Genomic DNA, 57671 nt, shown 5'->3' with positions numbered 1-57671 from the left:
CCGATTAATAATCCCATCAACTTTTTCAATATTAATATTTCTTACAAATTTGAGCTGACTTTTTTGTAATCCTGCTTCAACCTCATTCTCAAAATGATTATTTTTTATCAATATTGTCTCATTTTCATTTTTGGCCAATGATAAAAGACATTGAATGGGAGCCAATTGAGATGCAACTGAGCTACAATAAATACTGATTGTTATTCAATTTATAAAATGGGTGATCGAATATGTCACTTCTAGCCTTTTCAGTATCTGAATTTAATACCCATGCAGAAAATATAGTTGTTGCATCTTCGTTATTTATTTGACCTCCAGAAATTATTTCAACCCAAGTATCTTTAGAATTAACAGACAGCCAATCTTTAAGAAAAATGTTAGATTTTTTATTAGATGGATTTTTAATAAAAGCTTTTGCATAATTAATTAGATTTTCATACGCAATTAACCAAACATTAATGGTGACATTGCTAATGCTAATATCAGCAGGAAATCCAAAGAAATATTCGAGACACATAATATGATTAATATTTTTTGCGTCTATTTTATCAGTAACACTTCTAATCGAATTATTTTTAATTTGATGAGAAAGTTTGTACATTCTCCACTCAAAAGTCTGCCTGCTTCTGTAATTAGAAATCATCCATGACCTATATGTTTTTTGATTTACAGGCTCGATATTAATCCTATTATTTTTCATAAAGATTGGCATATTAAGATATGCCCATAGCTCATAAATATGATTGAAATACCAAAAATCATTAATACAGGGGATATACCTTTTAAATTCATTAATTTCAGAATCAGAAAACTCAATATCATCTATAGTAGAAGTCGTTAATGTACTGAAATACAATAAAATATCTCGTACTTCCCGAGTTTGTTCTTCACAATAGTTTCCATACCCCATTAGTTCATAAAAATACGTCGGTTCATCTTCATTCTTTATATCAGGTTGAACTAAGTAGTTTTGTAAACGGTCATTCATTGATATTTCTTGATGACGATTTACTATAAGGTAATTCTCTAAAAAAATAAGAAATCCTGCTTGTTCTTTTGCAAACAGCTTCTTATTCTCAATTTTAGGTGTTTGCATAAAAATATGCTTATATATTTTTCTGAACAGCATTGACTCATATTTGAACTGTTTTATGTATTTATATTTGGAGGAAAATTGTTTGGTTAATAACTTCAATGCATCATCAAACAGTTTTTCATATTTCTTTTCTTTACTCCTGGAAACAACAATATCCGATCTTTTAATTTGTTTGATCGCCAACTCTAAACCATGCTTAATCGCCAGATCAGCAAGTTCCTTGAGATATTTTGCAGGATCTTCTCTCAATTTTTTGAACTTAGGTGTGTTTAACGTATCTGCCGAATCACTCATAAATCCTCCCATGATGCAGAAAATGACAAAAATAACTTGTTTGTTTCATCGTACGCAGATATTTTCTATATCCGCACAAGAATGTTCAATTAGTGAATTCAATTCCATCTGAATAAGTCTCTAGTGAAAAACTATTCTCATTCACAACTAAAAGTCCGTGTCCATCAGCCACATCTGGAAGATTAATATTCCACAATTTTTTATACCAAGAGTCATCTCTATCGATAGGCTTTTTAATTAGCTCATAAGCTAATAAAGCCTCATCTGAAAGACGACCTTGCTGGTACTGTTCTTCGATTAAATCAATATTGCTCTCTAGCCAATCTAAGGATTCATTCATCTCCCGGATAGTAAATTGATTCCAGGCACAGGTAAACGGTGCCCCCATATGACCACTGATCCAAAAGTTAGGCATAAAATGCATGATTAATCGAGATAACAGTGGTTCTTTTCCGGGGCTGACATGTGAAACAAATATCGAAGGCTTGCTTTTATCTTTAATCTGCTGATACAAAACACCAAACTGATGTAATGCTGTCCATACCTTTCCCCCATTTCCCGCAATGGGTGTATCGAATAGCTTTTTACTTACCAAAAAATTTCCGCCCAAGCCATAAAGAGAAAATTCAAGCTCATTTTCACTGTTATGGAATTGATAAAAGTGGCGTTCGTCAAGCATGTGTAGATTTTCGATATTAAGACTGGTATTTAATTGTCTTAAAACTTGGACATCCTCATGATTTCCCCAAACAGCATAAACAGGAACGGAGAACTTCTTTTTACCTGAGATATAATCTGGAAAGTCACCTAGTAATCGATTTTCTTTGACGATTTCTATTAATCTTTCACGACTCGTTTGTTTATCAACTTCATATTGTCGCCAAACTGGTGAGTGGGATACTAGCAAGCGTAACTCCCTTTGGCTGAGTCGATAAATGCTCTGCTCATCATAAAATCCAAAGTCACCCGCATGAATGACCATATCGGCTTGTGTCTGGTTCACTTTTTCGTTGATGATATCCAAATTACCATGAGTATCGCTGATTAATAGAATTTTACGCATAAGAAGCTCATTATCTTAATTTTATTCAAGTTATTAATAGTCATGAGTTTCATCATACATAGAAATCATGTGACTGATAATGTCAACTAATCCCATTAATTCATGAGACTCATCATCCTTGACTATATTCAACAGTTGAGCAAGGACATTAGCCAACTGATTATAATCCTCCGTACTATGAGGCGCACGTATTATTGATGAGATATATTTCCAGTGTTCTATTAGTTCATTGATATTCATAATTCAACGGTCTCCATCATATGCTCAAGTATAAAATTCGCTACTTGTTGCATGGGTTTTCGTAACCGCTCTGACGTGGTTTAATAGATTTGACCACCCCAGTTAAGAGATAATGCACTTAACTGGAGAAAGTAATGACGATAAGAAAGAAATACCCCAAAGAATTTAAACTGGATGCAATTAGTCTTGTTTTAGAGCAAGGTTACGGGGTAACAGAAGCAGCAAATAATTTATGCATTGGTCAAGCGCTACTAAGTCGCTGGATAAAAGAACACAAAGAACAAGATGGGCAAGCATTTCGAGGAAATGGGAAGTTAACAGCAGAACAATTAGAGATACGTCGCCTGCAGGAAGAAAATAAACGCCTGAAAATGGAAAAGGAAATCTTAAAAAAGGCGGGCGGCAGATTCAACCGATCATTGCAACACCTAATTTGTTATAGTTAACTTTTTAGGAGAGACGATGGTGCGTGCTTTATCAAAACGGAGTTTTACAGAACATCAGCAAGATGTAATTTGGTCTTTATGGTCGCAAGGCAAATCACTTAGTGAAATTGGAAGACAGCTTAACAAGCATGCGGGTTCAATTTTTTGTTTCCTACAAAAATCCGGTGGTATAAAGCCTGTTAAATCTATTCGCTCAAAACAAGCATTAACTTTGTATGAACGGGAGGAAATATCACGTGGTTTATCAGCAAATTTATCTATCAGGACTATTGCAAAGACATTAAATCGCTCACCGTCGACTATATCTCGGGAAATAAATCGTAATGGAGGAATTTCAAAATATCGAGCCATATTAGCGGATAAACAAACATGGATAAGAGCAAAACGCCCTAAACAATCCAAGCTCCAAATTAATATACTGTTGAATGATATAATTGCAGATAAGCTTTCAAACAAGTGGTCACCAGAACAAATATCTGGTTATCTTAAGCGTACTTATCCGAATAATACTGCTATGAATATTTCTCATGAATCTATTTATAAAACACTTTATGTCCAATCTCGAGGTCATCTAAAGAAAGAACTATTGACGCATCTGCGGACACAGAGAGTCATGCGGCAGTCCAAGAAATTTAACACAAAAGGTAACGCACGAGGCGGGATTATAGATGCTGTATCTATTCATGATAGGCCAAAAGAAATTGATAGTCGCACTGTACCAGGTCACTGGGAAGGGGATTTAATCTGCGGCTCAAATAAATCTTACGTTGCTACATTAGTTGAACGAACATCTAGATTCACTTTGTTAGTTAAGCTTACAGGTAACGATACAGCCAGTGTTGTACACGCTATTACCAATAAAATTATAGAGCTTCCAAACCAATTAAAAAAATCGCTTACTTGGGATCGTGGAATGGAATTAGCAAAGCATAAAAAATTTACAATCGACACTGAAATAAAGGTATATTTTTGTGATCCTAAATCGCCTTGGCAACGAGGAACCAACGAAAATACTAATCGTCTATTGAGACAATATATGCCTAAAAAAACAGACCTAGGTATTCATTCTCAATTTGATTTGGATCGAATTGCTAAAGAATTAAATGAAAGACCTAGGAAAACATTGAACTTTCTGTCTCCAGCAGATAAATTGAACGAGGTGTTGCAATGATCGGTTGAATCTGCCGCCGCCTTTTTTAAGATTTCCTTTTCCATTTTCAGGCGTTTATTTTCTTCCTGCAGGCGACGTATCTCTAATTGTTCTGCTGTTAACTTCCCATTTCCTCGAAATGCTTGCCCATCTTGTTCTTTGTGTTCTTTTATCCAGCGACTTAGTAGCGCTTGACCAATGCATAAATTATTTGCTGCTTCTGTTACCCCGTAACCTTGCTCTAAAACAAGACTAATTGCATCCAGTTTAAATTCTTTGGGGTATTTCTTTCTTATCGTCATTACTTTCTCCAGTTAAGTGCATTATCTCTTAACTGGGGTGGTCAAATCTATTAAACCACGTCAATATTACAGGGAACTCTTCTTGATAAAACATACATACTCCGAGTATATAGAATGCAAAATTATATGATATTGATCATTATTTTATCAATTAAGAGGACTGCATGAAATGCTTAATTGCAACTTCCCTGGTCCTTGGAAATGAAGGTCGAGACCGTCAGCACGATAACAAAAGTTCTTCTTAGGTCGTGCAGTATGGGGTGATATAATGTTCTGCCAAATTAAAAGCCTGCTGAGTTAAAAATGATTTTACTTGACCAACCTGGCGCTCAAAATGAAACTGTATTTATTTCTACCATGAAAAATAGCCGGGATTTTCATTTCCCTTTTGTTACTGCGCCCTGTAGCCCTGAAGAATTTCAAACTTATTTAAATAAGAGCAAACAAGAAACTGAACAATACTACATTGCCTGGAATGATGACCAAAAAATTATAGGCGTTTTTAATGTTAGTGGCATTATACATGGTTTATTTAAAAGTGCTTATTTAGGGTATTACGCCAGCGCAGAGTATGCTGGGAGAGGATTGATGAGTCAGGCATTAAAATTAGTACTTAGAGAAATATTCACAACATTAAATCTTCATCGAATTGAAGCAAATATCCAGCCTACAAATACGGCATCGATACAACTGGCAATAAAAAACGGTTTTATCAAAGAAGGGTTTTCCCCACGTTACTTAAAAATTAATGGCATCTGGCAAGATCATTTTCGTTTTGCATTAACCTATGAAGATTGGTTAGCAAATCAGTAGACGGCAGCATGGTAATAATCACACCAATATACTTTCCTTTCTGCTCGATCTTGGTCTTTAAAGTGTTTTACCACTCATCAAGGAAACAGAGGTCATAGCGCCCTTCCCATCGATCACATTGAAAAATGTCTGGGCAGCGCTCATTTTTCTTTACTTATAAGCGGTATCACATTCTATACACACGGTTATCCACAGATTTTGTGGATAACTAATAGGAGTTATTTCTCCACAGAAAATCTGTCAGGCCTTTATGGTCAAGGGGTTATGAATTGGGTGTGACACTCGAAGAAGGCGTTAAAGACGGAGTCCTGAAAACTTATCCACAAAGCGAATTACACAGATAAAATTTTCGGAAATGCATTCTATCTTCTTTTTTTAAAAAGAACCAGTCTTGACATTTTGGCACTGTTTTTCTTAGGCTCATTTCCTATGCTATGCCATTGAAAGATAGCAATAAATTTTTTTAAACACATGCCGCGACTTTCCTTGAGTTCTGCACATAGACTAACAATCGCTAAAATAGATTCAAAAAAATTTTCATCTTTATGTGGTGCACAATAAATAGCGAAATTTCTTTATCAAAATCTTCTATATCGGTATAAGATATATTTTTCAATTAGACTATTGTTGCAATATGACACCTACCAGCAAAGCGCCAGCGCATCCAGGGGAAGTTTTATTGAAGGATTTTTTGGAACCACTTAATTTGTCTCAAAAGCAATTTGCTGAGCATTTAGGCTGGACCTATGCCCGCCTTAATGAAATCGTTAATATGCGTAGAGGAGTCACTGCTGATTCCGCTTTATCATTTGCAGAATCCTTAGGCACAGAACCAGAGTTTTGGCTCAATATTCAACAAAAATGGGATCTCTGGCGAGCTAGACAAAACCATACGACGGTTAGTCCTTTGCCGCAGATTAAACCTTAACCCTATCGGGTTTTCAGAAAGGCCCCTGCCAGTTTCCATTAAGACTTAAATCGAATATCGGTATATGATATAATGCTATTAAGATACATCTTTAGCCATAAATCAGTATCCCAAGAATCGATTCGTCAATTGTTTTTATTTTAAAGCACTTTTGATGTACCCAGCTTTCTAAGGAATATCATGTTTTCCGCATTCACACGCTCTAATCGAAAAGAGAACGATTTTTTTGGTGATGCTATTATTTATCGCACCAGAGATCGCTGGGGTGAAATACTCGTCGTTGACAAAAAAACAAACAGAGTCCTCGCCTTTGATCCCATTTATGAACAAAGCTGCCTGAATTTAAAAGAACCTCACATCCCGGCCCATGAATACTGCCGAATCATGCTATTAGTCCTTGCTTTTATTAATCCCAGGCACGTGACTATTTTAGGCCTTGGTGGTGGAAGTCTTCTTCACGCCCTGCACTACCTTATCCCTCAATGCACTATCCAAGCCATTGAACTTCGTAAGAAGGTGCATGAGGTTGCTCTCAATTTCTTTTTGATCCCAATCCACCCCAATATTAATGTAGTGATTTCTGACGCACAAAAAGCAATGCATCAATGCAAAGAACAAAGCACCCAGATTATTTTTGCAGACATGTATCAAAAGCAGGGCATGGATCCTTTCCAAATACAAAAAAAATTTATTCTGCAATGTCATAGAATTTTGGATAATAGTGGATGGCTTGTAGTAAACTATCATCAACTTCCAGAACATAATTCAAGTTTCATTCAGTGCTTGCAGCGTTATTTTTCTGAAATATTTGCAGGCCTCTCTCACAGTGGAAATTATATTTTATTTGCTCGAAAAAACCGTGGAAGCCCACTAAGTAAATACCAAAATAATGTACTCGATTTAGAAAACAAGCTAAACATTAAGTTACTCACACTATTCAAGCGGATTACCCGTGTATATTCAAACAAATACTGATTCAGGCAGAATAATATTCTGCCTTTGTTTCAATCTGATGTAAAAACGCCTAGACTTTTTTCACAAACTCTGATTTGAGTTTCATTGGCCCAATTCCTTCAATTTTACAGTCTATATTATGATCTTCATCAGGTGCCAAGCGGATGTTTCTTACTTTTGTTCCGACCTTAACCACTTGGGATGATCCTTTGATTTTTAAATCTTTAATCACACTAATGGTATCGCCATCGTTTAACACCGTTCCATGCGCGTCTTTAACCACTTTGATTTGATCCTCTTGCTTTTGTTCCGTTTCTTGAGGCCATTCATAGGAACATTGCGAACAAACAAATAGCGTACCACTGGCATAGGTATATTCTGAATTGCATTCTGGGCATAGTTGGGTCATTGGGTTTATCCTGTTTTAAAAATGTGAATCATATAAGCAACTTCGTATTTCACCGGGGCTAATATGAGAGATTTTTCTCATACGCCAAATGTATAGGGTATATTTTAAAGTGAAAAATTATCTTAAGCATATCATATATCCTGTATCGATTCATGATATAATTATAATGATTTCCGCAATTCAAAATACTGCTATAGCAGTAAATTTATTTTATTTTTTAATAGACAGCTTCAAAAAAACTTTTAATCGGCCATTATTACTGCTATGACAGTAATATATTTATAATTTATGATTGACATGTCGACTAGTGAGATTGCAAATATAGTTCGTTATTGCCGTAAACAAAGTGGATTATCCCAACAAGCACAGGCCCTTTTAGCCGGGGCAGGTAAAACGGTTATCTTTGATATCGAAAAAGGCAAAGAAACTGTGCAGCTTAACATTGTTAAACAGTGTTCAACATTCTGAATATTAAAATAAAATTTGAGTTGCCTTTGGCTCAAATAAAGGATGATCACCCATGAGAAAAGCTCGTGTTTTCGTGCCTTTCCAAAAATTGAATTTGTTAAATTATTTAAACTGACACCTTGCTCTTGAATGAAAAGAAAAATAATTTAAGAAAAAGTGATTTTTTTGATTATTTTGCAATTGAGCGATTAGGAATAAATCAAAAAACTCTTGAGAAAATAAGACAAGAAATACAACAAGCCATACCAAAATGGAAAGAACTCATAGAAGTCGGTTCTTATCTTTGCTAATGAAAGAACAATATCTCCTTTATTAGAGGAGAAATGTAAGCGGCTGGATTTTATAACTATCTCTTAAGCCCCCATACCAGACTCTCCAAATCTTCCAGACTTTGAACCTGCTCTTCCCAGTTTGCAATTCTAATCTGAACTTTCAGATTACTGTATTGGTGAAGCAGCATTAATGCGGTCAACTGCTGGCTTAATTTGCTCGTTAATTCAGAAGAAGAATATCCATAAGCCGTTAAAAATGTCTCTAGCAATTGTTTATCACCTTGAATTAGAAAAGCGCCAGGCCCCAGTAAATCATATTCTGGCAAACCTAACATTGCATCGCCAAAATCAATTAATCCACTGATATGCCACATCCCATCTGTATAATTAACCAGGAAATTCATTGGTGTGTACTCACCCGTTAAAATAACTGGCTTTTTAATGGATGTGACTAATTCATTAGCCGAATCAAGATAAACAGGAAGCTGCTTCAGCAGCGCTGTTGGAAACCCATTGTTCTGGTGGTTTGTTACGCATTGTGCAATTTGTTTTTCAATAAATTGCGGCCAATGGCAGTCAATTGCCTCAAGCCCTTCTGTGGATAAAGTATGCACTTCCCGAATGAGTTCTCCCAGCTCATGAAGAATCACGATTTTATTATTTTGGGGCATCGTTTCCCAGAGAGCCTCTAAAAGTGTTCCCTCAAGCCGGCTGATAATCAGATAAGGCCAACCCAATAGCTCCCCTTCTTCTTCAAGTGTGGGTGTTCTTACTGATAACTTTCCATTCAAATGTTTTAATATCAGGCGTTCACTTTCAAATTGATTTTGATGAACAGGCGGAAAAATTTTAATGACCTTAGCCCCGAACGAAAAAACAATATTGGTTCCATCAGGAAATAACGTTAATGCAGCCTCAGGTAATTGGTGTTTATTAATAATTGCTTTCACCAGATCATTTTCAATCAAGGATTTGAGCTTTTCATAATCTTCAAAGCTATTAATTGTCGAAAGCATTTTTTTTAAATTTAAATCATTCATAACGAATCTTTGGCTTAAGCTTTGCCCATAATAGCATTATTTAGAAATCAACCCCATACCCAGCACGTTCCTTAAGAAAAGCGCTCCCCTAGCATTTCCCCCTATATATAAATGTATTACAATGCTTGCGATAAAATGATTTAAATTCAATGGCGTGTGCCGAAAAGATTTAGTCGACAGCCTCTAAAATCGGAGTTTTAATGAAACAAGATGTCTCTCATCTGCCAAGAGAACTTGGCCGTATGGTTTCATGGTCGCTTTCTCGTTTAGGGAAGGCCATTGAAGACGTGTACGGAATAGAGGCCTATGAACGATTTGAGCATATCCGTATTGCAATGCAGGACACCATTGGCAGGGATGCGTTAACGCTAAAAAACGCGCTGCTTGAGCTCCAAGCCAATCTTTCTACGCTGAACCGACAACAGCTCTATCAAATAGCCCATACGTTTTCGCTGATGATGGAGCTGATTAATGCCTGCGAAAGCGCCTATCGTATTTTTCGTATTAATCAGAGAGAAGAAAGGGTTTATCCTGATAAGCCGCAAGGGATTCATTATGTATTAACTGCACATCCGACCGAAGCGCGGACCAATGAATTTTTAAAGCTTTTCAAGGCAATTCGTGATTGTCTTGTAGAATCACTCAAATCCCCCTATCTGGTTAATGAATCCTGTTTTGATCAGATGCTTAAAATTTCACTGCAGATTAGCATTTCCTATCACGAGAAACCCAGCGTGGAAGATGAAGCGCGTTACATTTATCAATACGCGCTCAATCCACATAACATTAACCTGTATCATTCCTTTCTGGCTGAAGGCATTCCCGTTCAATTGCGGACCTGGGTAGGTGGGGATAAAGATGGTCATTCGGGCGTCGACGAGAAAGTTATGGTGAAAAGTCTCGAGCTGTCTCGAGCCTTTTTTATTCGCCACATTCAGGATTCATTGAAAGAAATCATTGAAATTGCCAGGATCTCGACCGCATTAATAGAAAACAAAGCCTTAATTAATCAACTGCTTAAGCTTGTCAAAAGTGCGCAGAAACTTGGAAAGATTCGCGAAAAAGATAATGAAAAAGTATCCGCATTTAAAAATGATTTAAGGGATCTTCAAGCCAATAGCATGGCGTTTTTTCATTTCATTCCAGATCAGTTTTCAATTATTTCAAGTATTTTTCAGCTCTATCCTGCTCTGGTCATTCCATTAGAGCTTAGGGAAGATTCAGCTATCGTAAAAGAGAGTTTAGCCAGCCCAAAGAAAACCACCATCACCCGAATGCTTGAACAGGTTTATTCAATAACTCATGGAACTGATCCCAAAAATTATATTCGCGGTTTTATTCTCAGTATGGTCGAGTCCGCTGAAGATATAAAAAATGGAATCACGCTGGTCAGACAAATCTTCCAAACTTATGCCCTTCCGGTTGTTCCTCTTTTTGAAAATCAACTCGCCTTAACCAGCGCTGATGCTATTCTAAATGAGTCGATCACCGAAGATATCCGGCAAAAGCATATTGAACAGTGGAATGGAAACTACGAAGTTATGCTGGGTTACTCCGATTCCTCCAAAGAGAATGGCGTTTTGCCTTCACGGCTTATGATTGCTCAAAGTTTGGGACGCATTCAATCCACCCTCGAAAGCAAGGGACTCTGTCCCATCTTTTTTCATGGTTCCGGCGGCAGCATCGAACGAGGCGGCGGAGATATAAAAGAACAAACGGCCTCCTGGTCCAAGGAATTGATGTCCAATTATAAAGCAACGATTCAGGGTGAAATGGTCGCGAGGCTTTTTGGTTCGAATTCAATTCTTAAGAGCCAGATTGATAAATTTCTTGATATTTACGCGCAAAAAGAAACAAACACTGTCAATGAATATCCCGAAGCCTTGCAATCATTTTCAGCTAAAGTAAGTCAGAAATATAAAGGGCTGATTCAAAGCGAATGGTTCTGGCCTACTATTGAGAAAGCATCCCCCTACCATTTTTTAAACGAGTTAAAAATTGGCTCGCGGCCGACAAAGCGAAAATCAGGACCTGACCAAAGAAAGCTTCGCGCAATTCCCTGGATTTTGTGTTGGACACAAACAAGACTTCTTTTCCCAACCTGGTGGGGTATTGGTTCTACCTGGCTTGAACTCAGCGATGAGGAACAGAACGAGCTAAAAGCCCTTTATAAAGAAAACGCCCTATTTGCTGCCTTTGTTAAACAATTAGGGGTCACCCTTTCCAAAGTATATCTGCCTGTCTGGGAGCAATATCTGTATCAATTAACCGGCTCTGATGAATATCTCAAGCCTTTTCAAACCGAACTGGAATCAAGCATTCTGTTCTTTTATGAAATAACCGGAGAGAAAGATTTTTGCTTCCATCAGCCTTGGCTCGGGGAAAGCATACAATTGAGATCTACAATGGTTCATCCTTTAAATCTTATTCAAATTGAGGCCATGAAAAGAAAAGATTTACCTCTGTTAAGAATCACGGTGACCGGAATTTCCTGCGGTATGTTAACCACGGGATAAACGAATGACGGTTTGGTCTCGCGGCTTATTAAATTGACAGCTGAAATTAAAATAGCATCTTCTAGCCACTTTGATTCCATTTTGCACGCAAATAAGGCATAGTTACTCAGGCGCCGGATTAGTTTTCCTTCTATAGGATGCTTAACATTAAGGCTCAATCAAACCAGTTAATAACCTATTGTTTATCAAGGAGTAATTTTCCATGTACACTTTTGACTCCCCTACGGGCATGCAAAATGACGACAGCGATTCTGGAGCAAGCACCTATACGATGCTGGTTCTCTTTGCAAGCTTTAGTGTAGGTATGCTTGCACTGGCCGCTAAATACGCCGAATCCAATAATCGATTAAATTATGAAAGCCGTCTGGCCCGTATTATTGCCGGCGCTTTAGTATTTATTATTAACATCTGGCATACCAAAGCCGGCGACATAACGATAAACAACAACGGGAAAGACTTAATCGCAATAGGCCCTCATTGCACAAGCGTCGAAGCCCTGGTTGTTGCATCCAAGATGGAAGGCAACCCTCCTCAATATCTCGCCACAACTAATTTTAATAGCATCCCGGGTATTGCTTCCACCTTGAAGATGTTTAAAACCATCCCGGTTGAAGGGGATAAAGCAAAAGCCAGTGATGGACGTTCTGCCAATTTTGCGGCACTTGAACGCGCAAGCCAGGCATTAAATGAAAATGGCTGCGTTGTACTTTTCCCCCAAGGCAACTTTCGCCTGCTCGGGAAGGAGCCGCCAATGATTTACTCGGGAGCTGCCAAACTTGCCATCGAGCACAAAATACCCGTAAAAGTGCTAGGACTCAGTGGAATCTGGTGTGTAAATAACTCTCTTCTTCCTGTGTGGCTGCGAGATAATAAAGTCTACCGTGCTTTGTTCTCTTTAATCCACATGAATAATATTAAAGTGACAGAATGTGGTACTATTGATTTTCATCTTAGAAAGGAAAATGAAGACTTAAGTGAAGAGGAAAAAATCAGAGGGATTTGTGCTGAGCTTTATTCTCATTTTCGACACTTTGAAATAACTGATAAAGAGTTAAAAGTGATTAACAAAGAAATTGCTGATAAAACGCATCTCACAATCTGGGATACAAAAGTCAAGGTGAATAGTTTGGAACGACAACTTTTAAACTCAAAAAAGGAATTAGCGAAACTCGAGGAACCTACTGCCGCAGGAATGAGTTTAAGCTCCTAATTGCAAAACGGATTTGGCTGTATGCCTGACGTATAGCCAATTCTCGCCAAAAACTATACCACTTCAAAGAGGGAATAACCCCTGGCCCGAGCGAACTTTGTTCGCTCGAATCCTTATTCTGTCAAGGATCCGCATAGTTTTCGACAATACTTCGGAATGTTAAATTCACTCGCGGCAGATGCCTGGCTTTCGTCGGTGGCAGACGGTGAAGCCAATAGGTCTGGGTAGCTCCTTTCATCACCAGCAAACTGCCATGCTCTAAAATTTTAGAAACAATTTCTTTGCTTTTCTTGTGTTTAAAACAAAATTTCCGTTCAGCACCCAAACTCAGTGAACCAATAGCACCGTGTTTTAGTAAATCTTTTTCGCCATCGCTATGCCAGGCCATCCCTTCACTGCCGTCATGGTATAAATTGAGCAGACAGGAGTTATAGGTTTCCTGGCTTTCTTTTTCAACGATGGCCTTCAACTCCTCCAAAACAGGAAGCCAGGGAAGAGCTGTTTTTGTAACTCCTGAATAGGTATATGAGAAAGGTTTATCGGCATACCAGGCAACTTTACGCCGGGTAATCATTTTTTTTCCGAAAATCATTGCTTCATCATTTTGCCAGAGGATCTGCTCCAATAATGCCCGGTAATAGGCATCCGCCATCTCGCGGCTCATGACTGAACCATAGTAATGCACTATACCTTCATAAGGCAGCAAATTGTGCAGCTGATTGTCGATTTTTTCAATTAGATCCACGCCAATACCTCTTCTGTCTAAATCTCTATACATCTGTTTGGGCGGCTTCCCATCCTATCATCGCTCTTTTTCGGGTTTCCCCCCACATATACCCACCCAATTTACCGCTGCTTTGAATCACCCGGTGGCAGGGAATAAGAAATGCTATCGGATTACTCCCAATTGCGCCCCCCGCCGCTCGTGAGGATTTAGGCTTACCCAAATCGCGGGCAATATCACCATAGGTTGCCAGAGAACCCATCGGTATTTTCAGCAGGCTTTCCCATACTTTCAGCTGAAATGGAGTTCCAGCCAGATGCAGTTTTATTTCATCAAGCTGCTTCCAGTCTCTTTGAAATAGTAATAAGGCGTCCTGCTGGAATTGGTCGGTCATTTGCCGATAAGCGGCCTTGGGAAAGCGCGCTTTTAAAGCAGATAGAGCGACTTGCTCATTCGCTTCAAACGCAAGGCTGCAAACTCCTTTGGGCGTCGAAGCGACAATTACTTGTCCAAACGGGCTTTCGGCAAAGGAATAATTAATACTGAGTTCAGCCCCGCCATTTCTGAATTCCCCGGGGGTCATTCCTTCAATCTTCACAAACAAATCGTGCAGGCGGCCCCCACTTGAAAGTCCGGTTTCAAAAGCAATTTCCAGGAGAGGCCTCTTTTTTTTCAATAAGGTTTTAGCATAGTTAAGGCTTATATATTGCATAAATTTTTTTGGACTGATACCCACCCATTCACTGAACATTTTTTGGAAATGCCAGGGACTCAGATGGATCACTTGGGCGATTTCTTCCAGTGAAGGTTGGGTCTTAAAATGCTCATCAATATAATGAATTGCCTTCTCAATACGTTCGTAATCGATCTGCTGTTGCCTTAACATGCGGCACTCCTCACTCAATAGCTCTTCTTCTTATCATAGAGGGCTTAAGTATCTAAATGGACCCATTTCTTGCGCTGTTTACCCTGATTCTGGATATAAACCAAGCTAGCACGAAAATACATGAACAAATTAAATTGCCTCTGTTATAATTATGAGCGAATAACAGGCTTGATGAAAGCGAGGGTTTATGTTTCCGGATACAGCTCATTTTATTTTCTTTCTCACGGCAACAATCATTTTGAATATTACCCCGGGAAATGATGTTCTCTACGTTGCAAGCCAAAGCTTGAACAGCTTCAGGCATGGAGTCGTGGCAACCATCGGCATTGGAACGGGTATTGCGATTTATGCGATTGCCTCAGCCTTAGGCCTGTCCACTATTTTACAGGAATCTCCCTTAGTTTTTAATCTGATAAAAATTGCAGGAGCTTTTTATCTGTTCTATCTTGCCTGGCAGGCATTACAGTCGAAAAACAGGAAATTCACCAGTGACAAACAAGCTGTTTCGGTATGGAAGTCCTATCAGAATGGCGTGCTTACCAATCTCTTGAATCCCAAAGTAGGTATTTTCTTTTTAACCTTCCTGCCTCAGTTTGTCGATGTTGCACGGGGAAGCGTATGGTTGCAGTTATTGTCCTTAGGCTGCTGCTTTGTAGTGTCCGGAACCCTGGTTAATTTTTTCTATGTTTTCGTATTTGTTTATTTGAAAGAACGCATTTTTTCTAACGATGCCATGCAAAGACTGTTTAACCGACTAACTGCCTTTATTTTTGTAGCATTGGCTTTGAAAGTGCTGAGTGCCAAGCAAGGTTAAAAATCAGGCCTATTAATTATTAATTATGAAATACTGGTACTTCGTTTGACGCAGACTATCTTGCTAATCGCTGACCATGGAAATTTTATCTTCATACTGTCAAAATAGCTCCTTTTAATTCACTGCGAACTGCTTTGTCCCGTACCCAACGTCTTTTAGAGCTTCTCCAGATTTTACGCCAGCATCGCTATCCTGTTAGCGGAAAAGTGCTGGCGGAAAATTTGGGAATTAGTTTGCGAACTCTTTATCGCGACATTGCCACACTGCAATCCCAGGGTGCCGATATTGAGGGTGAACCCGGTTTAGGTTATGTCCTGCGGCCAGGATTTATGCTGCCTCCTTTAATGTTTTCGGAAGAGGAAATAGAGGCTCTGGTGCTCGGCTCACGCTGGGTGGCAAAACGAGCGGACCACAAACTGAAGCTGGCTGCCACAAAAGCACTGACCAAAATATCCTCGGTACTTCCTCCTGAGCTACGCCAGCAACTGGAGTCCTCTGGCCTGCTGGTTGGTCCTGCAAAGACTCAAGGCAATGATGATTATGAAACCTTGATACGGTATGCGATTCGTAAAGAATTTAAGCTGAAAATGACTTATTCAGATGTTAGAGAGGAAAGCAGTACCCGCATCATTTGTCCGCTGGCCCTTGGCTTTTTTGATGACAGCCGTATGCTTATCGCCTGGTGTGAATTAAGAAATGATTTTCGTCATTTCCGAAGCGATCGAATTTCTTCGCTGAGCTTAATGGAAACGCGCTACCAGCAAAAACGCCAGGCGCTTTTAAAACAATGGCGCACAAGATTCAATATCCCGGAGCAATAGCTTCACGCTGCTGACAGAAACTGTCACTACACTGCCTTAAATTTCTCCCTGTTACTTTTAAGGAGAAGAATATGTTAGAACCCAGTGCTGTAATCATCTATGTAAGCAATGTCGCCACGAGCAGTTCCTTTTATCAGGATTTGTTAGGAATAAACCCAGAGGAACTTTCCCCAGCCTTCAGTGCATTTCAGCTGCAAAATGGTATGACCATCGGTTTGAAAGACAGGCAAACAGTTGAACCGGTTGCAGAGGGAAATGGAGGATTTGAATTGGCCGTCACGGTTACAACTAAGGAGCAGGTTGACGTGCTGTTTAAGCAATGGAAGCATAGAGGAATATCTGTTGCCCAAGCGCCCGCGACGCTGGCTTATGGATATACTTTTGTCGCTCTGGATCCTGATAATAACCGGATTCGGGTGGTGGCTTTGGAGAATAAGGAGAGTTAATGATGATTGAACCAGTGAAAAAAGAAATTGCCAGTTTTATTGTTAAAGGATTTAGCGTTAGAACAAAAAATCAGGATGAAATGAATCCGAAAACCGCAAAACTGCCCGCGCTTTGGCAGCAATTTTTTGCCAGTGAATTGGCGAACACAACCAGTATATTTGGCGTTTATTCCGATTATGAGTCCAATGAAGACGGTTTTTATACAGTCACCGCCGGAGTTTCCAGGGAAACAAATAATGACAATCTTAATGCGGTTACGGTTTTATCCGGGCCATATCTGGTGTTTGAAGCAAAGGGGCCAATGCCTGAAACCGTGATTAATGTGTGGAAATCAATCTGGGAATTTTTTGCAGCCAATCGCCAATTTCAGCGAAAGTTCGCAAGCGATTTTGAACTCTATTCAGGATCAGAGCACATTGCGGTTCACATAGGGGTTTTCTCTTAAAAGAAATCTTCCCTAAAGTCCTCTCTCCCCCAGGGAGAGAGTTAGAGAGAGGGATTTTAAAATCTCCCCTCTCCCAGCTTGTGAGAGGGAATTCACTTGTTATCATTTCGTAAATTCCCCTCATTTCTTGATTAATTTTTAGCCATAACCTATCCTAAAAAAGCAAACATAGCTAGTTACAGGAGCATATCTATGTCATATAAAACCAAACATGAAAAATTGAACAAAGTTTCTGATAGTGAATTGGAAAATCTTTCAGGGGGATACGCCCCCATTGGCCCTGGTCAAATTGAAAAAGCGATGGCTCAAAACGCGCCTCACATTGGTTCATCACCGGGTGTCAGCGTTAAAGATAATAATGGGAAAAAAGACAAAAAGAAGAAGCATAAATAGTCTTGAAATGCCCATCGTTATGCTTCCGGAGTAAGACATTCCGGAAGCTTGAGAGACGTTTTAAAGCAACCTAGCGTGACTTAATGCTTCCGCTGCATACATCGCCTTCCTCAACCCCCTCATCCCAGAGCTTAAGCTGCTCCACCCTGGCTTTGGTTAGCTGGTATAAAGCCATACAACGGCACATGGGGCTTACACTGCCATTATCCCCCTCATTTGGGTATAAGGAATCCAGATGCGCGTCCCTGAAGGATAACCATTTTTTCTGGGCCGTTACAAAGTTGGAAATAAAGAGTTTATCATCCTGATAGCTTTGTAAAATCCGCTTATAAATGGCATTTAAGGAGCCATCCATTGCCTTGAATTGCTGGCAAGCATCCTCGGTCATCTCAGATTGTGTCTCAGAAAAACTGGCTATAGTAAAAAATATCGCAATTATACACATTATTTTTTTCACTTTTTCCTCCGGTGAATATTCATATTAACTTCCTGATTTATCCCAGAATACGCTAATCCGTACGCTAATTCGACATGAATTAAAACCTTTGATTTCTTGATAAATTTATGAACAGATTCTATGCTAAAAATGCAACCTTTTAAGCCATGGGAGAAAATGTATGTCTAAAAAGCAAGAATTGGATCAAACCAATAAAGTTTCAGATAGCGAATTAGAAAAATTATCAGGTGGCTCAGGCTTACCTTTACATATTGAAATAGGAAAACAGCAATTTCTTGCCAATAATCCTGATTACCTGACATCACAACCGGACTATAACTCTGGCGGTAAAAGTAATAAAAGCGGCAAAGGTGATAAAAAGAAAGGGAAAAAAGACAAACATAAGAAATAGACTCACTTTATCATTTAATACCAAGTGCTCCCGGAATGTATTCATTCCGGGATTTTATAGGGCAGTTTATCCAGGGTCTGATAGCAGGATTCAGGCAAAAGCCCGAATACAGCGAACACGATTGTTAATTAAGTCTTTGTTATACCCAAATCCGTCATTGCCAGAGGGAAAACTTACGCCCCAGGCAACGAAGGAAAATGGAACTTGTTGCGTGGAGCTCCAATAAACACCTGAAAATCCGCCAAAATTACATGGGAATGCCGCATTAGAGCATAGCGCACTATGGATATCGCTTAACTCACTTCTTGCCGGAAGATACCAGTCTGCACCAATATCTCGGCAACGTTGAGCCGCACAGTTTCCTGGATCGTTTGAGCAAGATGCATCCACCACAATGGCATTCGTATTGGCAAGCCCATCGTCAAAGCTGGTTGAACCCACTATATCACTGCTAGTACCAGTCCATAGGCTAAAAAAATTATCTGCTTGATCTATGATAATCTTACCAATACCGCCGCTTTCTTCAAACACCAGGCCTCCCAAATGATAAAAAGCAATCAGGGTTTGCGGGCTGGTGGTATTGGTCCCACTAATAGTAATTATGCAGGGCGCATAGGGGGTGTTGGAACTTAATTCCAAGGTACAGTGCCCCCCCGGTGCAACACTGGCACAATCGCTGTCATTTACAGACAAGTTGGGGCAGGCGGCGTGGTTGCTCACTGTAATCCCATTGGCATGATCGACACTGTCCGCACTATTGGTAATCTCTAATGACAAAGGGGTCATTCCTGAAACCGTCACAATCCGGCCTTGCTGCACAGGATTAGTAATACTGATCTGCACCCGATTGGACACGGTGACATCCACACTGGTTGTATTGGTATTGTCCCCTGCGATATAAATCGCTGTTGGCCCTTCCGGTGTGCCTGAAGCGAAGGTAATTGTGCAGCTTGCCCCAACGGCAAGACTGCTGCCGCAGGTTGTACTTTGTATGCTGATAGCACTGCCATTAGGAATGGTTGCTGCAATATTGGTCGCTGGCGACAGAGAGCCTGCATCATTGGTAACAATGACATTGCCTGTTGAATTTTGTGTAAACCTTAATGTAGGTGGACTCAGCTTAAGCGTGGCAGGTGGAACCTGGCTGCGGGTAATGTGTAAGCGATTGGCGATCTCTGGCTGGTAACATTGATTGGGATTCGCCTGCGTGCAAACCACAGGGCCTTCCGTAACCACGCTGTTTATCTGTGAGCCGTTAATCTCTAAGGACAAAATACAGCCAGTTTTGCCGTGGAGCACAAAGGGATTCCCGCAAACACCAGGTCCTGAAGTGATTTGTGTAATGCCCTGGATAGGCCGCATAGTTAAGATGTGGGCTCTGGCAGATTGATTAGTCACCCGGTATTGCACAATAGCCTTGCCATTTGTCGGCACTGTAATTGTGGTGGCCGTGAGCGGCTCAAACGTCCACAAAGGGCTGCCTGAAAAAGCATTTGACATGAATCCTAATAAAATAACAATCAGTATCTTCTTTATTCCAAATAGTTTGTAATTGCCTTGCATGGTTTAGTCCTTTATGGCCATAGTAAAAGTGAAATAACAATCAAAAGGCTAAACATGATACTTAGTAAAGACTGAAAATCAAAGCCTTAAGTGCTGAGAAACCGATCCTGAATAAAGAAATGATCTACCGGGCCATTCCCCTGCCCTATTTTTAAGTATCGACCCGAAACAATAGCAGCAGTTAAATAACGTTTTGCCTGTTCGATAGCAGAATGCAAATTCATTTCCTGTGCAAGAAAGGAAGCAATGGCTGACGACAAGCTGCAACCTGTCCCATGGGTATTATTTGTGTTAATTCGTTTTTGATGAAAGAAAAATAGTTGCTTTGTTTTCTGTAAGCAGAGGATATCTGTACTATTTTCTCCTGGTAAATGGCCGCCTTTAAGCAGGACATTCGTCTCATAGTGTTGGCTTATTGCCAGAGCAGCTTCCTGCATATCGTCACAGCAAGTGATTTCTTTCCCGCAAAGCATTACCGCCTCAGGAATATTGGGGGTGATTAAACTCGCCAGAGGCAAAAGCAGTGTTTTGAAAATGGAAAGGCTTTGTTTATCCATTAAAGAGGAATTGTCCTTGGCAAACATAACCGGATCAATCACTATGCGAAGTGGTTTCACCTTTTGCAAATAAGAAGCGATAACCTCGATAGCTGCTTTCGTATGGACCATGCCAATCTTGACTGCAGCCACTTCGAGGTCGCTAAAAACAGCCTCTAATTGCTGCTCAATAAAATAGGGAGCAACCGCTTCAACCGCGATTACGCCGCAGGTATTTTGCGCGACCAATGCGGTGATTACCGAGGCAGCATAGGCTCTGGTTGCAGAAATGGTTTTGATATCGGCCTGAATACCGGCTCCACCGGTGGGATCGGTTCCAGCAATACTCAGGACAACCGCTGGTTTTTTCATGCGACGAGCCTCTCACCATTAGCCAGATGATCCAGAAAATGCATTTTGAATGAACCAGGTCCTGACGCATCCTGGGCCGCCCGCTCAGCGCATAGGCTGTAGAACAGTGTCGCCGCACAAGAGGCCTGAAAAGGGTCTTCCCAGACGGCAATAAACAGCGCAATGATCGCGGTGAATAAACAGCCGGCGCCAGTCACCTGCGACATCAGCGCTGAGCCACCCGACAACCATTCGACTCGCTTCTCGTCAACAATCGCATCACTGGCACCGCTAACAACGGTGATTAGCGAGTAAGCCCGGGAGATCTCTTTCGCACTTTCTATGGCTTCTTCGGTAAAAAGGCGGGTATCCACTCCGCCACTGCGTATTCTTGAGCCAGATAATGCAGCAACCTCACTGGCATTTCCGCGAAGCAGGTTAAAATTGAATTGGCGCAGCAGACTCAGACAATGGCTGGTGCGATATTCACTGGCTCCCGCACCCACAGGATCTAAAACAAGTGGTTTGCGGCAATCATTCGCCTGACGTGAAGCCCGCTCAGCAAGCGTTATAAACTCCTCGTTTAAAGTGCCGATATTAATCACTACAGCTTCGGCAAGCTGTATCAAATCATCAATTTCCTGAATAGCCTGCGTCATTATTGGTGAAGCTCCCAGCGCTAGTAAGCCATTTGCGACAAAATCCATGCTCACCTGATTACTGATGTTTAAAACCAGTGGGCGCATGATTTTTATTCGCTTGAGAATGGCATTGATCGTTTCAAGCATAATCGACTCCCAAAATGAGACGATGAAGTGATTTCGCAGCCCCTTCGGGATTATCTGCTTCAGAAATTGCAGCAATCACTGCTACGCCGAAAGCGCCCTGCGACATAACCGAGGAAACATTGCCGAGATTAATTCCACCTATGGCGATTATCGGATACTTCGATAATTGCACCAGCTTTTCAAGGCCCTCCAACCCCCATAAGGTTTTAACATCCTGTTTACTGGAGCTTTTAAAGACTGCGCTGGCTGCTACGTAATCCAAACAATCCAGGCTATTAGCAGCCTCAAGTTGTTGAGTACTCTCAATGGACAAGCCAATTAGCTTGTCAGGCCCCAGCAGGCGTCTTGCCTCCTCCGGGTCTTGATCCAATTGCCCAAGATGAACACCAGCGGCGTCAATTTCCTGAGCCAGCAACACATTATCGTTAATAATCAGGGGAATTCTAAAGCGATCCAATTGATATTTGAGCTCTTTGGCCTTCTGATAATGCAGCTTGAAGGACAGGTTTTTTTCACGATACTGGACCGATGAAACGCCCCCTTTAATGGCGGAAAAAAGCAGAGATGGCTTGGAATAATCAGTGATATAACAATATTTGAGCGCAGATATCATCAATCTTCCTCGCGAATACAACAAGCAACAGGCTCTAAAGCGGAATAAGGTGCTGCGGGTAAAAAGGAGTTGGTATAGCAATCAGTGATTGCAAATTGTTTATCAGTAATCCCCAAATGCCGGGTATAGCGGCCTACTTTATCCCAATCTCTCTCGATATTGAGTAGATTTCGCGAAAAAAATGGCAAACTGCGCATAAAAATAGTTTTATATAAAGCATTTCGCAATTGCGGCTTTTGCTCACAAAGGCATTCAAATGCTTCTTCGGGGTTTTCTACAGTATAAGCGGCACCTCTCTGAGTGGCCTTAAGGAATCCTTTAATGATGTGTTCCTGTTGAAACATACGCTCATGAACAATGAACTGGATTGAGCAAAAGCAGCAACAGCCTAAGCCAGCCAATTCGTCCAGGCGCAGAAAAACGGTTTCTCCTGCCAAATGCTCAAGCTCAACTCGTTGAAAATTAATAAACCCAATGCCGGCATCAATGATGCCTCGATGAATGGCATCGGTCACATTCATACCGACCCGCACTGTCTCATAACACTCAGAAATACCCGCCAGTTTGGCCAGATCATCAATAATTTTTTTTCCAAACTCACCGATATAACCAATGCGCTTACCTGCAATGTCCTGAAAATTGCGAATACCGCTGGATTTCAATGCGATTAATCCTGTGGGCGGCTCATCGAGCAGGGTACCGATTGACGTGACTGGATAGCCCTTGGCGCGGGCAGCCACGGTATGAATCATGGCTTTTACTCCAAAATCAATCTTACCCGTACCCACAATTTCAGTGACATCACTGGGATCGCAGGGTTCTAAAATGGCTAATTTGATATTTTCATCCTGATAGAACCCAAGTCCCTGAGCCACAAAAATAGGGCAATGGTAAGGATTGGCATACCAGTTGAGTAATAAAGTGGTTCTTGATAATTGATTTGACATTTTGCCATAACTCCTGTTAAAAAAATAAACAAAAGATGGCAAGCAAGACTCTCGCTTTCGCAAAGAATTTGAATTGAGGCAGTCCTTACGCTGGTATGAACCAGTTCAAGTTCGACGGGTAATTCTCAGCCGTTTTAACGACACCCCGCGCCATCTGTGTTCTGATAGTAAGACCTGAAAAATTGATTGTCAACAATGAAATTTATGGAAACTGTCAGCCTGCATTACTCGCAAGCTGACAGCAAACAGAGCTAGCGTAGCCACTCCTCTAACAATTGAACAAATGTTTGTCTGGCAGACTTCAAGGCGCTGGAGTCAGTTTTTTGCGGCGTTCGCAGATCATCACAGTGGGCTGAGCCATCAATCAGGGTATAGTTTAATTGTGGGTTGCCGGCATTTCCATTCGCCACTGATAAGGATAGTTTTGACCAGGGATCATTACTGCCATTGGTAAAATGAATTCTCGATACGGCGGATTCCAATAAGGGCCAATAAAAATTCTGATTAATGTAGGAAGTATCCACCTCAGCATCGATTCCAAATAAACGTCTGCAGACTTCACGATGATAGTCTGCATTGATTCTCGCAGAACGTGTGGATTGAAGTGGATCAGGATGTGCGTTTTGCCAGTAGCCATATTCTGTACAGGATTGATAATACCATTGCCGCGCACCAACTCCCTGACTGTAATATTCACCGTCTTCACTGAAAGCCCCCTGAGGGGTCATATCACTTGCAGTAATCTGCCAGCGGCTGAAAAGGGTTTTAGTAAACGCAGCATAGCCTTCAAGTGCGCTCGGACTTTTCGCCAAAGAAGAACAAAACTCCTCATGCATACCATACTGCACCGCAGCAGCACCCACATCAGCAATCATGTAAAGAAAATCGGTATTATCCTGTAATTCACTGGCTGAAAATTGCTCCTTGACCTGAGCGATGCTTTGCAAATCATCCTGCTCAAGAATGTCCTCCACCTGCCTTACTACTTCACGCATTTTGCCAGCACATTCGCTGCCAGCTACCCGGGTTACATGCTGATCGTAGTCGCTAAAATCATCCTTTGCCATCACTGGCGCAGAAGAAGCCAAAGCTCCCACCACCAGTTCAGGATGCTGCAAACGATAATAGGCGGAAAGAGAACCGGGATAAGACCCACCGAAGGCAACCCATTTCCCCTGCCAGTGCCTTTCCGCCATCATCGCGCTTTGAAAACTGGCCAAATCATCGAGTGCTGCCTGGGTAGAGAGGTATTTAAGATTATCGACAGAGAGTTTTCCAGGGACACTTTTTCCATAAAAACGATGTTCCAGCGCCACTAATTTGGCGTGATATTGCTGCGCGTAAGTACGAATGGCGCCATATAGAACAAATGGCGAGCAGGCCGCTTCACCACAGATATAAAAAAATACCGGCGAATCCGCTGATTTGCCATAGGTTTCATCCACATAATACCGTTGAGAAAAACTGCCGGCAGCAGGATCCTGATGGTTAATCCATTGTGTAAAATAATCTTCGCGAATTGACGCATTTAAATTGATCTTGCGATGTTTATCTAGATAACGCTGATGATAATAATCCAGTGGATTTGAAAATCCTGCCAAAGGCAGTAACAACCCTATAGCCATCAGGTTTTTTTTGCATAAATCCATTTATTTACTCTCCATAAAGAAAACCGTCTTATCCTAACCCGATTTGCTATAGAAGCCCAATATTCTCCTAAACTTCTTTGCAGCCTGAGAATTCCAATAGTTAGAGGAGTAACAAATGATTAAAATCCTTTTTTTAACCACAATGGGCGCTAAAAGGTTTTCAAAAATCTATTTTTTAGATAAAATGCTCTTTTACTTATCAATTGGGGCGCAAAATGTCCACAGAGATGGCTTGTTTTGTATATCAGGACCCCTGCTATTCTGACTATCGTATGGCTTCAGATGCACTAGTGAACAGTTTTCCATATAGTATGCCCTCTCGCCAATTGGACATTACCGCAGAGCGTATGGATTCTTTAGCCATAATAAAGACTCCTGTAGGACTAAATCCGAATGCCTTGTTCAAAAATGTAAATCCGAGAGATGCATTTTGCTCCAGTAATAAGCAATGGATATTAAAAGGCAGAATGTCCATTTATAATCCGGTCGGCATTCGGCAATTCAACTTTGTATAGGCCCGTTAATGGATAGACCCTGTTCAATATTAATTTTTTTAGAGACTTATTATTATGCCTTCAATAGATGAATTTCAAAGCCAACTCAATGGACTTAGAGAAGGAATAAAAAATAGCTTAAACTTAAGCCGCGCATCGATCAAAAATCTGCTTAAGGAAAATCTATTTTATATTAATGGATACGTCATCGGCTTGCAGGATAGTGTTTATCAATCCATATGGCTGGACATTCTGCAAGGCTGGAATGAAGCATTGAAGGATATAAAGAATAATCAACTGCCGCCTCCTGCCGAACTTGGCAGTCGAAAGAACTATTCACCTGCACAAACTCTGGGATATTTACGGTGCTGCGGAGTTAGTTACTCAGAGCATCCTCATTATCAGGAACAGCTGCAGGCATTGGCATTACAAGCCTCCCAATCTGCTTTGCCAAAAGAAATATCAGCTCCTCTTTTAACCCCTACAATCGCTCCAATTCTGGACAGTACCGCTGAATCGACCTCGCTTAACCAGGAAAATGTAGAATTATTGTTAGCAGGCAATTCTGATGCAAAATCACATAATCAACCTCTTCCTTTATCCCAATTATTTGATGGTAGAAGCTGCTATTATATTCAAGGTTATATCAGCGGCTTAAGCAATATTAAGTTTAACCGGATCTGGGAACTTTACTTATCCGGATGGATCAGCGCAGCAAACGATATAGCTGCTAGCCAGCAAGAAGATCTCCTTAATCTTTATTCAAGAAAAACTGAAGACAATATCTCTTATATTCTGGGATATTATGATTACTGCGGATACAGTGTTACTGATTCAAGATACCTACAACTGTTAACCGACCTCAATAGTCAGCAAACTGTTTATGGCCAAGGGATGCGTGCCGCCATGCAATGGTCAACGATATCCATCCGGCCTGCAATTCCTCCAGCAAGCGCTGTAATAAGCACAGCAAGCTCATCTCATATTCCTGCAACCTCTATCAACACCGCAGCCCTGGCTGATGCAGCTGAAACCAGCGGATCAACTGAAAAAAGAAAGATTTCAAAGGATACGAAGGCAGGTGCTCAATCAAAAGCGAGTAACGAAAAGCTAATACAAAAACGCAAAAAAATACTGTCTGATATCACTATGCCTCAATTTATCACCGAGGAAATGGGGATGCTGTTCTTACAAAGATGCGATACAGCTCGAGTAAGAGTTTATGAAGACTTACATGGCAAAAAAATTGATGTTAGCAGTACGCCACTCAAAAGCAAAAAAGCGATTCATGAACTGGCTTCGGAGATAAATAAAGGATTAGAGGATCTAAATCGTCCTCAGGGTTATCTTATAGAGGAGCAATTATCTTCTCGCAAAAATAAGCTGTCATTGAAAATGATCGCTAGCTTTGCCTACTATCTGGCTTATCATGGCAGAAATTATCGCGGCGATACTTTGAGCGGCGCTGAGGTTCTTTCTATGATTTCCAAGGAATGTGAGAAAGAAAAAATTAATTCATTACAAGAATTAATCAAGCATATTGCCGCGGGTAACATGCCCTGCTTTTATAAAGCTGAATCACCCGAGAAACAGCCGGCTCAAGAGGCAAGAATACGCATCCAGCCAATATCTCCTCCAGCAAGTTCTTGTTCAAGCACATCAAGTTCATCTTACAAAAGGTTAGCCTCTGCCTTAAATTATGCATCTGAAGCTAGCGGCGATCCAACTAAGAAAAGAAAAACTGCAGCGGATACTAATAATACCAAAGCCCTTCACTCTCTTCTTTTTATTGATGGTCAGGCGGCAGCCAATCGTTCATCAGAAAAGGTAATAAAAAAACGTAAGGAAGCACTTGAAGGTATCATTTTACCCCCATTTATCAATCAGGAAATGGCGATTGAATTCTTACAAAAATTCCATTCGGGCCGATCAAGAGCTTATGATGCAATACGCGGTGCCGAAAAGCCCGAAACTGGCATTGCGCCGAGATGGCGTGGGTTATGGAAGGCAAATGCTATCCATGATCTGGCTGCGGAGCTAAATAAAAAATTAGAGGAGCTATATGATAGCTCTCTGGATTATTTTACAGAGAGGGATTTCCCTGCTCGTCATAATGATCTGTTAACGGAAAGCATGAGAAGACTTGCCTATTATCTAGGTTATCATGGCAGAAACGATCACGGCAAACCCTTTGGCAACTCTGAGATTATCTCAATCCTTGTCAGGGAATGTAAGACAGGGAACATTGATTCGGTACAGGCATTAATCCGGCATGTGGCTGCGGGTCGCATGCCCAGCTTTTACAAAACAGAACCGATTGAGAAAGCGCCGGAGCCGGAGAAAGAGCCTTTGCAAAACCTAATGGCTCCCTAAACCCCTTCCGGCAGCAGGATGCCACAAAAACCCGTCTTTGCGGGCGTTTGCGAAGCAATCCAGATCATAACTTTGATCAAGCCTCGATCTGGATTGCTTAACTTCATTCGCAAAGAGACAAGTTCACTGCTCGACTCTATTAATGCTCCATGCTCTTCGGCAAAGCGACAAATAATAGGCCCGACTGGTTGTGTTCATTGGCTTCCATGCCAGCCTGAGCCCCTTCTCCCTTATAAAGGTCGACATGAGCCCCCACAATAGCACCACCGGTATCCTGGGCCACGCACCAGGATGTCCGGTTTTTAGTGTTATAAATAAAATTCATCCCCACGGGAATCACCCGATGGTCTGTAGCGCATGAAGTATGAGGGGTTAAGGGAATATTTTCCGACCCATAAGGTCCGCCATGTTCTTTAGCAAAAAATACATAACTTTGATCTCTGTTTCGCAGGTCAAAGGCTTGGGCCTGATTGGCGAGACTATTCAGATAATTGCGAATTAATTTTTCTGAAGCAGCACTTTGCCTGATTTTATCCGTAAGATTACAGCGTAATTTAGCCTCATCATGACAGTTGGGATCTTTGGCGCATCGCTCCATTGCATCCAGATTGCCGCCACAGCTGGGGTCTTGCGCACACTGAACAATGCGGCCGAGCATGGTCCGCGGCCTGCCATTGTAGCCGTCGTAATTAATATGGAATAACTGACCGTCAAGAAGCAGGGAGCCAGAGCCTTCAACCATTAAAAAGGCGGGATCGTTTGGATCTTTAACATAGCCAATCACATGCTTCGGATGCAAGGCGCCATGTTCAATTTCACTGCGATCCGGAGCCACTGAATAGCTGCCATCGGCGTTCTTCATACAAAATCCACGTGGCATTTTTGTGAGTGGATCCACTCCACAGAGAGGCGCTTTCAGTTTACGCCTTCTGCACTCCAGAGCGACATTGACTACCCCCGGATTTCCATAGATTGGATATAAAAAGCCCGCCTGCTTCTTACTTCTCGCCTCAACGGCCGCGGGTGCATAATAAGCAGTAAACTGAAACTCGCCTCGTTTAAATCCGGCATGATTTTCTGGCCAGCCCTCACTCTTATACCAGTCAAATTCAGTTTTTATTTTTGAAAGAAATTTACTGAAATCTCCATGAGCTGCTTTGGCAAAAGCAAGCATTCGCTGATTGGTATGCAGGCACCATTCTTCACGCTTGAATCGATGACCGGCAATGGTAATTGTCTGGAACTCTCCGCGGCTTTTTTTGCAGTTTTTTATCTGAATATTTAAAGCATTAATCACTTCATTCATGTTACCTGCGGGATTCTCCAGAGGCAGTTCGGCAGGTGAAATTTTATGAAACTTAAATCGCAGCACTCCGGGCTCTTTGGCAGCCATCTTTTGCCTGGCTGTGAAATCCACGAGCCTTCGGACGTCCAGACAGCGCTGAATGGGGTCTTGGGGAAGAGCGGCCTGAGTGACAAGGCCCAAACTCATTAAGGCTAATAAAACAATCGACTGAAACCTGGACATCATAGTTCTGGCGCACTCTTTTCCTTGAATAATATAAGCAATAATTATATCGATATTCGATGTGGATTCAAAACTTAAATATTACAGATCACAGCAAGTTTTCTATACTTAAAAGTGTAAGGATCATTTTCAAAGAAGAAAGAGGACTGTTATGTGCCGACTGGTGGCCTATTTAGGAAAAAAAATATTACTCTCAGAAATCCTGATTAAGCCAAAAAACTCCATTATTAAGCAAAGCCTTCTGGCGCGCGAATCCACTACTCTGACTAATGGAGACGGATTTGGTCTTGGCTGGTATATCCGGCAGGATGAAACCCCTGCCTTGTTCACCTCGCTCTTTCCTGCATGGAATGATCGAAATTTATCCTACTTATCAACAAAAATAGAATCCTCCGTCTTTTTTGCACATGTCAGAGCAGCCAGTACAGGCGGGATTTCGCAGTTTAACTGTCATCCTTTTTTATTTGAGCATTGGATGTTTATGCATAATGGATGGATTCCCCATTTTGATAAAATTAAACGGCAACTCCAGGACTTGCTGGATGATGATATTTTTAGCTGGATCAAAGGCAGCACTGACTCGGAATTAGTATTCGCTTTATTTCTGCAGTTAGCAAAAAAATATGAGTCGCCAAATCTTGTGGATATTGCCAGTACCATCCAGGAAACATTTCATATAATTAATGCTCTGGTGAAAAAAAACACCAGAAAAAGCTCTCATTTAAATATATGTATTACGGATGGAAAGCGCCTGGTAGCAACGCGTTATTGCAGTTCCAAGCGTGTAAAACCGGAGACGATGTATCTGTCTCTCGGAAAACGGGTTAACCCGCAAAAACGGCAAATCATTTTAGAAAATAAAATAACACCTCCCTATATTGTGGTAGCCTCTGAAAAGCTATCCAAATCTGAACTAGAGTGGCAACCAATCCCTGCGAATAATTGTGTGATTATTGAGTCCAATTTGAAATTATCTTTTCACGCTTTAGATTAATCGGGATAAAAGGATCTGGTTAACCCCGGGGAGATTAACTCGAGGGATATCATGAAAACTGAAATAGCAGCACATTGTAATTACAACAAATACGCGTTTAAAAATTATTTAGTATCAGAGACTGAACTATTAAACGTTTGGTTCAAACGCGAATATTTCAAAACGGAGGGCTTAAAAGTCGGAGCAGAAATTGAATTTCTCCTGCTCGATACAAATTATCATTTAACCCCTCAGAATCAGTTATTCACACAGCAATTAAATGATCCCAACGTCATTCCAGAAGCCGGAGCCTCTCAACTCGAAATAAATACTGCAGTGTTTCCACTATGCGACAGCTTTTTATCGGATCTGCATCAAAGCGTTCTTTCAACATGGTCAAAATGCTGTTGTCTGGCGCGTAAAAATAATGCTCACCTGGCGCTAATCGGCTCCATGCCGCAAGCTGAAGAGTACCATTCCGCACCCGAATATATCACCCCTCATCCTTCGTATCAGCTCATGAACGACAATGTGTCTAAATACCGGCAGGGGCGGCCCTTATCGTTGAAACTGAATGGCGCCGAGGAAGAGTTCATGTTCCAGCCGCAATCTTTATCAGTTGAAGGGCTCATTTCCTCGTTGCAACTTCATCTGGAGGTTAGTCCTGAGCAATCGGTTATTTACTACAATATCATGCAAATGCTTTCTGCTCCTTTGCTTTCACTTTGCGCTAACGCTCCTTTCTTTTATGGTAAAGAGCTATGGAGTGAATCAAGAATCGCAATTTTTGAACAGTTATATGCATTTCCCTCTCCCTACCAGAATTGCGTTTTCTTCGAGCCTCATTATCTAAAGAATAGTTTTTTCTCATTATTTAAAGCCAATTTGAATAATTACCCGCATCTTCTACCCGAGGTGGCACAAGAAGAACCCAGCCATCATCTTTTTCACTTACGCAAGCAAAACAGCACTGTATATCGCTGGAATCGACCAATTGTTGATTTTAATAATCATAATGAACCTTATTTAAGAATAGAGCACCGCCCTTTATCTTCCGGGCCAAGTATTGTCGATATGATTGCCAATGCCGCTTTCTTCTATGGACTGGTTTATTTCTTTGCAAATCAAAATGAGCCTGAAGCCTCTTTAATTCCTTTTAAGGAAAGTTATGCCAATTTTTATCAGGCAGCCTGTTCTGGTCTTCGAGCACGGTTTATGTGGAATGGCATTGAAGTGGATGCGCTTCATCTTTTAAACGATTTTCTGCCCTTAGCAAAAATAGGTTTGGAAGACCTGGGTATAGTTAGAGGTGATATCGATTATTATTTAGAAATTATTCATCATCGTCTGCTTAAACGGCAAAATGGCAGTATCTGGCAACAAAACTTCATTAAGTACTATGGTTATAATTTTGAGAATTTGCTCGGGCATTATTTAGAGAATCAGTACCGGGAGATCCCCATATCTGAATGGCCTATTTAAATTAGCCTGTTAGTAACGAGGATAGCGCTGGTTTAAAAATAAAAAAGCCCCGCAGTTTGAAACTGCAGGGCTTTTTTATTACGCGAATCAGGCTTTGGCAGCTTTCTTCTCTTTTTCTTTGGCAATCACTGCTTCTGCCACATTCGCAGGGCAAGGAGAGTAGTGAGAGAACTCCATAGAGAATTGACCTCGACCTGAAGTAAGTGTACGTAAGGTACTGATGTAGCCAAACATTTCTGAGAGAGGAACATCGGCTTTAATGCGAACACCCGCAGCACTTGGCTCCTGGCCAGAAATCATACCGCGTCGACGGTTCAAGTCACCAATCACATTACCCACATCTTCTTCAGTGCTATACACGTCAACCTTCATAATAGGCTCAAGCAACTGAGGACCCGCTTTAGGTATGGATTGACGGAAAGCGCCTTTCGCCGCAATTTCAAACGCGATTGCTGATGAGTCTACCGAGTGGTATCCACCATCAGTCAGATTGATTTTAACGTCTAATAAGGGGAAACCGGCCAATGTACCTGAATCCATCATTGAACGAAACCCTTTCTCAATCGCAGGGAAGAACTCTTTAGGTACGTTACCGCCCACAACAGAAGTTACGAAAGTGAATCCACTGTTCGGCTCACCGGGTTCAATCGTGTAATCGATTTTACCGTACTGTCCAGATCCACCTGATTGCTTCTTGTGAGTATAGCTGTCGTGAACCGTTTTAGTGATGGTTTCACGGTAAGCAACCTGAGGTTGACCCACTATCAGTTCAACGTCATAGGTACGCTTCAGAATATCCACTTTAATATCAAGATGCAGCTCACCCATACCACGAAGAATCGTTTCACCGGAATCTTCATCCGTCTCAACTCGGAAGGTAGGATCTTCAGCAACCATCTTGCCAATGGCAATAGCCATTTTCTCAGTGGAAGTCTTGTCTTTCGGTGAAACCGCAATGGAAATTACTGGCTCAGGGAAAACCATCGCTTCCAGTGTACATTCGTGATTCGGATCACAAAGTGTGTGGCCTGTACGAACGTTTTTCATACCGACGATAGCAATGATGTCGCCTGCTTCCGCACTTTGCAATTCATTACGCTCATTCGCCTGCATTTCTACCATTCGGCCAACGCGTTCTGTTTTGCCGGTAAAGGAGTTAAGGATAGTATCCCCTTTATTCAATCGTCCTGAGTAAACTCGAATGAATGTCAGAGCGCCATAACGGTCGTCCATAATCTTGAACGCCAGAGCACGGAATGGTTCATCAGGAGAAACAATAGCAAACTCACCATTTGGCTCACCTTCAGCATTAGTCAAAGGCTGTGGGTTCACTTCGTGAGGAGCAGGCAAGTAATCAACGACTGCATCCAGTAATAATTGCATCCCTTTATTCTTGAAGGCCGAACCGCAATAAGTCGGGAAGAAAGCAAGTTCGAGGGTACCTTTACGGATACAACGCTTGATATCTTCAATGGACGGCTCTTCTCCTTCCAGATAGGCCATTAATAAATCATCATCCATTTCCAGCGCAGTTTCGATAAGCTGAGCGCGGTACATCTCAACATCATCGTGCATATCAGCCGGTACATCAGTAACCGTATAATTTTCTGGCTGTCCAGATTCATCCCAGATGTACGCTTTACGGGTTAATAAGTCAACTACCCCTTTGAAGCTGTCTTCAAAGCCAATCGGCAGGGTCATAATCAGTGGGTGTGCACCGAGTACCTTTTTAACCTGTTCAGTGACATTAATAAAGTTCGCGCCGACACGATCCAGTTTGTTTACAAAAATCAAACGAGATACTTTAGAATTATTCGCATAGCGCCAGTTAGTTTCTGATTGAGGCTCAACACCACCTGAACCACAGAATACGCCAATACCTCCATCGAGTACTTTCAGTGAGCGGTAAACCTCTACAGTAAAGTCGACGTGTCCTGGGGTATCGATAATATTGAAACGTGTACCTTTCCAGTAGCAACTGACCGCTGCTGACTGAATAGTAATTCCGCGCTCGGCTTCCTGTTCCATGAAGTCGGTTGTTGATTCCCCTTCGTGGACTTCACCCATTTTGTGGATTCTGCCGGTGAGCTTGAGGATCCGTTCGGTAGTAGTGGTTTTTCCAGCATCTACGTGGGCGAAGATGCCGATGTTTCTATATAGATTTAAATCAGCCATAGCAGTCTTATACACTTTAAAAAGGGTTAAAAATAGTCCGGCATTATACAGCACTTTATTTAGATTTACAGCATAAGTTTATCTAATCAGTTCATTTTTTTCCGAATGCTGATATAGATCCAAATACGGCCTTGCCAAAAGTTGGTCAGGGATGATTCTGGCAGCCCCATAGGATAATATATAGGCGATATGACCGAATTTAAACCCATGCCGCTCTTGGAGTAAAAACTTGTTTAAATCTTGCCGAAACAAACGCTCTCCAGATAAAATCGGGTTTTTATTTTTGAAAAAACCTATGCGCGCTTCCAATCCCATTAAAATATTATTTACTGCCATTGCGGGCACAGGTCTGCAATGGTACGACTTTGCACTTTTTGGTTATTTCGCCCCGATTATCGCCTCAAACTATTTTCCAGAAGAAAACCAGTTCGCAGCGCTCCTTAGCGCCTTTGGCGTGTTGGCTGTAGGATACTTGCTGGCACCGCTAGGCTCCTTATTTTTTGGTTATATTGGCGATCGTTTCGGCAGGAAGTACGCCTTAATGCTAAGTATTCTGGCCATGGCAGTTCCTACTGCCCTGGTGGGATTGGTACCTTCTTATTCTGCTATCGGAATAGCGGCGCCCATTTTCATTACGATATTGCGAATCCTGCAGGGTTTTGTTGCCAGTAGTGAATACACAGGTTCAACCTTGTTTTTAATTGAACATGCGCCGGCAAACCGAAAAGCCTTATACGGCTGCCTGTCCAGTTCCGCCTATAGCCTGGGCTCAATTGGAGCGGGGCTTGCCGCTTCTTTCTTTACCGCCTCATTCATGCCTGACTGGGCCTGGCGTTTGGCATTCGTGCTGGCCGGCATTTTAGGGCTGTTCATTTTCTACTTAAGAAACTCACTTGAAGAAACACCCGAATTTATCCAGATTCACGAGACAGAAAAACAAAGACAGCCCTTTTGGGCTGCTCTTCGAGAAAAGCCTCTGGCCATAGTGGGAGTGATTGGACTCGCCTGGTTAACCGGCATCATGACCTTTGGCACCTATGTTTTCTCAGCGGCTTACCTGCATCACTATTTTAATATCCCGCTAAGCTTCGCCACCCTGGCGATTAGTTTTGCCTTATTAATCGACGCATTGATAGAACCCTGTTTCGCCTGGCTGGCTGATAAAACAGGGCATTTAAAAATTATGATCGCGGGAATGCTCGGTATTATACTTTTGGCAATCCCTGCCTATTATCTATTATCCTCAAATAACAGCTTATTCATAGTGCTGGCATTAGTCATTCTGACTCTGCTTATCGCCATTACCTTCTCGCCTTTAAATGCCTATATGACCTCGCTGTTTCCCCGTTCCTATCGTTACAGCGGTTTTGGGGTTGCGTTTCATATCGGTATTTCGTTGTTTGGCGGCACAGTACCACTGGTTATGATGTGGTTAACCGAGAAAACCGGGAATCTAATCGCACCCGCCTGGTATTATATTTTTGGCGCCGTTATCGGTCTTATCTCCGTAGGAGTTTGTGAGTTAAGCCGCCTGCGGCAGCCACGGCAACATGCCGAATTGAAGTTAAGTAACCGTCAGGGACTATATGATTAAAATCGGCCTGTTAAAAGACCAGCCAGAGAAACTCACACAGGTCGCTCAAATCTGGCATAAGGAATTGGCCTCGATCTGGGCTCCTGAGTTTTCCGTAGCTCAAGCCGAAGAGCGCTTTACGAGCCATCTAAATGATAGTGAAATGCCATTAACCCTGGTGGCAATTATTAATGATCAGGCAGTGGGTATGTGCAGCTTGCGGCAAAACGATGGAATAAGGCCTGATTTGTGTCCCTGGTTAGGAGCATTGGTAGTAGACTCTAATTACCAGAGACAAGGTATTGGACGCTTGCTGATTGAGGCAGCAAAAGAGAAAGCCCGACGCATGGGCTTCACGGAATTATTTCTTTTCTGCTTCGACCCAACAATCCCTGCTTATTATGAGCGGTTGGGTTGGAAAAAAATTGCGCTGGACCAGTGTAGAAATCTTCCGGTTACTGTTATGGAGATTGATTTAAATTAATTTTCCTATGCCTTGCTCGGCACAAAATGTCTTGCGAGCATCTGCAGATCAGAACACAGTTCAAGGTCGTTGTGGATTGCTTTACTCTGTTCGCAAAGATCACAGTTTCTATTGTTTTAGTGGAGTTTAAAGATGGAAGTGAGTCAATCGATTGTATTAATTGCAGCGCCTGAAGTTCTGGCGATTCCAGTGGTGGAAAATCACAATCCGCTGATTGATATTAAAGGGAACAATCGAATCCTCATTGGCCCGTCACCGGAAATCCCTGATAATACCGATTATACCCAGATGCGTGAGGAAGTGTTTCACCGGCTGCTCAACGCTCAAAGCTTGTTACCCGCAGGACTTCAGTTTTGCCTGTATGAAGCCTATCGCAGCCTGGATTTACAGAAAGCGCTGTTTGATGAGCGCTACGAGCAGCTACTGGCTTTACATCCCGATTGGTCTCATGAGGAACGCTTTAATGAAACAATGAAGCTTATTTCACCTGTAATTAATCTGGACGGAACTAAAAATGTTCCACCGCATGGAACAGGGGCCGCGATTGATGTCTACTTGCTTGATGAAAGCGGAAAGCCTGTTGACATGGGGATTCACCCCAAGGACTGGATGACGGATATCGATGCTCATATTTCAACAACCAACAGCCGCTCGATCTCTGAAAAGGCACGCGCCAATCGCGATATCATGAGCAGGGCTTTATCATCTGCGGGTTTTGTCAATTATCCAACAGAATACTGGCATTGGTCCTATGGAGATCGCTACTGGGCATTTATGACCGGCCAGTCACATGCCTGCTATGGCTGCGTGTCATCGTTGATCCGCTAAATTCATTCATCAAGGCTTGCTCTACGGGCCCTGATAAATGATTCTACCCCTTTTATATCAGAGCAATAATTCCTCCGCATCAATTTCTTCGAGATATTGATGATAGGATTGTACCCTCTCCTCATGGACATCAAACAAAATGGGGCCTGACACATAGGAGTAGAAGTAGGTATGATTAGCGTCCAGTCTCTGAGCAGGAACCAGGCAGGAGAACCAGTCATTCCATTCCGGCATATTGTCATCTTTCTGCCAGTAACATGGAATTTTTAAACCTCTGGACAACTCATCCAATACGGTGCTGCTCGCTCCATTGCGCTCAGCCAGATTAAAATGGGTTTCCAGATCAGCAAGGGTTTTCATAACTAAAAAGCTGACATTCGCATCGTCGTCTAAAAGCATAAAACTGCCCGAGTAATCCGCGAGATAATATTCCACAATCCCTTTTTCCCTGCATAATTGACGAAAAAAATAGCTGAATTTGGGATCGCGCAAACAATGGGGAACAGGAATGTTAAGCATTCGGACAAGATTATCCGACATCGCCTGAAAATATTGTTGTTGCAGCTCATTAATACTTTTAGTAATCAATTCCGCAGCCTGCGTATCACTTTTATGGATGTAGCGGTGAATTAATCCTTCATTAAATGCCTGAATAGCCAGCTTCTCATCCGCTTTTCCAGTCAGAAGAATTTTTTTGATATTGGTGTTGGCAAGACGACGGCAGAACTCCAGCCCATCCATCCCCGGCATCGCATAATCGACAACGATAACCGACACTTCGGTAAATCGGTTGCGGTTATAGATCTCGGCATGAATTGCCGCCAGATTATCATTCATATTCAAACTGGTGGAATGAGCTTCTCTTATCTCTTCAACCTGGTCAGTACAGCTCTCGTTCAATGCCTCTAACTGGCAGCGTTTTTTATCCAGAAAATCGAGTGCGTCGAAAGGGGAATCAAATATGCGATATGCCAATCCCTCATCGAGTTGCAAAACAAAATTCAACAGAAAATCCCGGCTATCATCGATAAACAATGCGGTGCTTGGAAAATAACAGGTAGGTATTGAGAGATGTTGCATGGCTCCTCCTGAGCAAGCGTCCTTTATAAAAACCTACATACATGGTGAGTTACAAGAGCCATGTCCCTTATTACTATTTTTTCAGCGAATGGTTGATAGCGGCAATTTCGCTTTTACTCAACCCGCTAACACTAAAATTCTAATGACTGTCTATAAAAATAACATGATTGTTCAATTTTTCAAATAAAACAGGGAATTAATTTTCACGATTGCGATACTCACAGGTTAGGACTGCTCCTGGCTAATTGGAAAAAACAGCATGAACTGCGTAAATTCGCCTTCTTTGGCTTCACATAAAATATCGCCTCCAAATCGATTCATCACCAATTTGCAAAAAGACAACCCCAAACCTGTTCCCATATAAGTCGTGGTGTAAAAATGATTAAAAAGCCGATTTAATTGTTCTTTGGTCATCCCTCTTGCCGTATCTTTAAAATAGAGGCAATTATACCGCTCGCCGCTTACAGCCCAGATATGGATATCCCCTTTTTGGGCGGTAGCTATCGCATAAAGGGCATTTTTTAATAAATTAAATAACACATGCTGCATTAAAAGCTTCGACCCCTTAAATGTGAAATTACCTTCCCAGTAAATCTGATTACGCTCGACAGCTGATTTAAAAGGATAGCGTTGCAATGCTTCGATGACACATTCAGCTATTGAACACTCTTCAAGCGCACAGTTTTCAAGTGATTTTTCGCGGCCTGCTTTAACCAATAGCATATCAATAATGGTATTCGCATAATCAATTTCATGAATAATACGGTCCTTCGTACCGGCTATCTGCGCAATGCGGGCTTCGCGAGCCACAGGTTCCAGCAGATTATGCTGTCTTGCTAGATGATAGGCCTGAATTAAAACCGGTAGATATTGCTCAATAGCCTTGGTGCCGCTTTTTATACCGAGAAGCGGCGTTCTGAGTTCATGAGCAATCATTCCTGCTGCCGCAAGAATCCCATCAAGGCGCTGCTGCTGGAGTAGAGATGTTTTATAGTTAACTGTTGAGCCGGCAATAATCACAAAAATGATCATCACCAGCATTTCTATATGTTCCTCACCAAAATAAGAGATCGGCGAACTAAAATAATGAAGCAGCAAAGCCGCACTCCATCCAATCGCTACCAGTAACAATAACACCGGCAGCTCCACCAGAAGCACTAATAAAAAGATGCTGCATAAAAGTGACATGGCGGAAATGACACTGGCATTATTCATTAAAAAGAAGTAGGCAAAGAAAAAAGACAAGGCATACAGCAAACAAAAAAACCAGTAAGCAGGAAGCAAAGACTTTAAGCGAACAGGCCAATAATTTCCCAACATGAGTCCTAAGCCTAGCAGACTCCCAATCAAACGCCATGTCAGTGATTCATAGGGTTGAGGAAACCATTCTGTCCAAATCCAGTAAAACACAGGAAAACTGACAAAAATAATGAGGCCTAAGGGGAACAGTTGATGCGTCGCATAAAGCGAGTTGTACTGAATCGCTTTTTTAAAATAAGCAGTTAATCCTTTGAACTTCATCACGATACTTTCAATCCTTGAAAGAGCTTGTCAACTGGGAATCCTTTCTCAATTCTCTCCCATCTACTCCCTACGTCCCTCGGCTTGTCCGAGGGATCCAGGAATCTCATGCCAGGATTGGATCTCTGGATCCCTCGGACAAGCCGAGGGACGTAGAGTGGGGGCTAAAGCCTTAAGGCAGGCCATTTGACCAAGGGCCCAAGCTACAATAATTCTTTAACCGGCAAGCATTAAATTGTTAAATAAGCTGTAAGCAAAAGTCAACAAGCGATTTGCCTTTAGCACTTAGTCTTCGCTCATGTTATCATAGACTTTTCATTGAATATCATGAACATGGCGCGAACTCTACGTATTGCAACGCGAAAAAGTCAGCTGGCCTTGTGGCAGGCTAATTTTATAGGTAAACAACTTCAATCATACTGGCCTGAAATTTCCTATGAACTGGTGCCGATGCTCACCTCAGGTGATAAATTTACCCAAAGCAAACTGCAAACTCTGGGCGGAAAAGGCCTATTTGTTAAAGAGCTGGAAGAGGCTTTATTGGACAAGCGTGCCGATTTAGCCGTTCATTCGCTCAAGGATGTGCCCGCAGAACTTCCCCCTGCTTTGCATCTTCCTGTTATTTGTAAACGGGATAATCCTTTGGATGCGCTGGTGAGCACGCAATTTTCCAATATAAATGATTTACCCAGAACGGCTCGAATCGGTACCAGCAGCCTGCGCCGTCAATCGCAGCTTCTGGCCTGGAGGCCCAGTCTGGAAATTGTTCCCTTGCGTGGCAATATTAATACCCGTCTGGAAAAACTTCAAAATGAAACCCTCGATGCAATTATTCTGGCTGCTGCAGGCCTGGAGCGCCTGGGTTTGCAACAGGTCATCCGTGAGGTCATTAATCCTGCACTGATGTTACCTGCTTGCGCCCAGGGCGCGCTGGGAATCGAGTGCCGGAAAGACGATCAGGAGTTGCTTGGCTTTTTAAGCCCCTTAAATGATCAATTGACCTCGGCTTGTGTGAAGGCAGAGAGGCAAGTCAATGCGCTGCTTGGCGGTAATTGCCATGTGCCTCTGGCAGTTTTCTGCCAACCAACAGGTGACGGCCAGTTGCATCTTCAGGCCAGAGTTCTAAATCTTGATGGAAGCCAGATTATTGCCGATGAACAATCAGGAGCCATTGAAGCAGCAACAGCTATTGCACAAAACTGTGCTGAAAACCTTCTGAAAAATGGCGCTCGGCAATTACTTGCGGTCCACTCCTGACAGACTTGTCGGGTTTAAGTGTTTTAAACACTCGCTCTGCCAATTGCAGCGGCTATGGCAGAATAATGAAGTCGATATTATACTGTTTACTAGTCGGCAGAGAATATAATAATCACTCCCTATAATAAATTCTGGATAGTCTGTATCAATTCAAAAAAGGATTCGCCAATGACCACAAAAAATGAATCTCCTCAATCCAAACCCATTGAAGCCGGCCCGCAGCAAAAGGCTAAAACAGCCTCTCCTTCAGTCTTTGAGCAACATTTTGTAACTCTGATTATTGGCCTGGCTGCCGCGATTGCCCTTATTTTATCGCTGATTAGTTTTTTCAAGGTGAACCATTTCCAACAGTCTGCCGGTGATCAGAAAAGCAAGTTACAGACAAGATTTGCAGCCCTTGAACAAGAGCAGACAAAACTGACAGCCAATTTGGCAAATCTCGGCCAAACCCTGCAGCTCTCTAAAGAAAGCATTCAGCAACAGGTCAGCAATTTAAATCAAAGCCTGCATAAGGCCTTGCGGCAACGCCATTACCAACGGCAAGACTGGCTGCTTCAAAAAGCGAAATACTATCTGGAATTGGCTCAAATTAATGCCCACTGGAGTGACAACCAGGAAACAACGATCGCACTTCTCCAAGCAGCGGATACCGTTTTGCAGGATGTGTCTGATCAGCAATTATTCAAAATCCGGCAAACCATTGCCACTGAGATAACTGCAATCAAGGCGATACCCAAACTGGATTTGGCGGGACTGCTGAGTCAGTTAGATGCCGCTCAGCAGATGGTTTCCTCCCTTCCTCTTAAACAGGGAATTAATAATCCTTCTGAGGAAAACACGGCCCCTGCTGATGAGGACACATCCAGTGCCTGGAAATCCAAATTACATGAAAATATGAAATTGCTTGAAAAATTAATTGTCGTTCGTAAACACGATGATGATATAGAGCCTATTCTTTCTCCGCTGCATCAGGAAGCGCTGCGAGAAAGTATCCGCATGAATCTTCAGGAAGCACAATGGGCTTTACTGGAGCATAACAGCGCCGTCTATACGCAATCCCTCAAGCAAGCCATTGAGGAAATTAATCGTATTTTCGATATTTCCGCAAGTCCGACGCAGGCCTTGTTGAGTGACTTGCAAAAGTTAAGAGGAATTTCGCTGGACAATCAACGCCCCCTGGTGAATGGATCACTCAATTTGTTAAATCAGTTCATTGATAACCAGAAAAACTCTACGGTCAATCAATCGAACCCGGATGGAGCACAGCCATGACACGACTAATTATTGGGCTGGTCGTTTTACTGCTTGCTATAGTTCTTGGTATCCAGTTAAATCATGATCCAGGCTATCTGCTAATTGCTGTGAACCATTGGACCATAGAAACTACCTTATGGTTTGCTATTTTGGGAATCATTCTTTGTTTCTTTCTTTTGCACTGGCTGATTCTTTTTATACAAAAATTATGTCATTCGCGCTCGAACTATCGTGCCTGGCGTGCCCGCCGGCGCGCACAGATTGCTCAGGCCAAAACGAGAAAAGGCCTCATTGAGTTTAGCGAAGGATACTGGGATGCAGCGAAGACCCATTTAATCAAAGCTCTTCCCGATACCGATACCCCCTTACTAAATTATTTGACTGCGGCCAGAGCTGCCCAGGAAATGGGTGATAGTCAGTTAAGAGATGATTATCTTCGCGAAGCACAGCAGTCCATGCCTGAAGCACGAATAGCTGTGGAACTGACCCAGGCTCAACTGCAGCTGGCCAATCAGCAGTGGGAACAGGCCCTGGCCACTTTGCGGCATCTGCAGGATCTGGCACCGCGCCATCCCTACGTATTGAAACTGCTAATGCACCTTTACCAGGAAGTTCGTGACTGGCCGCAGCTAATAGCTCTGCTGCCGGAGCTTAAACGAAATAATATTATTTCAGCCGCGGAATATGAGCAGTTGCAGCTTCATGCCTATAAACAGGCAATGGCTGATTGCATTCGTCTTTCCCAACGAAAGGAACTGGATGCGTTAGTGCAAAGCCTGCCTAAAGCTATTAAAGATTCTCCTGATTTGATGGCGCAATACTGCAGTTATCTGATTAAAGACAATCAACAGGCACAGGCGGAAGCCATTTTGCGCCGTAGTTTACGCAAGCAATTTAATGAGCAACTCATTAAACTTTATGGCCAGATCCATGTGAATGAACAGCAGCTTTCGTTCGCTGAAAGTTTTATTAAGAAGCACCCTAACTCCTCTGTTCTATTGTTAACCCTGGGACGCTTATGTATTGCCCAACACCTTTGGGGTAAAGCACGCAGTTATTTTGAGAACAGTCTTGCTTTGCATCCAAGTCCGGAAGCCTACGCAGAAATAGGCGCCTTATATGAGCGCTTTGGCGAACAGCATGAGGCCTGTCAGGCATTTCGGCAGGGATTGAAATTAATTGATGGAAGTTATTTCAACGAATGATTTGCGGCTATCTAAGCTTGAACAGCAATCCAGAATTAAATCTGGATTGCCCTACTCATAAAGCAGTCTGCTTGTAGGAACTAACGCTCATTCGGTGAGCAAGCATCCTCGCAATACTCAAGGCTGCTTTCTACCTGTATGGTGACATGGGTAATGTTATGGCTTTTTTCCAGCATGCTAACCACTTCACGGCGTCTTTCATCGCTCAACACTTGCTCAGGCATCCACAAATGCACCGAAAGCGCATTTTCACGAGTACTCAAAGCCCAAATATGCAAGTCATGCACCTGCTTTACACCGGGAATCGCTTCCAATTGATCCCGCACAGCAATCAGGGAAATGCCAGTGGGTACACCGTCAATTAATAGTCGGAAACTGTCTTTAAATAATCCCCAGGTTCCTTTAATAATGATTACTGCAATCAAAATACCCACCACGGGGTCAATCCATTGCCAGCCAGTCCAGTAGAGAATAGCCGCAGAAATAACAACTCCCACTGAAATGAATGCATCATACAAAAGATGCAGGAAAGCGGATTTAATATTCAGATCATCGGTGCCCTTCATAAACAGGGCAGCAGTTGCCCCATTAACCAAAATTCCAATCGCGGCCACAATCATAACCGAAACCGCCTGCACTTCTGTTTCTGAAAATAATTTATAAACCGCATCGGTCGCAATAATTCCACAGGTGAAAACCAGCAAAATCCCATTGGTTAATGCTGCGATGATAGAAGTCTTTTTCAAACCATAAGTGGTTTTATCGGTCGGGCTTCGTGTTAAAAGACTATTGGCTATCCAGGATAATATCAGTCCAAGCACATCACCCAGATTATGGATAGCATCGGCCAGCAAGCTTGATGAATTTGCGATAATAGCAAAAACAATCTGGCAGATCACAAAAATGCCGTTAGCAACTATCGCAATTAAAAAGGCCCTGCTATACGCGGGAGCAGGATGGCTGTGTCCATGTGAGGAATGATCATGGTCGTGATGGGAGTGTTTGTCCTGAGTAGTCATTTTTCATCCTGTGGTTTTGCACTGTCTTTGGTACTTTCATTTTCGTAATAATTTATGCCGATTTTGATTCGCTCACGTTCATTTTTCTTTCGCCAGGCATTAGTATCTCGCAAAGAGTACACGCAGCCGCAATACTCCTGTTTATAAAAATTTTCACGTTTGGCAATCTCATACATGCGCGCGGCTCCGCCGTCCTTACGCCAGTTATAGGTCCAATACACAATTCCAGGATAACGGCTGGCTGCCCGGGTGCCTGAATCATTGATCTGGTTCATATCCTTCCAGCGGGATATCCCCAGCGAGCTGCAGATCACCGGAAAATCATGCTCATGAGCATAAAGGGCTGTGCGCTCAAAGCGCATATCAAAACAGGCAGTGCAGCGTTTACCACGCTCTGGCTCCCACTCCAGACCTTTAACGCGTTCAAACCAGTTATCCTTGTCATAATCGGCATCGATGAATGGAATATTATGCTTTTGTGCGAACGCTTTATTTTCCTGCTTGCGAATTTCGTATTCCTGCACAGGATGTATATTGGGATTATAAAAGAAAATAGTAAAATCAATTTCTGAAAAAACCAGAGCTTCCATCACCTCCCCTGAACAGGGGGCGCAACATGAGTGCAGCAATAGCTTGCCGGCCTCATTGGGAAGAGTTAACTGCTCACGTTTATACATGCGTGTCACCTGATAAATTAATAAAGTGCTGCCGATAATAAACCAGCTCGGCTATCGAATCTTTAATGTCATCGAGCGCCAGGTGCTTGGATTCTTTTATGAGGCCATCCATTAAACGGGGATTCCAGCGCTTGACTAACTCCTTTAAAGTACTGACATCCAGATTGCGATAATGAAAAAACTCAGCCAGATTGGGCATATATTTATACAGAAAACGCCTGTCCTGGCAAATACTGTTTCCACACATTGGTGATTTTCCACGATCCAGATATTGGCTTAGAAAATCGATTGTTTTCTGCTCAGCCTCTGCCTCGGTTGTTTTGGATTCTCGTACACGCTGTACCAGACCTGACTGGTTATGCTGCCTTGTATTCCATTCGTCCATTCCGAGGAGCAATTCTTCACTTTGCGAAACAGCAAACACCGGCCCTTCTCCAAGAATGTTAAGCTTGGAATCGGTTACAACCGTTGCGATTTCGATAATGCGATCAACCTCTGGATTTAAGCCAGTCATCTCCAGATCGATCCAAATTAAATTATTGTTATTTCTCATTATTTTTCCAAAATTTTACAATTAAGTCGACACAAGCCACTCGATGCGCATGCAATCCAGTTTTAATGTCTGCCCCTGTGTAGCCTTGCTCAATTAATTTCTGAGCAGAAATTTTAGCACATTGTTGCAAGGCATATCGCCAGTTTTCAATTTGTTTATATTCGCTTTTCTTGCCTCGGCCCTGGGCATCTGCCTGACAAGCTAATAACAACTGCTCAAATAGCTGTGGTCGGCGAAAGGCATCAGCCCGCTCCAGAACATTCACAATTGTGACCGGTCTCAATTCCCTGATTCGATGGATTAATAAATGCAATCGAGAGACCTGAACCGCTAATTTACGATATTCAGCCGGAATTCTCAGGCGCTGACATAATTGTTCAATTATTGGAACGCCCCGGTCCTCATGCTGACGGTGCTTGGGCCACTCGTTCATTGGTGTCGCTGTTTTTCCAAGATCATGAACCAGAGCCGCAAAACGAACCAGCGGGTCGCTTGTTAATTCCGTTGACCTTGCCAGAACCATCATCGTGTGCACGCCGCTATCAATTTCGGGATGATGATGCGGCGGATTAGGCACTCCAAAGAGGCGATTGATTTCGGGTAGCACGATTTCCAATGCCCCGCAAGCCCGTAATGTTAAAATAAAGATTTCAGGATTTCTCTCAGTCAGGCTGCGCTGCCATTCCTGCCAGACCCGTTCGGCAATTAAATAATTTAACTCGCCATTTTTAGCCATTTTATACATTAGCAAGCGCGTTTCATCCGCCAGTTTAAACCCCAGGTGATGATATCTTGCCGCAAAACGCGCAACTCTGAGTACTCGAACAGGATCTTCAATAAAAGCGGGCGAAACATGCCGCAGAATTTTTGCTTCAAGATCACGTTTTCCCTGATAGGGGTCAATCAGGTTGCCGGCATTATCCATAGCCATGGCGTTAATGGTTAAATCCCGGCGCTGCAAATCCTCTTCCAGAGTGACTTCTGGCGTAAAATCACACTCAAATCCGTAATAGCCATGCCCAGACTTTCGCTCAGCTCTGGCCAATGCATATTCTTCGCGTGTTTCGGGGTGTAGAAACACCGGAAAATCACGCCCGACCCGGTTATAACCTTTTGCTAATAAATTTTCCGGGGTTGCCCCAACGACTACCCAATCTTTTTCAGCGACAGGATAATTTAATAACTGATCGCGGACAGCGCCTCCTACTAAATAGATTTTCATTAATAAAATCATCCTGGATGTTGTATAATAGCTAAACGATAAACAGCGTAAAATTGAACAACTACCATGTAGTACCTCTCATAATTATAATCCAATTATTGAGCGGCTATTCAGGATAGCGAACTGTTCAGGATTATACCTCAGCTTCCTCTTATGAGTAAAAGACGAATAAATAAACAGCAAGCAGCCCGTATCCAGAAAATCCAGGCTGATTTTCTGGAAGCAACACATCCTCTGAACGACTTGAATCATCAGGGGCTAGTTGTCACGCGCTATGGAAAGCACGCCGAAGTGGAAACCGAAAAGGGCGAAATCATTCATTGCCTCATCCGGCCCAATATTGACTCGCTGGTTGCAGGTGATCAGGTTATCTGGCAAGTACAGGGAGAAACGCAAGGCGTTATTGTCAGCCGCTTTCCAAGAAAAGTCGTATTGGAAAAACAGGACAAGCGAGGATCAAAGCCGATTGCGGCCAATATAAGCCAGTTAATTATCGTGGTCGCCCCCAAACCGGCGATTACCTGGTCGTTGCTGGACAGCTATCTTGTTATTACTGAACATTTAGGTTTGAACCCCATCCTCCTGCTTAACAAGACTGATCTGGAATGCGCTGAACTTAAAGCAGCCTTTGTTTATTATGAATCCCTAGGCTACCCAGTTCTCTTTCTTAGCAATACTGAGCCTGACAGTTTTTCTTCTCTGGAAACGCATCTGACTAATCAGATCAGCGTGTTTGTAGGACAATCCGGGGTTGGTAAATCATCAATTATTGCACAGATTTTACCGCATGAAAGCATCCAAACAGCTGAGATTTCGCTTAGCTCCGAATTAGGATGCCATACCACCACGAATTCCCGATTTTACCATCTGCCCAAAGGCGGCGCTTTAATTGACTCTCCGGGAGTACGGGAATTTGGTCTTTGGGAAATGCCGCGGCAGGAGATTATTTATGGTTTTCGAGAGATTCGCAATTTAACCGCCGATTGCAGATTCAGAAATTGCGATCATCAGCAAAGCCCCGGCTGTGCAATAATACAAGCCGTTTCTGATGGAAACATTTCAACTAAACGTTATGACAGCTTTTTAAAAATCCTAATGCAATATGGAGTGGATCTTTAAGTTCTTTAGACTAGCTGTACACCATAGTCGTTTGGTTAACCGCAAGAGCACTTCTTCGATCGGGAATGGGCTTGGTTAGAAAGGCTGCATACTGAAAGCTAAATGTTTTTTTATCTTCTATCTTTGATTCACCCAAGGTCATGACCTGATCTTTAAGTGAAGCAGGGCTCACCGATTCATCGCAGTTACTTACCAGATTACCATGCAGCGATGCATCGGAGAAAAATCGGGGGCTTGCTGCTTTCGTTTTAACTATCTGAATTTCACTTCTCATCTTAAGAAACTCATTGCTTAATACGTTAAATGTTGATCGCACTTCTTTCAGATTCTGTTGTTTATTCGCTGTGCGCAGTTGTCGCAGAATTTCATTCTGCACATCTGGTTTTAACTGATGCAGGAAGTTCTGAAATTTAATATTGATGCGAATCCAGATTTTATTTTCATTTTCTTTTTGCAGCATTGTTTTTAAAATCTGATCGAGAAAATTCAATAATAGATCTGGTTCAGCCTCTTTGGTCTGCAGACGCGGCATCAACACATTAAACAATAATTCAGGCTCAAAACAGGTGACTGTGGAGGGACTGAATAGCCTTCCCGTTTGTATACTTTCAAGCCAGGTGGTTGTCTCAGAGTATCGAACCCAGAGAGACTTCGCCAATGCCGGGTCTATCACAGTTTCCATTATCATAGAATAATCACGTTTAACATGTTCCGGCTTATTACCTTCGATAAAATGATGTAACTTCCCCAATAAATCGTCGCCTGTTCCTGTCACCTGATTGCTGCAGTCCCACAGTTTGATATGAATGACCCGGCCGTACGTTCTGAATTTATGAGTCATTAGCGACACCAGAATAATCCGAAGCCTTCTCAGGCATTCATCTTCCGACAAACTGTCGGCATTCCTCCAGCTTACAGAGTCATTTCTTAAACAATCCATGCTTCTGGAACGTTTTAACTCTGGTTTTGCGGGAGATGGAAGAAATACGGCTATCATTTTTGTAAATAAATGAGCATAAGCAGGAAGCGATTCATTAGTCTGCCCCTTGCGTTTATCATTTCCCCAAATCCTCTCAGAGATTAGGCGGGTAATATTTTTCTCACTCTCCAGTGAAATTAATTCAGCATCCAGTTTTATTTGCTCTTCTTCCAGCAACTGGCTTTTGAGTGAATGAAAATTGGATTGAATTTCTTTTGCAGTTAGTTCCTCACTTGCCTCTCGCAGCTGGCACAGAATTTCACTCTGAAGTTCGGGCCTTAGTTTACGCAGTACGTACTGAAATTTAATATTCGCTCTAATCCAGATTTTATTTTCATTTTGCTTTTGCAGCATTGTTCTTAGAAGCTGATCGAGAAAATCCAGCAACTGCTCGGCTTCAGTATTTCTTATTTTCAATCTCGATACCAGCACTGTAAACAATAGTTCGGGTTCAAAACAAGTCAGAGCCGATCCAGCAAATAAACTTTCTTTTTGGATATTTTCAAGCCAGGCGGTTGTCTCAGGATAGCGCAGCCAAGTCGCTTTTGTCACCGCGCCGGAAACTATATCCATTACCATGTAATAATCGAATTGAATGTGTTCCTGTTCGTCATAGTTAATAAGATGTTTCAATTTATCAAATATTTCTGCACCGGTGGTGGTCAAATTGTTCTTGCAATCCCAGAGCTCCCGCCGGATATCAGGACCATACTTGTGGAAAGTATACGTCATTAGCGATACCAGAATAATTCGGATCCTTCTTAAGCATTCGTCCTCAGGTAAACTGTCTTTATAGGCGCGTTTCCAGGAATTGTTTCTAAGATACAGCATATCCATACTATCAGACTGCTCTAACTCATCATTGAAATACTTGAATGAATGATCACTAACCAGCTTAGCGAAAAAGCGGCCACCCGAGGCCATGCACAGGTTTTGTTTTTCCCAATCCCCGTTGTCCTTCCCCCAAATCTGCTCGAAAATTTCCTGAAAGGTGAATTCATCGCGTTCTAAAGTGATGCGCTGTGAATTAAGATTTTGTTGCTCATCTTTCGGTAATTGTTTAAAAAAATCCCGGAAAGTCGCATACGCCTTAGCAGCGTTTTGCCCCTGAGTTTTATAATCATCTATTGTGTTAGCTAGAAGCCCGTTATTATAGACACTGCCTTTAACAAGCTCCCTCACGGCGTCGACAGTGGATCTAAGTAATGGTGGGTTGGGAGCCTTCCTCACTTCTTTATTAAAATAATTCAGATATTCACTGGCAGCAAAATTCAGACGTTGTGTTTCTTTTGGAGTTAATGGAAGCGGGGGCTCGGTGCTGCAATTCAAAAAAGTACGCCGCGCTTTGTGCTGATTGACACAATTACTGAGATAAATCAGGTAACGGCCATTTTCTGACAAAATATAATGAGACAATGGATAGTTAGTTACTGGATCACCGCTGATTAGCTCAAGATCATTTTCAGGAGATAAACCAGGGATTAAGAATCGATAATAATTGGGCTCGATTAAAGCAGCACCAGCCAGATTCTGTGCCAGCGCAATCCAGGGCTGGTTAATTCCATTCTGCAGTCGTAAATAGTCATGCTCCTTATCAACTACCGCTTTAAAGCGCTCAGCATATAAATCTCTTAGCTTTTGCACTATCTCTTCACTGGGCAGAGCATCAGGCAAGCCTTCTCCAGCTTCCAGTATTAATTGATTAAGTGTTGGTAAAAGCTCCGCTGAACAACTACTTTGCAATTGATTCAAGGAATTTTTCAAAGCGGCGTTGTCAAAATAAGGGCCTAATTTACGTGTCCTGTACACTGAGTCAAGCGCAATATTTTTGACAATTAACGAACCATCTTCACATAACCATTGACTCATGGCCACTATCCAGCAGAAATCGAGTTTTTGTTCGAATATGTCAAGGAGAATATCCAGCAAATATTTTTCTTTATTTTCTGCTGTAAATTTCAGGCCGTAAAAATGATTGGCATCTTCAATACTGGCTAATTTCAGTTGAAGCGATAATTGGCCATACGCTTCGTTGAAGCGCAGCGGCGTCTCTGCATTATCTGCATCAAGCAACAGATAAGTTTCCAGAACCGCGAGCAATAATGGTTTGAGAGCGTGGAGAATTTTTCCTTTCTTTTTCCATTCTGGTGCGGCCTCTCTTATTAGATAATCCCAAACACTCTGGTAAGTTTGATCTTTCACATTAAAGGATAGCTCCCCTTGTCGGCTTCTCAGCCTTAAGAGCTCCTTCAATGTCATGGGGCGGGGTCTTAATTTATTGTAGGTATCATAGCTATACAGGGAATGAGCATCCTTATGTATTGTATTGAATAAACCCAATACCCGATGCCAGGATTTATCGTCATCACCTATAAAAATAGTACGGGGATCCAGGTCATTACTTAAACGCGTGAGCATATCCGGTTCAACATGATCAATCAAAACTGGAATTAATATTTTTAGATAAGGAATGTTAAGCTCAATGCTTAATTCTTTGGCGAGTTCCACCCAAGGCAGATTGGCTCCCCTCGGATCAAAGGTGTAATTCAATTCCTTGTCGATGACTTCTTGCCAGCGCTTGTTGAAGTAACCCAGCAAACAGTTAATCTGGCCTTCATTGAGATGTGCTGGAATAGTATTGGCTGATTCATTGAGCGTTTCATTTGCCTGAACCTGTTCAAGCTCGGGTGCGGCGTTATTAACTTGTTCAGTTTCAGAGGACGCATTTAAAATGGCGAAATCCTCTTGCATGGAGGTAAGCAATTTCATATCGCAAGGCTCTGCGATAGATTTTAAATCTTCAAAGAATTGATGCAAACGGCTTACTAGCATACAAAACACATCCCTTTGTAATGATAACTTATTCTACTTCATTCAATTTTCAGATTCGAGTAGCTATTTAACTATTTTGAATAGTTGATGATAACTCAAGTGACAATGATAATCATTATCATTTGCAATAATTCGGATAGCGTTCATGACTTTTAAAGCAACATTTTAACCTGTATCTGACTCAAGGTTTGCCGGGCTTTGGCGCGCGCCTCATCCACAGAATGTCCAAGAGCCAGGCAAACGCCCATTCGCCGCTCTCCATGCACCTCAGGCTTACCGAAAAGTCTGATTTCTGTGTCAGGGATTTCCAGTGCTGATTGCAGATCATATTGGATATTCTGACTATCGCCCTGAACCAGCAGCGCAGCGGAAGCAGCCGGTCCAAATTGCCTGATATGTGGAATTGGCAAGCCTAAAATAGCCCGAAGATGTAAGGCAAACTCTGACAAGTCCTGCGAAATTAAAGTAACCAGTCCAGTATCATGGGGTCGCGGAGAAATTTCGCTAAAATACACCTCATTTCCCTTTATAAAAAACTCCACGCCAAAGAGACCAAAGCCCCCCAGGGCCTCTGTAACTGCTTTAGCCTGCTGCTGGGCTTGCTCAAGAACCTGTGCTGGCATTGGATGCGGCTGCCAGGATTCCCGATAATCTCCCTGAATCTGCAAATGACCAATGGGTTGACAAAATGAAGTGCCTTGCCGATGACGCACGGTAAGCAAGGTAATTTCATAATCAAAATCAAGAAACTCTTCCACGATGACGCTGCCTTTCATACCCCTTGCCCCTGCAAGAGCATCCGCCCAGGCTGCCTCCACCCCCTCCTGATAACGAATGATGCTCTGCCCTTTACCAGAGGAACTCATGGTGGGCTTCACCACGCAAGGCAAACCAATCCGTTGGATTGCAGCCTGATATTCTTCCAGATTGTTTGCAAAAGAATAGTGAGATGTTCTAAGCCCCAATTGCTCTGCCGCAAGACGGCGAATACTTTCCCGATTCATTGTGGAATGGACCGCCTGCGCAGTCGGGCTAACCACATAGCCCTCTTTCTCCAATTCGAGCAAGGCGCTAGTGGCAATCGCCTCAATTTCGGGCACAATGAACTGTGGATTTTCTGTCTTAATCAAGCGTGTCAGCGCTTCTCCATCCAGCATGGAAATTACATGAGAACGATGCGCTACCTGCATCGCCGGTGCATGCGCATAGCGATCCACTGCAATAACTTCAATGCCAAGACGCTGCGCTTCAATGGCAATCTCTTTGCCCAACTCGCCAGCTCCCAACAGCATTAAACGAGTTGCGGAACCAGTATGCGGTGTGCCTAACAGGACCATATTCTCTCCATGAGTCAGTCGAAGCCTAAGGGATATCTTACTGCAAGCAAGTCATTTAGGAAACGGGATTCACGATTGAACAGATATTGCAAGCTCCCTCTGCCTTCTCTTTGAGCCAGATACTGCTGAATAATAAAATTCTATATCAAATTTATTTATCAAATGTTTCATTAACTCAAGCGTTCTACAACGAAACCCGAAAACAAAATTAAAATACATATAGATTGTTTTATACTTTATCTGGCGTTATATTATACATATTTTTTTAAGTTGGATAGATTGGTGAATATAGATCTGAATGAGCCATATGATGATGACGAAGCTCGAAATCGAAATGATACGCTAAGGAATACACCTGCTCCTATATTGCGTATTCAGGCAGCGCTTTTTCGTAGAGCACAGGCTAGAGGTGTTTCCCTGTCTGAACAAATGATGCATGAGATGACTCAAGAAGGTATTCTTCCTGGTTCCATGCCGGGTTTATTGGCTAACGAGGCTCCTCGAAGCGAATTAGAGCAGCTTATTCTGTGGGAGAAAAAAAAAGTATTTAGGCCATATGTACCGGTTAGAATAGAGGACTGGTTTGACCGTCCACAAGTACCATTTGGAACTGCATCCGAGAGTCCCTTATTACCACCACCAGCACATGTATTACAATTTGAGGCTGAAACTTGTCTAAGAGCAAGAGCTAGCGGCCGTCCATTTTGGAACCAAATACGGCATGAACTTCAGCAAGCACGTGTTACACAAGACCGTCTTCGTGCTTTAAATGAGGGAGCGTCTCCTAAAACCCGATTAGAACAGTTTGTAGTATGGAAAACTCAACTAATTTATCGGGAAATGGTGCAGGACGCTCAAGAATCTCAAATCGAGACACCAGCCCCCCTGCATATCTGACTTAGGGTCAACGCCCCCAACGCTTAGAAATAAGACATATTGGTGTTAGTGTTTCTTTCTTAGAATGTTTGCCTTATGGGCTCATAGCGAGCGTTAGGGACGCAAAGACGACAGGATTTCCGTCTGCAGGGTGGTTTGAAGTTTTTTCAGACAAAAAAAAAGCGACCCGAAGGCCGCTTTGCAATAAAGCCCTGGCGATGACCTACTTTCACATGGAGAAACTCCACACTATCATCGGCGCGAGTCTGTTTCACTTCTGAGTTCGAGATGGGATCAGGTGGTTCCAGACTGCTATAGTCGCCAGGAAAACGGGTTGACCGTGGGACACAGCTTCGTCTTGGCGAAGCCGGCCTCGGCCGGTAAAGAGTCGAAATACAATCGAGATAATAATCTCTGCACACAGTCATTCATTTGTTTGTTGTCCCATACAACCCAAGACAACTCAGGTTATATGGTCAAGACAATCAGCCAATTAGTACGAGTTAGCTTCACACATTACTGCGCTTCCACACCTCGCCTATCAACGTCGTAGTCTTCAACGGGCTTCATGGGAAAACTCATCTTGAGGGAGGCTTCCCGCTTAGATGCTTTCAGCGGTTATCCCGTCCGAACTTAGCTACCCGGCAATGCGACTGGCGTCACAACCGGTACACCAGAGGTTCGTCCACTCCGGTCCTCTCGTACTAGGAGCAGCTCCTCTCAATTTTCCTACGCCCACGGCAGATAGGGACCGAACTGTCTCACGACGTTCTAAACCCAGCTCGCGTACCACTTTAAATGGCGAACAGCCATACCCTTGGGACCTGCTTCAGCCCCAGGATGTGATGAGCCGACATCGAGGTGCCAAACACCGCCGTCGATATGAACTCTTGGGCGGTATCAGCCTGTTATCCCCGGAGTACCTTTTATCCGTTGAGCGATGGCCCTTCCATACAGAACCACCGGATCACTAAGACCAACTTTCGTTCCTGCTCGACACGTCCGTCTCGCAGTCAAGCACCCTTTTGCCTTTACACTCTTGGTACGATGTCCGACCGTACCGAGGGTACCTTTGTGCTCCTCCGTTACTCTTTGGGAGGAGACCGCCCCAGTCAAACTACCCACCATACACTGTCCTCGTCCAGGATGACTGGACCAAGTTAGAACCTCAATAATAACAGGGTGGTATTTCAAGGTCGGCTCCATGCGAACTGGCGTCCGCACTTCTTAGCCTCCCACCTATCCTACACAGTTATCATCAAAGTCCAGTGCAAAGCTGTAGTAAAGGTTCACGGGGTCTTTCCGTCTAGCCGCGGGTACACGGCATCTTCACCGCGATTTCAATTTCACTGAGGCTCGGGTGGAGACAGTGTGGCCATCGTTACGCCATTCGTGCAGGTCGGAACTTACCCGACAAGGAATTTCGCTACCTTAGGACCGTTATAGTTACGGCCGCCGTTTACCGGGGCTTCGATCAAGAGCTTCTCCGAAGATAACCCCATCAATTAACCTTCCGGCACCGGGCAGGCGTCACACCCTATACGTCTTCTTACGAATTTGCAGAGTGCTGTGTTTTTAATAAACAGTCGCAGCCACCTGGTCTCTGCGGCCCTCAGATGCTTACAACGCAAGGTCTTCACATCCAAGGGCGTACCTTCTCCCGAAGTTACGGTACCATTTTGCCTAGTTCCTTCACCCGAGTTCTCTCAAGCGCCTTAGTATTCTCTACCTGTCCACCTGTGTCGGTTTCCGGTACGGTTCTCTATAAGTTATGGCTAGCAGCTTTTCCTGGAAGCGTGGCATCAATGACTTCTCTGCACCCCGTAGGGTCAGAACCACCTCGTCCCTCAGCGTTAATGAAAAACCGGATTTGCCAGGTCTTTCCGCCTAAAAACAGGTACCGGGGCTACCAACGCCCGGCTCACCTAGCCTTCTTCGTCCCCACATCACCACTTATAAAAAGTCCAGGAATATTAACCTGGTTCCCATCGACTACGCTTTTCAGCCTCGCCTTAGGGGCCGACTCACCCTGCTCCGATTAACGTCGTGCAGGAAACCTTGGACTTCCGGCGAGAGGGCTTTTCACCCTCTTTATCGTTACTCATGTCAGCATTCGCACTTCTGATACCTCCAGCCCACTTCTCAATGAACCTTCATCAGCTTACAGAACGCTCCCCTACCACGCATGCCTCGAAGGCACACATCCGCAGCTTCGGTAAATAGTTTTAGCCCCGTTACATCTTCCGCGCAGGCCGACTCGACCAGTGAGCTATTACGCTTTCTTTAAAGGGTGGCTGCTTCTAAGCCAACCTCCTGGCTGTCTATGCCTTCCCACATCGTTTCCCACTTAACTATTATTTAGGGACCTTAGCTGGCGGTCTGGGTTGTTTCCCTCTTCACGACGGACGTTAGCACCCGCCGTGTGTCTCCTGTGATTCAATTAGCCGGTATTCGGAGTTTGCATCGGGTTGGTAAGCCATGACAGCCCCCTAGCCGAAACAGTGCTCTACCCCCAGCAATCACTTCACAAGGCGCTACCTAAATAGCTTTCGGGGAGAACCAGCTATCTCCGGGCTTGATTAGCCTTTCACTCCTAGCCACACCTCATCCGATAATTTTTCAACATTACCCGGTTCGGACCTCCACTTGGTGTTACCCAACCTTCATCCTGGGCATGGCTAGATCGCCCGGTTTCGGGTCTACTCTCAGCGACTCGCGCCCTATTAAGACTCGATTTCTCTACGGCTTCCCTATGCGGTTAACCTCGCCACTAAAAGTAACTCGCTGACCCATTATACAAAAGGTACGCAGTCACCCAACCAAAGTCAGGCTCCCACTGCTTGTACGCAAACGGTTTCAGGTCTATTTCACTCCCCTCTCCGGGGTTCTTTTCACCTTTCCCTCACGGTACTGGTTCACTATCGGTCAGTAAGGAGTATTTAGCCTTGGATGATGGTCCACCCATATTCAACCAGGATTTCACGTGTCCCGGCCTACTTGTTCGTGTGCTTAGTTCCTTATCAGTGCTTCGTATACGGGGCTATCACCCTCTATCGCCAACTTTCCCAAGTTGTTCTACTCACACTCATAATAAATCACACCAGGCTCTTCCCCGTTCGCTCGCCGCTACTAGGAGAATCTCGTTTGATTTCTTTTCCTTCGGGTACTTAGATGTTTCAGTTCCCCGAGTTCGCCTCCTTAACCTATGGATTCAGTTAAGGATAATCACCGTAGTGATTGGGTTCCCCCATTCGGACATCTCTGGATCAACGCATGTTTCCAACTCCCCAGAGCTTTTCGCAGGATTCCACGTCCTTCATCGCCTCTTACTGCCAAGGCATCCACCGTTTGCGCTTCTCTTCTTGACCATATAACCTCAATTACCTCAAAGTCATACGACAACAACAAAAACTTGCAATACTAATGCGCTTGTATTTCTTCTCTTTACCTAATTGTTAATGAACTTCTGGATAGTCCAGAAAACATAATACTCTCTTGAATATTATCTTTTCTGATCTATCTGAGACAAGATATGGTGGGTCTGAGTGGACTTGAACCACCGGCCTCACCCTTATCAGGGGTGCGCTCTAACCAGCTGAGCTACAGACCCAATTTTTTTTACTTCGGCTTTTTGCTTTACTCTTCGTTATCTTGCTGCGCGCGTTCAGTCACGTACAGTAGTACGCTCCTTCACTTGCTTAGCAAGATGCCTCGATTAAAGCAAAAATCCTCGTAAAAGCTTTCTCCGAACCTTTTCTTTCGGTATCGCTCGCTTTGCTTGCGATTCCTTTTTTGATTGGGTCA

At 42.8% G+C, this 57671-nt stretch carries 51 protein-coding genes, 1 tRNA gene, 2 rRNA genes, 2 pseudogenes and 1 riboswitch (1 of these 57 only partly in view); of the genes and pseudogenes, 27 read left to right on the top strand and 29 right to left on the bottom strand.

Annotated features, from left to right (window positions below; translation table 11 throughout):
* The 4 genes from DYH61_RS02255 to DYH61_RS15765 all read right to left on the bottom strand — a co-directional run.
* A protein-coding gene (locus DYH61_RS02255; RefSeq protein WP_133129143.1) for a hypothetical protein crosses the window boundary here: on the bottom strand, nucleotides 1-111 show its 5' portion. Its footprint begins 576 nt before the window's first position; 111 of the gene's 687 nt are visible here — the first part of the coding sequence; its start codon is at nucleotides 109-111; its stop codon lies beyond the left edge, outside the window.
* A 70-nt stretch (nucleotides 112-181) separates the two neighbouring features.
* On the bottom strand, nucleotides 182-1390 hold the full coding sequence (locus DYH61_RS15740; RefSeq protein WP_058508616.1) for a hypothetical protein: 1209 nt from the start codon (nucleotides 1388-1390) through the stop codon (nucleotides 182-184).
* 85 nt (nucleotides 1391-1475) lie between these two features.
* Complete coding sequence (locus DYH61_RS02245; RefSeq protein ID WP_058508617.1) at nucleotides 1476-2453, bottom strand: metallophosphoesterase family protein; 978 nt, start codon at nucleotides 2451-2453, stop codon at nucleotides 1476-1478.
* A 33-nt stretch (nucleotides 2454-2486) separates the two neighbouring features.
* The gene (locus tag DYH61_RS15765) at nucleotides 2487-2693 is read right to left on the bottom strand and encodes a hypothetical protein (protein WP_058508618.1); all 207 of its coding nucleotides are present in this window, start codon (nucleotides 2691-2693) and stop codon (nucleotides 2487-2489) included.
* Nucleotides 2694-2827: 134 nt separating this feature from the next.
* On the opposite strand from DYH61_RS15765, the pseudogene DYH61_RS02235 reads away from it, so the two are divergent.
* Together DYH61_RS02235 and DYH61_RS02230 are read left to right on the top strand one after the other, a co-directional pair.
* Nucleotides 2828-3097, top strand: a pseudogene (locus tag DYH61_RS02235) (transposase); the annotation flags it as partial.
* Nucleotides 3098-3155: 58 nt separating this feature from the next.
* Nucleotides 3156-4310, top strand: coding sequence for an IS30 family transposase (locus DYH61_RS02230; protein ID WP_058508500.1), 1155 nt, complete (start codon nucleotides 3156-3158; stop codon nucleotides 4308-4310).
* Between the two features lie 17 nt (nucleotides 4311-4327).
* Here DYH61_RS02230 and DYH61_RS02225 read toward each other — a convergent pair.
* Nucleotides 4328-4591: pseudogene (locus DYH61_RS02225) on the bottom strand (transposase); the annotation flags it as partial.
* A gap of 303 nt (nucleotides 4592-4894) precedes the next feature.
* On the opposite strand from DYH61_RS02225, the gene DYH61_RS02220 reads away from it, so the two are divergent.
* From DYH61_RS02220 to DYH61_RS02210, 3 genes are all read left to right on the top strand, one after another.
* Complete coding sequence (locus DYH61_RS02220) at nucleotides 4895-5404, top strand: GNAT family N-acetyltransferase (RefSeq protein WP_058508498.1); 510 nt, start codon at nucleotides 4895-4897, stop codon at nucleotides 5402-5404.
* A 634-nt stretch (nucleotides 5405-6038) separates the two neighbouring features.
* On the top strand, nucleotides 6039-6332 hold the full coding sequence (locus DYH61_RS02215; RefSeq protein WP_058508497.1) for a HigA family addiction module antitoxin: 294 nt from the start codon (nucleotides 6039-6041) through the stop codon (nucleotides 6330-6332).
* Between the two features lie 180 nt (nucleotides 6333-6512).
* Nucleotides 6513-7307: a polyamine aminopropyltransferase gene (locus DYH61_RS02210; protein ID WP_058508496.1), complete on the top strand. Its 795-nt coding sequence runs from the start codon at nucleotides 6513-6515 to the stop codon at nucleotides 7305-7307.
* Nucleotides 7308-7356: 49 nt separating this feature from the next.
* Here DYH61_RS02210 and DYH61_RS02205 read toward each other — a convergent pair whose 3' ends face one another.
* Complete coding sequence (locus tag DYH61_RS02205; RefSeq protein WP_058508495.1) at nucleotides 7357-7695, bottom strand: zinc ribbon domain-containing protein YjdM; 339 nt, start codon at nucleotides 7693-7695, stop codon at nucleotides 7357-7359.
* A 297-nt stretch (nucleotides 7696-7992) separates the two neighbouring features.
* On the opposite strand from DYH61_RS02205, the gene DYH61_RS02195 reads away from it, so the two are divergent.
* Together DYH61_RS02195 and DYH61_RS15580 are read left to right on the top strand one after the other, a co-directional pair.
* A complete protein-coding gene (locus DYH61_RS02195) occupies nucleotides 7993-8163 on the top strand; it encodes a helix-turn-helix domain-containing protein (RefSeq protein ID WP_234999873.1) in 171 nt (56 codons plus the stop codon).
* A gap of 125 nt (nucleotides 8164-8288) precedes the next feature.
* Entirely contained in the window at nucleotides 8289-8453 is a 165-nt protein-coding gene (locus tag DYH61_RS15580) for a hypothetical protein (RefSeq protein ID WP_157072306.1), read from the top strand.
* A 56-nt stretch (nucleotides 8454-8509) separates the two neighbouring features.
* Here the strand turns inward: DYH61_RS15580 and DYH61_RS02190 are convergent, their stop codons facing one another.
* Nucleotides 8510-9475, bottom strand: a complete 966-nt coding sequence (locus tag DYH61_RS02190; protein ID WP_058508493.1) for an aminoglycoside phosphotransferase family protein — start codon at nucleotides 9473-9475, stop codon at nucleotides 8510-8512.
* 200 nt (nucleotides 9476-9675) lie between these two features.
* Here DYH61_RS02190 and DYH61_RS02185 point away from each other — a divergent pair, with 200 nt between their 5' ends.
* Nucleotides 9676-11991 carry a phosphoenolpyruvate carboxylase gene (locus DYH61_RS02185; protein WP_058508492.1) on the top strand — a complete coding sequence of 772 codons (2316 nt, stop codon included), beginning with the start codon at nucleotides 9676-9678 and terminating at the stop codon, nucleotides 11989-11991.
* 202 nt (nucleotides 11992-12193) lie between these two features.
* Nucleotides 12194-13201, top strand: a complete 1008-nt coding sequence (locus tag DYH61_RS02180) for a lysophospholipid acyltransferase family protein (RefSeq protein ID WP_058508491.1) — start codon at nucleotides 12194-12196, stop codon at nucleotides 13199-13201.
* Between the two features lie 121 nt (nucleotides 13202-13322).
* Here DYH61_RS02180 and DYH61_RS02175 read toward each other — a convergent pair whose 3' ends face one another.
* A complete protein-coding gene (locus tag DYH61_RS02175; protein WP_058508525.1) occupies nucleotides 13323-13946 on the bottom strand; it encodes an alpha-ketoglutarate-dependent dioxygenase AlkB family protein in 624 nt (207 codons plus the stop codon).
* A 25-nt stretch (nucleotides 13947-13971) separates the two neighbouring features.
* On the bottom strand, nucleotides 13972-14811 hold the full coding sequence (locus tag DYH61_RS02170; protein WP_058508490.1) for a methylated-DNA--[protein]-cysteine S-methyltransferase: 840 nt from the start codon (nucleotides 14809-14811) through the stop codon (nucleotides 13972-13974).
* Between the two features lie 187 nt (nucleotides 14812-14998).
* On the opposite strand from DYH61_RS02170, the gene DYH61_RS02165 reads away from it, so the two are divergent.
* The 5 genes from DYH61_RS02165 to DYH61_RS02145 all read left to right on the top strand — a co-directional run bounded on the left by DYH61_RS02165 (nucleotide 14999) and on the right by DYH61_RS02145 (nucleotide 17731).
* Nucleotides 14999-15625 carry a LysE family translocator gene (locus DYH61_RS02165; protein WP_058508489.1) on the top strand — a complete coding sequence of 209 codons (627 nt, stop codon included), beginning with the start codon at nucleotides 14999-15001 and terminating at the stop codon, nucleotides 15623-15625.
* 134 nt (nucleotides 15626-15759) lie between these two features.
* A complete protein-coding gene (locus tag DYH61_RS02160; protein ID WP_058508488.1) occupies nucleotides 15760-16446 on the top strand; it encodes a helix-turn-helix transcriptional regulator in 687 nt (228 codons plus the stop codon).
* 71 nt (nucleotides 16447-16517) lie between these two features.
* Nucleotides 16518-16892, top strand: a complete 375-nt coding sequence (locus DYH61_RS02155; RefSeq protein ID WP_058508487.1) for a VOC family protein — start codon at nucleotides 16518-16520, stop codon at nucleotides 16890-16892.
* Nucleotides 16892-17338, top strand: a complete 447-nt coding sequence (locus DYH61_RS02150; protein WP_200823638.1) for a GyrI-like domain-containing protein — start codon at nucleotides 16892-16894, stop codon at nucleotides 17336-17338. The genes DYH61_RS02155 and DYH61_RS02150 overlap by 1 nt, the downstream gene beginning before the upstream one ends.
* Nucleotides 17339-17530: 192 nt before the next feature.
* The gene (locus DYH61_RS02145; RefSeq protein ID WP_058508486.1) at nucleotides 17531-17731 is read left to right on the top strand and encodes a hypothetical protein; all 201 of its coding nucleotides are present in this window, start codon (nucleotides 17531-17533) and stop codon (nucleotides 17729-17731) included.
* Between the two features lie 70 nt (nucleotides 17732-17801).
* Here DYH61_RS02145 and DYH61_RS02140 read toward each other — a convergent pair whose 3' ends face one another.
* The gene (locus DYH61_RS02140) at nucleotides 17802-18188 is read right to left on the bottom strand and encodes a lysozyme inhibitor LprI family protein (RefSeq protein WP_133129128.1); all 387 of its coding nucleotides are present in this window, start codon (nucleotides 18186-18188) and stop codon (nucleotides 17802-17804) included.
* Between the two features lie 160 nt (nucleotides 18189-18348).
* On the opposite strand from DYH61_RS02140, the gene DYH61_RS02135 reads away from it, so the two are divergent.
* Nucleotides 18349-18579, top strand: coding sequence for a hypothetical protein (locus DYH61_RS02135; protein WP_058508484.1), 231 nt, complete (start codon nucleotides 18349-18351; stop codon nucleotides 18577-18579).
* 90 nt (nucleotides 18580-18669) lie between these two features.
* On the opposite strand, the gene DYH61_RS02130 is transcribed toward DYH61_RS02135, so the two are convergent.
* From DYH61_RS02130 to DYH61_RS02105, 6 genes are all read right to left on the bottom strand, one after another.
* Nucleotides 18670-20142 carry an Lcl C-terminal domain-containing protein gene (locus DYH61_RS02130; RefSeq protein WP_058508483.1) on the bottom strand — a complete coding sequence of 491 codons (1473 nt, stop codon included), beginning with the start codon at nucleotides 20140-20142 and terminating at the stop codon, nucleotides 18670-18672.
* 86 nt (nucleotides 20143-20228) lie between these two features.
* On the bottom strand, nucleotides 20229-21050 hold the full coding sequence (gene thiD, locus DYH61_RS02125; RefSeq protein ID WP_058508482.1) for a bifunctional hydroxymethylpyrimidine kinase/phosphomethylpyrimidine kinase: 822 nt from the start codon (nucleotides 21048-21050) through the stop codon (nucleotides 20229-20231).
* On the bottom strand, nucleotides 21047-21817 hold the full coding sequence (gene thiM / locus DYH61_RS02120) for a hydroxyethylthiazole kinase (RefSeq protein WP_058508481.1): 771 nt from the start codon (nucleotides 21815-21817) through the stop codon (nucleotides 21047-21049). Before thiM ends, thiD begins: the two co-directional genes overlap by 4 nt.
* Nucleotides 21810-22430, bottom strand: a complete 621-nt coding sequence (gene thiE / locus DYH61_RS02115) for a thiamine phosphate synthase (protein ID WP_058508480.1) — start codon at nucleotides 22428-22430, stop codon at nucleotides 21810-21812. Before thiE ends, thiM begins: the two co-directional genes overlap by 8 nt.
* Nucleotides 22430-23377 (bottom strand): ABC transporter substrate-binding protein, encoded by a 948-nt coding sequence (locus DYH61_RS02110; protein WP_058508479.1) that lies wholly within the window; start codon nucleotides 23375-23377, stop codon nucleotides 22430-22432. Before DYH61_RS02110 ends, thiE begins: the two co-directional genes overlap by 1 nt.
* 64 nt (nucleotides 23378-23441) lie before the next feature.
* Nucleotides 23442-23535: riboswitch (TPP riboswitch) on the bottom strand.
* A gap of 93 nt (nucleotides 23536-23628) precedes the next feature.
* Nucleotides 23629-25026, bottom strand: coding sequence for a S28 family serine protease (locus DYH61_RS02105; RefSeq protein WP_103989339.1), 1398 nt, complete (start codon nucleotides 25024-25026; stop codon nucleotides 23629-23631).
* A gap of 215 nt (nucleotides 25027-25241) precedes the next feature.
* On the opposite strand from DYH61_RS02105, the gene DYH61_RS15530 reads away from it, so the two are divergent.
* Complete coding sequence (locus tag DYH61_RS15530) at nucleotides 25242-25541, top strand: hypothetical protein (RefSeq protein WP_133129129.1); 300 nt, start codon at nucleotides 25242-25244, stop codon at nucleotides 25539-25541.
* A gap of 54 nt (nucleotides 25542-25595) precedes the next feature.
* Nucleotides 25596-27893 carry a hypothetical protein gene (locus DYH61_RS02095; RefSeq protein WP_058508477.1) on the top strand — a complete coding sequence of 766 codons (2298 nt, stop codon included), beginning with the start codon at nucleotides 25596-25598 and terminating at the stop codon, nucleotides 27891-27893.
* Nucleotides 27894-28032: 139 nt separating this feature from the next.
* Here DYH61_RS02095 and DYH61_RS02090 read toward each other — a convergent pair whose 3' ends face one another.
* Nucleotides 28033-29421 (bottom strand): MltA domain-containing protein, encoded by a 1389-nt coding sequence (locus DYH61_RS02090; RefSeq protein ID WP_058508476.1) that lies wholly within the window; start codon nucleotides 29419-29421, stop codon nucleotides 28033-28035.
* A 151-nt stretch (nucleotides 29422-29572) separates the two neighbouring features.
* Between DYH61_RS02090 and DYH61_RS02085 the strand changes: the two genes are divergently transcribed.
* Both DYH61_RS02085 and DYH61_RS02080 read left to right on the top strand, forming a co-directional pair.
* On the top strand, nucleotides 29573-30415 hold the full coding sequence (locus tag DYH61_RS02085) for a class II glutamine amidotransferase (RefSeq protein WP_058508475.1): 843 nt from the start codon (nucleotides 29573-29575) through the stop codon (nucleotides 30413-30415).
* A gap of 51 nt (nucleotides 30416-30466) precedes the next feature.
* Nucleotides 30467-31876 (top strand): glutamate-cysteine ligase family protein, encoded by a 1410-nt coding sequence (locus tag DYH61_RS02080; RefSeq protein ID WP_058508474.1) that lies wholly within the window; start codon nucleotides 30467-30469, stop codon nucleotides 31874-31876.
* 87 nt (nucleotides 31877-31963) lie between these two features.
* On the opposite strand, the gene fusA is transcribed toward DYH61_RS02080, so the two are convergent.
* Nucleotides 31964-34051: an elongation factor G gene (fusA, locus tag DYH61_RS02075; RefSeq protein ID WP_058508473.1), complete on the bottom strand. Its 2088-nt coding sequence runs from the start codon at nucleotides 34049-34051 to the stop codon at nucleotides 31964-31966.
* A 229-nt stretch (nucleotides 34052-34280) separates the two neighbouring features.
* Between fusA and DYH61_RS02065 the strand changes: the two genes are divergently transcribed.
* From DYH61_RS02065 to DYH61_RS02055, 3 genes are all read left to right on the top strand, one after another.
* Nucleotides 34281-35645, top strand: a complete 1365-nt coding sequence (locus DYH61_RS02065; protein ID WP_234999874.1) for an MFS transporter — start codon at nucleotides 34281-34283, stop codon at nucleotides 35643-35645.
* A complete protein-coding gene (locus tag DYH61_RS02060; RefSeq protein WP_058508470.1) occupies nucleotides 35638-36108 on the top strand; it encodes a GNAT family N-acetyltransferase in 471 nt (156 codons plus the stop codon). The genes DYH61_RS02065 and DYH61_RS02060 overlap by 8 nt, the downstream gene beginning before the upstream one ends.
* Before the next feature lie 138 nt (nucleotides 36109-36246).
* Nucleotides 36247-36936 carry a M15 family metallopeptidase gene (locus DYH61_RS02055; RefSeq protein ID WP_407927360.1) on the top strand — a complete coding sequence of 230 codons (690 nt, stop codon included), beginning with the start codon at nucleotides 36247-36249 and terminating at the stop codon, nucleotides 36934-36936.
* A gap of 57 nt (nucleotides 36937-36993) precedes the next feature.
* Here DYH61_RS02055 and DYH61_RS02050 read toward each other — a convergent pair whose 3' ends face one another.
* A complete protein-coding gene (locus tag DYH61_RS02050; protein ID WP_058508468.1) occupies nucleotides 36994-38016 on the bottom strand; it encodes a response regulator in 1023 nt (340 codons plus the stop codon).
* Between the two features lie 225 nt (nucleotides 38017-38241).
* The gene (locus DYH61_RS02040) at nucleotides 38242-39537 is read right to left on the bottom strand and encodes a sensor histidine kinase (RefSeq protein WP_103989340.1); all 1296 of its coding nucleotides are present in this window, start codon (nucleotides 39535-39537) and stop codon (nucleotides 38242-38244) included.
* 327 nt (nucleotides 39538-39864) lie between these two features.
* On the opposite strand from DYH61_RS02040, the gene hemC reads away from it, so the two are divergent.
* The 3 genes from hemC (at nucleotide 39865) to DYH61_RS02025 (ending at nucleotide 43253) form a co-directional block, all read left to right on the top strand.
* On the top strand, nucleotides 39865-40794 hold the full coding sequence (gene hemC / locus DYH61_RS02035; protein ID WP_058508208.1) for a hydroxymethylbilane synthase: 930 nt from the start codon (nucleotides 39865-39867) through the stop codon (nucleotides 40792-40794).
* 168 nt (nucleotides 40795-40962) lie between these two features.
* The gene (locus DYH61_RS02030; RefSeq protein WP_058508207.1) at nucleotides 40963-42066 is read left to right on the top strand and encodes a uroporphyrinogen-III C-methyltransferase; all 1104 of its coding nucleotides are present in this window, start codon (nucleotides 40963-40965) and stop codon (nucleotides 42064-42066) included.
* Nucleotides 42063-43253 (top strand): heme biosynthesis HemY N-terminal domain-containing protein, encoded by a 1191-nt coding sequence (locus tag DYH61_RS02025; RefSeq protein ID WP_058508206.1) that lies wholly within the window; start codon nucleotides 42063-42065, stop codon nucleotides 43251-43253. The genes DYH61_RS02030 and DYH61_RS02025 overlap by 4 nt, the downstream gene beginning before the upstream one ends.
* Before the next feature lie 80 nt (nucleotides 43254-43333).
* Here the strand turns inward: DYH61_RS02025 and DYH61_RS02020 are convergent, their stop codons facing one another.
* From DYH61_RS02020 to DYH61_RS02005, 4 genes are read right to left on the bottom strand one after another with little or no spacing between them, the layout of a single operon-like run.
* Nucleotides 43334-44272, bottom strand: coding sequence for a cation diffusion facilitator family transporter (locus DYH61_RS02020; protein ID WP_058508205.1), 939 nt, complete (start codon nucleotides 44270-44272; stop codon nucleotides 43334-43336).
* Nucleotides 44269-44949, bottom strand: coding sequence for an epoxyqueuosine reductase QueH (locus DYH61_RS02015; RefSeq protein ID WP_058508204.1), 681 nt, complete (start codon nucleotides 44947-44949; stop codon nucleotides 44269-44271). Before DYH61_RS02015 ends, DYH61_RS02020 begins: the two co-directional genes overlap by 4 nt.
* On the bottom strand, nucleotides 44942-45502 hold the full coding sequence (orn, locus tag DYH61_RS02010) for an oligoribonuclease (RefSeq protein ID WP_058508203.1): 561 nt from the start codon (nucleotides 45500-45502) through the stop codon (nucleotides 44942-44944). Before orn ends, DYH61_RS02015 begins: the two co-directional genes overlap by 8 nt.
* Nucleotides 45492-46724, bottom strand: a complete 1233-nt coding sequence (locus tag DYH61_RS02005; protein ID WP_058508202.1) for a multifunctional CCA addition/repair protein — start codon at nucleotides 46722-46724, stop codon at nucleotides 45492-45494. Before DYH61_RS02005 ends, orn begins: the two co-directional genes overlap by 11 nt.
* A gap of 153 nt (nucleotides 46725-46877) precedes the next feature.
* Here DYH61_RS02005 and rsgA point away from each other — a divergent pair, with 153 nt between their 5' ends.
* A complete protein-coding gene (rsgA, locus tag DYH61_RS02000; protein WP_058508201.1) occupies nucleotides 46878-47843 on the top strand; it encodes a ribosome small subunit-dependent GTPase A in 966 nt (321 codons plus the stop codon).
* A gap of 10 nt (nucleotides 47844-47853) precedes the next feature.
* Here rsgA and DYH61_RS01995 read toward each other — a convergent pair whose 3' ends face one another.
* Both DYH61_RS01995 and purT read right to left on the bottom strand, forming a co-directional pair.
* The gene (locus DYH61_RS01995; RefSeq protein ID WP_058508200.1) at nucleotides 47854-51654 is read right to left on the bottom strand and encodes a hypothetical protein; all 3801 of its coding nucleotides are present in this window, start codon (nucleotides 51652-51654) and stop codon (nucleotides 47854-47856) included.
* Nucleotides 51655-51806: 152 nt separating this feature from the next.
* Nucleotides 51807-52991 carry a formate-dependent phosphoribosylglycinamide formyltransferase gene (gene purT, locus DYH61_RS01990; protein ID WP_058508199.1) on the bottom strand — a complete coding sequence of 395 codons (1185 nt, stop codon included), beginning with the start codon at nucleotides 52989-52991 and terminating at the stop codon, nucleotides 51807-51809.
* Nucleotides 52992-53273: 282 nt separating this feature from the next.
* Between purT and DYH61_RS01985 the strand changes: the two genes are divergently transcribed.
* Complete coding sequence (locus DYH61_RS01985; RefSeq protein ID WP_058508198.1) at nucleotides 53274-53888, top strand: hypothetical protein; 615 nt, start codon at nucleotides 53274-53276, stop codon at nucleotides 53886-53888.
* A 189-nt stretch (nucleotides 53889-54077) separates the two neighbouring features.
* Here the strand turns inward: DYH61_RS01985 and rrf are convergent.
* The 3 genes from rrf to DYH61_RS01970 form a co-directional block, all read right to left on the bottom strand.
* A 5S ribosomal RNA gene (gene rrf, locus DYH61_RS01980) occupies nucleotides 54078-54193 on the bottom strand.
* 146 nt (nucleotides 54194-54339) lie between these two features.
* Nucleotides 54340-57235 (bottom strand): 23S ribosomal RNA (locus tag DYH61_RS01975).
* Between the two features lie 165 nt (nucleotides 57236-57400).
* Nucleotides 57401-57477: transfer RNA gene (locus DYH61_RS01970), tRNA-Ile, on the bottom strand.
* Nucleotides 57478-57671 lie beyond the last annotated feature (194 nt).

Origin of the sequence: Legionella quinlivanii (genome assembly GCF_900461555.1) — a bacterium.
GTDB lineage: Bacteria > Pseudomonadota > Gammaproteobacteria > Legionellales > Legionellaceae > Legionella_C > Legionella_C quinlivanii.
The sequence above is the reverse complement of the archived record's forward strand: the minus strand, read 5'-3'. Positions and strand labels throughout refer to the sequence as shown.

Excerpts from the sequence above, each read along its gene's own strand:
- DYH61_RS02155 (WP_058508487.1), top strand. The coding sequence starts at position 16,518 with ATGTTAGAACCCAGTGCTGTAATCATCTATGTAAGCAATGTCGCCACG.
- DYH61_RS02245 (WP_058508617.1), bottom strand. The coding sequence starts at position 2,453 with ATGCGTAAAATTCTATTAATCAGCGATACTCATGGTAATTTGGATATC.
- DYH61_RS02030 (WP_058508207.1), top strand. The coding sequence starts at position 40,963 with ATGACCACAAAAAATGAATCTCCTCAATCCAAACCCATTGAAGCCGGC.
- DYH61_RS02220 (WP_058508498.1), top strand. The coding sequence starts at position 4,895 with ATGATTTTACTTGACCAACCTGGCGCTCAAAATGAAACTGTATTTATT.
- DYH61_RS02190 (WP_058508493.1), bottom strand. The coding sequence starts at position 9,475 with ATGAATGATTTAAATTTAAAAAAAATGCTTTCGACAATTAATAGCTTT.
- DYH61_RS02060 (WP_058508470.1), top strand. The coding sequence starts at position 35,638 with ATGATTAAAATCGGCCTGTTAAAAGACCAGCCAGAGAAACTCACACAG.
- DYH61_RS02185 (WP_058508492.1), top strand. The coding sequence starts at position 9,676 with ATGAAACAAGATGTCTCTCATCTGCCAAGAGAACTTGGCCGTATGGTT.
- DYH61_RS02050 (WP_058508468.1), bottom strand. The coding sequence starts at position 38,016 with ATGCAACATCTCTCAATACCTACCTGTTATTTTCCAAGCACCGCATTG.
- DYH61_RS02145 (WP_058508486.1), top strand. The coding sequence starts at position 17,531 with ATGTCATATAAAACCAAACATGAAAAATTGAACAAAGTTTCTGATAGT.
- DYH61_RS01995 (WP_058508200.1), bottom strand. The coding sequence starts at position 51,654 with ATGCTAGTAAGCCGTTTGCATCAATTCTTTGAAGATTTAAAATCTATC.
- DYH61_RS02130 (WP_058508483.1), bottom strand. The coding sequence starts at position 20,142 with ATGCAAGGCAATTACAAACTATTTGGAATAAAGAAGATACTGATTGTT.
- DYH61_RS02165 (WP_058508489.1), top strand. The coding sequence starts at position 14,999 with ATGTTTCCGGATACAGCTCATTTTATTTTCTTTCTCACGGCAACAATC.
- DYH61_RS02210 (WP_058508496.1), top strand. The coding sequence starts at position 6,513 with ATGTTTTCCGCATTCACACGCTCTAATCGAAAAGAGAACGATTTTTTT.
- DYH61_RS02040 (WP_103989340.1), bottom strand. The coding sequence starts at position 39,537 with ATGAAGTTCAAAGGATTAACTGCTTATTTTAAAAAAGCGATTCAGTAC.
- thiM (WP_058508481.1), bottom strand. The coding sequence starts at position 21,817 with ATGCTTGAAACGATCAATGCCATTCTCAAGCGAATAAAAATCATGCGC.
- DYH61_RS02205 (WP_058508495.1), bottom strand. The coding sequence starts at position 7,695 with ATGACCCAACTATGCCCAGAATGCAATTCAGAATATACCTATGCCAGT.
- DYH61_RS02090 (WP_058508476.1), bottom strand. The coding sequence starts at position 29,421 with ATGTCCAGGTTTCAGTCGATTGTTTTATTAGCCTTAATGAGTTTGGGC.
- DYH61_RS02215 (WP_058508497.1), top strand. The coding sequence starts at position 6,039 with ATGACACCTACCAGCAAAGCGCCAGCGCATCCAGGGGAAGTTTTATTG.
- hemC (WP_058508208.1), top strand. The coding sequence starts at position 39,865 with ATGAACATGGCGCGAACTCTACGTATTGCAACGCGAAAAAGTCAGCTG.
- DYH61_RS02230 (WP_058508500.1), top strand. The coding sequence starts at position 3,156 with ATGGTGCGTGCTTTATCAAAACGGAGTTTTACAGAACATCAGCAAGAT.
- DYH61_RS02195 (WP_234999873.1), top strand. The coding sequence starts at position 7,993 with ATGTCGACTAGTGAGATTGCAAATATAGTTCGTTATTGCCGTAAACAA.
- DYH61_RS02005 (WP_058508202.1), bottom strand. The coding sequence starts at position 46,724 with ATGAAAATCTATTTAGTAGGAGGCGCTGTCCGCGATCAGTTATTAAAT.
- DYH61_RS02105 (WP_103989339.1), bottom strand. The coding sequence starts at position 25,026 with ATGGATTTATGCAAAAAAAACCTGATGGCTATAGGGTTGTTACTGCCT.
- rsgA (WP_058508201.1), top strand. The coding sequence starts at position 46,878 with ATGAGTAAAAGACGAATAAATAAACAGCAAGCAGCCCGTATCCAGAAA.
- DYH61_RS02020 (WP_058508205.1), bottom strand. The coding sequence starts at position 44,272 with ATGACTACTCAGGACAAACACTCCCATCACGACCATGATCATTCCTCA.
- DYH61_RS02095 (WP_058508477.1), top strand. The coding sequence starts at position 25,596 with ATGCCTTCAATAGATGAATTTCAAAGCCAACTCAATGGACTTAGAGAA.
- purT (WP_058508199.1), bottom strand. The coding sequence starts at position 52,991 with ATGGTCCTGTTAGGCACACCGCATACTGGTTCCGCAACTCGTTTAATG.
- DYH61_RS02015 (WP_058508204.1), bottom strand. The coding sequence starts at position 44,949 with ATGTATAAACGTGAGCAGTTAACTCTTCCCAATGAGGCCGGCAAGCTA.
- DYH61_RS02085 (WP_058508475.1), top strand. The coding sequence starts at position 29,573 with ATGTGCCGACTGGTGGCCTATTTAGGAAAAAAAATATTACTCTCAGAA.
- DYH61_RS02150 (WP_200823638.1), top strand. The coding sequence starts at position 16,892 with ATGATGATTGAACCAGTGAAAAAAGAAATTGCCAGTTTTATTGTTAAA.
- DYH61_RS02110 (WP_058508479.1), bottom strand. The coding sequence starts at position 23,377 with ATGTCAAATCAATTATCAAGAACCACTTTATTACTCAACTGGTATGCC.
- DYH61_RS15765 (WP_058508618.1), bottom strand. The coding sequence starts at position 2,693 with ATGAATATCAATGAACTAATAGAACACTGGAAATATATCTCATCAATA.
- DYH61_RS02080 (WP_058508474.1), top strand. The coding sequence starts at position 30,467 with ATGAAAACTGAAATAGCAGCACATTGTAATTACAACAAATACGCGTTT.
- DYH61_RS02170 (WP_058508490.1), bottom strand. The coding sequence starts at position 14,811 with ATGTTAAGGCAACAGCAGATCGATTACGAACGTATTGAGAAGGCAATT.
- thiE (WP_058508480.1), bottom strand. The coding sequence starts at position 22,430 with ATGATATCTGCGCTCAAATATTGTTATATCACTGATTATTCCAAGCCA.
- DYH61_RS15740 (WP_058508616.1), bottom strand. The coding sequence starts at position 1,390 with ATGAGTGATTCGGCAGATACGTTAAACACACCTAAGTTCAAAAAATTG.
- DYH61_RS02180 (WP_058508491.1), top strand. The coding sequence starts at position 12,194 with ATGTACACTTTTGACTCCCCTACGGGCATGCAAAATGACGACAGCGAT.
- DYH61_RS02025 (WP_058508206.1), top strand. The coding sequence starts at position 42,063 with ATGACACGACTAATTATTGGGCTGGTCGTTTTACTGCTTGCTATAGTT.
- fusA (WP_058508473.1), bottom strand. The coding sequence starts at position 34,051 with ATGGCTGATTTAAATCTATATAGAAACATCGGCATCTTCGCCCACGTA.
- DYH61_RS02135 (WP_058508484.1), top strand. The coding sequence starts at position 18,349 with ATGTCTAAAAAGCAAGAATTGGATCAAACCAATAAAGTTTCAGATAGC.
- orn (WP_058508203.1), bottom strand. The coding sequence starts at position 45,502 with ATGAGAAATAACAATAATTTAATTTGGATCGATCTGGAGATGACTGGC.
- DYH61_RS15530 (WP_133129129.1), top strand. The coding sequence starts at position 25,242 with ATGTCCACAGAGATGGCTTGTTTTGTATATCAGGACCCCTGCTATTCT.
- thiD (WP_058508482.1), bottom strand. The coding sequence starts at position 21,050 with ATGAAAAAACCAGCGGTTGTCCTGAGTATTGCTGGAACCGATCCCACC.